We start from the raw sequence: 56,783 nt of genomic DNA on the forward strand, positions 1-56,783 counted from the left end.
GTGATCCTGGTACTCACCGTCACCGGATGGGCCGGCTCGGCTCGCGTTCTCCGGTCACAGGCCCTGTCCATCCGTTCCAAGGACTTCGTAGCTGCCGCCGTCGTGTCCGGTGAGCGCGCTGGCCGCATCATGTTCCGCGAAATCCTGCCGAACATGGCATCAATCGTGATGGGGACACTCCTTGCCTGCGTCATCTACGGCATCGGGGCCCAGGCCGGCCTCGAATTCCTTGGCCTGGGGGACGTCAGCACCGTCTCGTGGGGAAACAACCTCTTCTGGGCCGGAAACGAAGGCGCCCTGCTCACCGGAAGCTGGTGGGTCTTCGTCCCCTCCGGCCTCTGCATCGCCCTGGTGGCATTCGCCCTGGCACTCATCAACTACGCAGTCGACGAAGTAACCAACCCGCGGCTGCGGAAGATCCGCAAACCCGCACCCACCGAAAGGAGCGCGGCACAGTGACCGTCTCCCAGACCTCCTTCGGCTCCCACGAACCAGTCCTCGACGTCAAGAACCTCACCGTCAAGTACATCGGAGACACCCGCTCGACCACGGCCGTGGACAACGTCTCCTTCAGCATCGGCGCCGGTGAGGTGTTCGGGCTGGCCGGCGAATCGGGTTGTGGAAAGTCGACCATCGCCAACTCAATCATGCGGCTGCTCAAGGACCCGGCGAAGATCGCTGCCGGCAGCATCTCCTTCGGAGGCAGGAACGTGCTGGCGATGAGCCAGGACGAGTTGCGCCGTTTTCGCTGGCAGGACGTTGCCATGGTGTTCCAGTCAGCCATGAATTCGCTGAACCCGGTGCTGACCATCGGGGAGCAGATGGCCGACATTTTCACCACGCACGCCGGTTACTCGCGCCAGGAATCCCTTCGACGCGCAGCACAGCTGCTGGAGCTGGTGAGAATCGATCCGGGCCGCCTCAAGTCGTATCCGCATCAACTCAGCGGCGGGATGCGGCAACGCGCCGTTATCGCCATGGCCGTCGCCCTGAAGCCGTCACTTCTGATTCTGGACGAGCCAACCACCGCGCTGGATGTGGTGGTGCAACAGGAGATCATGGCGCAGATCAAGGACCTCCAGCGCGAACTGGGCTTCTCCGTCCTGTTCATCACCCACGACATGTCCCTGATGGTGGAACTCTCCCACCGCATGGCCGTCATGTACGGCGGCCGCATCGTGGAGACCGCCAAAGCCCAGGACATCTACACCACACCCGGCCACCCCTACACCCAGGCCCTCATGGGCGCTTTCCCGCCGCTCACGGGCCCGCGGGTCCCGCTCAAGGGCCTGCCCGAAGGCGTGAAGTTCCAGAACATCCCGGACCTTACCGAAATTGCGCCGGGCCACTTCGTGGCACCGTTTGACGCCGAAGCCGCCGTCTTTGAAGGAGCAGCACAATGAGCCACACCGTCCACTCCCCAACACGGCCGGATGTTTCCACCCGGACCCCGGCCCTGGAGGTGCGCGGACTGGGAAAGTCATTCCACACCGGCGGCCTGTTCTCCAGCCAGACCGTCCGGGCACTGCACCATGTAGACCTCACCATCGGCCGCGGAGAAATCGTGGCACTCGTCGGGGAATCAGGTTCCGGCAAAAGCACCCTGGCCCGCTGTGTCGCGAGGCTTGAGAAACCCAGCGAAGGCGCCATACTGCTCGACGGCGTCGACGTCCTCAAACGCGACCGCTTCCAGGCCTCACGCACGTTCCGCTCCCGGCTTCAGATGGTCTTCCAGGACCCCTTCGGCTCCCTCAACCCCGTACACCGGGTCGAGCACTTCCTGCGACGGTCACTCGTGATTCACGGCAAAGGCGGCTCCGGCCGGCGCGGAACCGAAGAGCAGACCCGGCATCGTCTCGAGGAGCTCATGACCACCGTCGGGCTGCAGGCTGACATGCTCAACTCCTACCCCCACGAACTCTCAGGCGGGCAACGTCAACGGGTCGCCATCGCACGCGCGCTCGCCGTCGAACCTCAAGTCATCCTGGCCGACGAACCAACGTCCATGCTGGACGTCTCAGTTCGCATCGGCGTGCTGAACCTGATGCGGAAACTACGCGATGAACAGGGCATCTCCATGCTCTACATCACCCACGACCTCGCCTCAGCCCGGTACCTCGCGGACCGGACGGCTGTCATGTTCGCCGGCGAAATCGTGGAAGAGGGCGAATCCCTGGACCTGCTGGCCAACCCGGCCCACCCCTACACCCAATTGCTGGTCTCGGCTGTTCCGGATCCCGCCCGTGCCGGCTCCTACGACCCCGTTCAGCGCGCCCGGCTCCGGCAGGCTGTCATGGCTTCCACCACCTGCCCCTTCGAAGGCGATCCGGGTCAGCGCTGCTCAGCCGGGGAACCCGTCCGGCACCAGGTGGGCGATCCGCTGGACCGCCACTGGGTCCGCTGCCACCTCTACCGGCCAGGCGCCGGCGGCGGCCACGCACTTTCAACGGAACCGCAGCCTGCAACCTGAAATTCCTGTTTCACAAACGGGCTACCCGTCCCGTCTGTCCTGGCAGGTGCACGGTACATCGAATACGACAGCAGCACCGCCCTGCGCTGCCCGAAAACATCAATATCCATGCTGTAGCAGCACCGAAGCTGTCTACCGAAAGGGAACCCATGCAAAATTTACCCCCTGTCTCCCGGCGCGCTCTCCTCACCGGAAGTGGAGCGGTTGCCTTCACAGGATCGCTCGCACTCTCCGCCTCCCTGGCCCAGCCGGCAGGAGCAGCACCACCAGAGACCCCAAGCGCCACTCCGGCCAAGCCGCCCTTTGAAGGACCAACCCGCATGCGCCCGACTTATCACTTCAGCGTCCCCGACAACTGGAAAAACGACCCTCAGCGGCCCATCTACATCGATGGCGAATACCACTACTACTACCTCTACAACGGCGATTACCTGCAGGGTGGTGGAGGCACATCGTGGCGCCGCGCGACCACCACCGACCACGTCTCCTTCCGCGACCGCGGCGTCGCCATTCCAAAGTTCAGCAACGACAACGGCGACTGCTGGTCAGGATGCCTTGTCATCGACGAACGAAACACTGCCGGATACGGCGAGAACGCCGTGATTGCCCTCGTAACGCAGGCGCCCCAAGGCCGCCAGGCCCAATACCTCTGGTACTCCACGGACCGTGGGCGCTCGTTCCAGCCCGGTGACCCGGCCCCGGTCCTGCCCAACCCCGGAGTACAGGACTTCCGCGACCCGAAAGTGATCTGGGACGCCGACCGGGGTCAGTGGTTCATGGTCAACGCCGAAGGGCAGAAGCTCGGCTTCTACACATCCCCGAACCTGCGCTCCTGGCAGCGGGTCGGCGAGTTCATCCGCACTGATCTGGGGCTGCTTGAGTGCCCCGACCTTTTTCAAATGACCGCCGACGACGGTACTTCGCACTGGGTCCTCGGCACCAGCGCCAACGGCAAAGGCCGCGGCCTGCCCGCAACCTACGCATACTGGATTGGGTCATTCAACGGCACCACCTTTGTTCCCGACCAGGCCGAGCCGGAATGGCTGGACTACGGCTATGACTTCTACGGAGCAGTCACCTACCCCCACCACGACACCTCCGGAGCAGAGGATGCCACCCTGCGCCGGGCGCTCGGATGGGCGAACTTCTGGGACTACCCCCACAACACCCCGACCCTGGCGACTGACGCGTACAACGGCGACGACATGATCGTGCGCGATGTCCGGCTGAAGAAGGAAGGCACCAGCTACCACCTCGTCTCAGCCCCGACAGCCGGCCTGAGCGACCACGTTAAGCAAAGCCACCGCCTTGGTGACGTCACTGTCACCGGCACCCGGGACCTCGATATCAACTCACTGGCCTATGACCTGAACTGTGAGCTGAGGTGGGATCCGGCCAGGCCGCCCGCCAACGTTGGTCTTGAGATCTGCCGTGCAGCCGGCGGGGGCCGGCACGTCGCGGCCGGCGCATTCCTCCGCGGCCCCTTCGTGTACGTCAACCGGCGACCCACCATCAACCCAACGGGCGGGGAAAGCCAGACGCCCATCGACCCCTCGGCAGGGCGCCTAACGCTCCGCATCCTCGTTGACCGGACAAGCGTCGAACTGTTCGTAGGAGACGGACGGGTAGTGCACTCACACCGGGTGTTCCCCCTTGACGGGGACAATGGCATCCGTCTTTACGCACACGAGGGAACTGCCACCTTCGGCAACCTCACGATCAACGAAATCAGCGCGCTGTCATAACCCAACGCAAAACGCTACGGACAGGCCATTCTGCCATCGGCCGCCGAATGGCCTGCCCGCTCCCCTACCATCACCTGCCGGAGAGAAGATCATGGCAAACCCCAAAACAACTCCCCATGACGTCCAACGCTTCCTGGACGTCCTGGTTGTCGGCGAAGCACTCGTCGACGTGGTCACCACTCCGGACGGCCAGGTTGAGCATCCCGGTGGATCGCCGGCCAACGTCGCCTACGGCCTAGGGCTTTTGGGCGTCGCCACCGGGCTGCTGACGGCCATCGCCCCGGATGCACGCGGCACACTGATAGAAGAGCACCTACGCCGGGCAGGAGTAACTCTCCTGCCGGAATCAAAGCTTCTCGCGCACACGGCAACGGCCGCAGCAATCCTTGGGCCTGACGGCTCCGCGGAGTACGACTTCGACATCCACTGGGAACTGCCACCAGCAACGCCTGCCTACTTGCCGGGAATCCTCCACACGGGTTCCATAGCCACCTTCCTGGACCCGGGGGCGGGCGTGGTCAAAGCCCTGATGGAACAAGCCCACGCACAGTGCACCGTGACCTACGATCCGAACATCCGTCCCTCGTTGCTGGGCAGCCATGCAGAAGCGAAAGGGATTTTCGAAGAACTCGTATCCCTGACCGACGTCGTGAAACTCAGCGACGAAGACGCCCACTGGCTCTATCCCAACAAGACTCTTGAGGAAATTGCCGACCATATCCTCCGGCTCGGCACCGGCCTGGTGGTCATAACAAAAGGGGCCGAAGGGTCCCAATTCACCTCCACTGCCGCAGGCGTCACAATCCCTGCGGTGAGGACCTCGGTCGTGGACACCATTGGTGCCGGGGACTCCTACATGGCCGCGCTCATCCTTGGTCTCCTCACCCGCGGAACTGAAGGCTTCGCCCCTGCTGTCCTGGAGCAGCTGGGACGCACTGCAGCCACAGCGGCGGCCATCACCGTTCAGCGGGCCGGAGCCAACCCGCCGACTTTGGACGAACTGAAAGGTGCAGTCGAAGCACCTGACTCCGCAACATCGAGACCCGCAACAGAACAAACCCACGGGAGCACTCCTGTAGTGGCGTCTTTGCCCTGACATGCTTCGACCCGGAAGGTGAAGAGGGTCTCGAGTGCACCGACGCCGGCGTGCCGGGACCCAGCGTCACTCACCTCATTGAAATCCGCACAACGTCGGACTATAACGAATGGGTCACGAAGAGTCGCCTTATCATTGACAGCGCTGTCAGTAAGCGAGTTAGATCACACACATGAATGACAGCGCTGTCGGAGCATCCCCGAAAGAAGCATCGAAACAGGCGTTGCCCCGACTTGCGGACGTCGCAGCTCATGCCGGGGTTTCCGCCAAGACGGTGTCCCGCGTCGTCAACAACGAAGCCAATGTGCGGCCCCAGGTCCGCGCCCAGGTCCTGCGTTCGGTGGCGGCCTTGGGTTATCGCCCGAACGCAGCTGCCCGTGCCCTGGTTACGCAACGGACCCATCAGATCGGGCTGATCGCAACCGCAAGCTCTCTTTACGGGCCCACCGCGGGATTGTTCAGCCTGGAACAGGCTGCCTGGAAGGCCGGCTACGGCCTGACACTCACCACGGTCAGGGAGGCGTCCGAGGCGCAACTTGAAGAAGCCATTCATTATCTGATGGTGCGTGGCGTTGAGGGAGTGATTGTTTCCGGTGTGGCGGGAGCCCTCCATCTCGAAGCGTCCGCCCTGACTGACATGCCCCTGGTCACCACCAGCCCCATAACGACCGAGTCAGCTAAGTACGTGCTGGTCGACTCGGATCAGATGGCAGGCACGAGGACTGCCGTCCGGCATCTTTACAACTCCGGGCATCGTCGGATTGCGCACCTTGCCGGACCGCTTAGTTGGGACTCAGCAGCCCAGCGCCGCGACGGATGGCTGCAGGAAGTGGAGGACCTGGGACTGGACCCCGGCCCCCTTCTTGAAGGCGATTGGTCACCCAAGTCCGGATACGAAGCGGCGCTGACCCTCGATCGGGCGGCCGCGACTGCCATCGTTGTCGCCAACGATCACATGGCGATGGGCGCCATCCGCGCCTTCACCGAGCAGGGCATGCGCATCCCGAATGACATATCAGTGATCGGCTTCGACGACGTTCCCGAAGCCGCCTACCAAATGGTTCCCCTCACGACGGTTCGCCAAAACTTTTCCTCCGTCGCAGAACGTTCCGTCCGCGAACTTATTCATCTTATTGAGGGACGCGAGGCGGAAAACACCAGCATTCACCTTCCCACCGAACTGATCGTGCGGGCATCCACCGCACCCTACTTCGGCAGTCTGGCCTGACTGGCCAGCTTCACCACCTCCCGTAAGAACGAACACCACCCACGTTCACTGGCGCAGCGGCGCGCCAACCTTACGGGCGAACTGCCGCACCCACGTCACCCTCCCAATAGAAAGCAGAAGTCATGTCACGAGATATTTCACGTCGCTCCATCCTGGCCGCGTTCCCTTTGGCTGCCTTAAGTGTTAGCGCTCTCACCGCTTGTGGCGGTGGGACGTCCCCGGCGTCGGGCGGCCCCTCCTCCCCTGTATCCCAGGCTGATATTGATGCGGCAATGAAAAAGGACACGAAGCTGACCTTCTGGACGTGGGTGCCGGACATCCAAAAAGAAGTCGACCTGTTCCAGGCCAAGTACCCTGCCGTCAAAGTCGAGGTAGTGAACGTCGGCCAGGGCGGAGCGCACTACCAGAAGCTGCGGGCAGCGATACAGGCTGGAAAGGGTGCACCGGACGTGGTGCAGATGGAGTTCGACAAACTTCCTTCGTTCACCCTTACAGACAACCTGTTGGACCTGTCCCCGTACGGCATCGGTGACCTGAAGGCCGACTACCCGGCCTGGGTTTGGGACGGCGTGACGCCCGGCGGCAAGGGTATCTACGGCGTTCCGCAGGACACCGGCCCCATGGGGATGCTGTACCGCGAGGACCTGTTCACGGCCGCCGGAATCGCCATCCCCAAGACGTGGGACGACTTCGCGGCCGCAGTTTCGAACTATCGGGGCAAGAACCCATCGAGCATGCTCGTGAACTGGGCACCCAGCTCGGAGGCGAACATGCTGGGCCTCTTCTGGCAGGCCGGGGGCCGGCCCTTCTCATACGACGGAACAAAGAATGTCAAAATCAACCTCACCGGCGACGCCGCGTGCAAGAAGGTCACCGCCTACTGGAACGATCTCTTCCGTTCCGGGAACATCGGTAACGAGCCCGACTTTGCCGACGCCTGGTACCAGGGCCTGAACAACGGAAAGTACGCGGCATGGCTGACAGGTGCGTGGGGCCCGGTCTTCCTGCAGGGAACCGCGAAGAGCACGGCCGGCAAATGGCGCGCCGCACCACTGCCGCAGTGGGACCCCTCGAAGCCCGCCAGCGGCAACTACGGCGGTTCAACCGACGCCGTCCTGAAGTCAAGCGAGAACCCCATTGCCGCTGCCATGCTGGCCCGCTTCGTCAACACGGATGACAAGGCGGCACTGACCCTGGCCAACGAACAGTTCCTGTTCCCGCCGTCGACGAAAACCCTCAAGAACCCCGCCTTCGCGGATGCCGCAGCAAGCTTCTACGGTGGCCAGAAGGTCAACAAGGAGTTCACTGACATCGCTTCGACTGTGCAGGAGGGCTTCCAGTTCCTGCCATTCAACGACTACGCCGCCAGCAGCTACGACAAGACCATGGGCAAAGCCATCGGCGACTGGGGCGATCTCAACGCGGCCTTGTCCGCTTGGCAGGATGACCTGGTGCAATACGCCAAGGGACAGGGCTTCACCGTTGCAAGCTGAAACCGCTCCCCGGCAAGCACAGCGGACCCCGCGCAGGAAGACGGCGAACATCGCGCGGCGGCGACAGTACGTGGCAGCCTACGCGCTGTCCATGCCCTTCATGGCCACCTTCATTCTGATGGTCGCGGTACCTCTCGGCTATGCAGGCTATCTCTCCCTCTTCAAGAAGCAACTCATCGGAGGCATCTCGTTTGTCGGCATGGACAACTACGCCCGCGCACTGACTGACCCGTCCTTCCTGAGTGGAGTCGGCCGTATGGCGCTGTTCCTTGTCATCCAGGTTCCGGTCATGCTTGGCCTGTCGCTGCTCTTCGCCCTCATCCTGGACAGCGGGATGCTGCGCCTGCAAAAGTTCATTCGTCTCGGGGTGTTCCTGCCGTACGCGATTCCCAGCGTGATCGCCACACTGATGTGGGGTTACCTTTACGGGAAAGACTTCGGCCCCTTCGCGCAACTGGCCAAGTCGCTTGGGCTTCCGGCGCCGGATTTCCTCGCCGGGGGTAACGTCCTTTTCTCGATCATGAACATCGTGACGTGGGGATTCGTCGGTCACAACATGATCGTGATGTATGCGGCCCTCAGGTCCATCCCCGCCGAACTGTACGAGGCGGCACGGGTCGACGGCGCCAGTGAGTGGAGGGTGGCGTGGTCCATCAAGATACCCGCCATCAAAGGTGCCTTGCTGCTGACCACGATCTTCTCCGTCATCGGATCATTCCAGCTCTTCAATGAACCGAACCTCCTGCGGGTGATCGCCCCCGCAGCCATCGGTCAGGATTACACGCCGAACATGTACGCCTTTCAGCTTTCCTTCGTCAACCAGGATGCCAACTATGCAGCGGCCATCGCCTTCCTGCTTGGAATCGTGATCATGGCCGTCAGCTATGGGGTTCAACTGACCGCGAACAGAAGGGAAAAGGCATTATGACGGCTACAGTCGCCGACCGACCCGCAACAGGAACCCAGACTACGGCGCCGGCGCGGCGCAGACGATCGGGCCGGAGCACGCTCCTGACCGTCGCCATGCTGCTGTGCCTGGTCTATTTCCTCCTGCCGATCTTCTGGCTCGTCGTTGCCTCCACGAAGGCAAACGAAGACCTGTTCAGCAGTTTCGGCCTCTGGTTCTCCCACATGAACCTGGCCGAAAACCTGCACAATGTCTTCACCTTCCAAAACGGCGTCTTCATCCACTGGATGATCAACAGCCTGGTCTACGCCGTCGTCAGTGGCCTGGGCGCATCATCTCTGGCTACTGCCGCGGGGTATGCCTTCGCTAAATACAAGTTCCCCGGTGGTGACGCGATGTTCACCCTCGTGTTGGGCGCCGTGATGATTCCCATGACGGCCCTCGCCATCCCCACGTACTTGCTCTTCGCCGGGGCAAACCTGACCAACACCCCCTGGGCAGTAATCCTGCCGTCCCTTGTCAGCCCGTTCGGCGTCTACCTCATGAGGGTCTACGCCGCCGACGCAGTCCCGGACTCACTCATCGAAGCCGCCCGCGTCGATGGGGCGGGTGAAATGCGCATCTTCTTCCAAATCGTCCTCCGGCTCCTCGTACCCGGCTCGATCACGGTGCTGCTGTTCGCACTCGTCGCCTCTTGGAACAACTACTTCCTCCCCCTGATCATGCTCAACAGCCCTGAACTGTTCCCTCTTCCGGTCGGACTTGCCCAATGGCAGGCAGCATCGGCAGCCGGTTCCGGATCCCAGGCGCTGTTCTCCACCGTCATCACCGGGTCACTGGTTTCGGTACTCCCCCTCATGGCCGCGTTCCTGTTCCTTCAGCGGTATTGGCAGTCCGGCCTCGGCACCGGTGCCGTCAAAGCGTGACGCACCCCTCCTCCTCCACGAAAGTTAAAATCCATGACTGAACGACCCCGCAAAGTACTCTTCGGCGCCGCCTACTACCACGAATACCAGCCCTCCCCCCGCCTCCAGCAGGACCTCGACCTCATGGCAGCGGCCAACATGACCGTCATCCGCGTTGGTGAATCCACCTGGTCCCAATGGGAGCCCGAGGACGGCAAATTTGCCCTGGAATGGATGGCCCCGGTCCTGGACGGAGCCCACGAACGCGGCATCTCCGTGGTCTTGGGTACGCCGACCTACGCCATTCCGATGTGGCTTGCCCGCCGCTACCCGGAAATCGCGGGAGAGCCGAAGACCGGCCAGCAACTGGGATGGGGTGCCAGGCAGGAAGTGGACTACACCCATCCCGCTTTCAAATTCCACGCCGAACGGATCATCCGCAAAATCGTCCAACGCTTCGCGACGCACCCTGCGGTAATCGGCTACCAGGTCGACAACGAGCCGGGCCTCCTCGCATTCCACAACCGCGGCGTCTTCCAACGCTTCACAGACGAACTCCGGCACCAGTACGGAACGGTGGAGAACCTCAACAAGGAATGGGGCCTGGTCTACTGGTCCCATCAGCTCTCCACGTGGGCGGACCTCTGGACGCCGGACAACAACGCCCAACCGCAATACGATCTGGCCTGGCGCCGGTTTCAAGCGCGGCTCACCACCGAATTCCTTCAATGGCAGGCCGCCATCGTGAGGGAGTACTCCACCCCGGAGCAGTTTGTCACCACCTGCATCGCGTACGACCGTCCCTCGCAGCACGATCAGGACATGACCCGGGATTTCGATGTCACGGCAGGTAACCCCTATTACGCCATGCAGGACGCGTTCGCCATCCCGCCGTCGAAAAGCTCACCCCAGGGGTGGGCGACCAGCGGCGCCTGGACGCTCTTCCAGAGCGGCGACCGTATGTACTCATCCAAACAGGCACCTTTCCTGGTTACCGAGACCAACGCAGGCGCAATCGGCGGGTCAGCAATGCAGTACCCGGCGTTTGATGGGCAGTGGCGACAGGCTGCTTATGCGTTCATCTCGCGGGGCGCCGAAATGATCGAATACTGGCATTGGGCCACCAACCACTACGGCGCTGAAACCTACTGGGTTGGTGTCCTTCCACACGACCAGAAACCCGGACGCGTCTATCGGGAACTTGCCCAGCTCGGAGCCGAGCTCAAAACTGCAGACAAAGCCCTGGTCGGCCTCACACCGGATGCGAAAGTGGGCATGATCTACTCCAACGACTCCAAGTGGGGCCTGGCCGGCCAGCCCTGCTTCCTGTCCGAGCCGCCCATGACGGGAGACGAACGCTCCTACCAGAAGATCTTCGAAGCCTTCTACCAGGGTGCCTTCCGGGCGGGAACTCCCGTTCGGATCCTGCACGACCGCCAGATGACCGGCACGGAGGGCCAGAGAATGGACCCTGCCCACGTGGCTAAGGAACTGCCAGTCCTGATTGCCGCGGGCCTGTACATTTCGGACGACGAACTCCTGGACTGGCTGCGGGCTTACGCCGAAGCCGGCGGCCACCTCGTATTGGGAATGCGCACCGCATACGCGGACCATGAAGCCCGGGCCCGGCTCGAAACCAAACCTTCCCGCCTCGCCGAACAAGCAGGGGTCAGCTACCAGGAATTCTCGCAGCTCGCCGACCCGCTCAAACTGGAAGCGGCAGAAGGATTCCATCTTTCAACGGGAAGCCTCGCGACCCAGTGGATCGACTACCTCGAGCAGCAGAATGGCACAGCCCTTGCCTTCTACGTCCATCCGCAATTCGGCCGCTACCCTGCCATCACCACGACGACGGCGGGGGCCGGCAGGATCACTAGCGTCGGCACGTTGCCCAATACGGAACTTGCGGCGGACCTGATGCGCTGGCTGGCCCCGGAAAACGCCTCAGGCTGGGAAGACTTGCCCGAGACTGTCACCGTCCACTCCGCGACAAGTGCTGACGGCGGCCGTCTCCACTTCGTGCACAACTGGGGCTGGGAACCAGCCACGATTGCCGCGCCGGCTTCCATGGACGACCTGCTAGATGCGAAAAAGACCAAACTCACCAAGATCGAGCTGGGGGCCTGGGACGTACGGGTCCTCCTTGAGGCCTCGAAGCAGGACGGCAAGGGCTAACTTGTCGGAGCATCGGGAGGCGGAGGGCCGGACACTCGGGTCCTCCGCCTTACGGGCCGTTCTTACGACCGGCTCTCAATCAAAAACTCACGATGGAGACCAATTGCCGACTACAGCACGCATGGCAGATGTGGCCGTGGCAGCGGGCGTCTCAGTGGCGACCGTTTCCAATGTTCTCAACCAGCCGGACGTTGTCGCTCCGGATACCCGCGAGAAAGTAAGGGAAGCGATGCGCGCCCTGCAATATACGCCGCCCGCCCAGGTGGTACGTCGTTCCGAGCAAGAGCCGGGGACACGCCACCCCAAACCTAACCCCGCGGGGGCGACCGAGTGGGGAACGTGTTCATTTTCAAAGGCGAAATCGGCTGCCCACATCAACCCATATTTCACCGCCGATCAGGCTGACCAGGTCCGGGCGGCCCTTCAGGCCGCCGGACCCGGGGAAGGGTACGCCTCGCTCTCTGATCTCGTGGTTGCCGCGACGATGGAGGAAGTCAAGCGACTCCAACGCAAATACAACGAGGGTCAGACCTGGCCCGGTATTCCTGCCGGAAAGCTCCGGCGGGGACGGCCCACCCTTGGTGAGGCTACGACGCGCAAGGAGTAGCCGTGACCTTCAAGAATCCAGTGCCAACCGGGCTGCCGTGCTGCCTGATAAGTACTGCAGCCGGATCACGCAGCGAGAAGGGAGGGGGCTGGCGTGGCGCACCGGCATGCTGGTTCAGGACGGTTGAGAGGACCCGTCCTCCGCCGGCGTGGCGCTCGAGGCAGGCGTGTGGTCTGCAGCAAGCGCCTGGCGGCGACGGTAAATCTGGATACCGATAGCCACCGGTATGGCAGTGACGGCGACTGCCCGCATCCACGGCCTGTCCAAAACATGACCGGTGAGGGCATCCAGGGAAACCCGCCCTGGTCCCCCGATCGCGAAGGACGTGGCCGCAAGCCCGAGCACTGCGGGGTATTCCAGGCCGCCGTCCATGGCGAAGAAGCCGTTCGGCGCGTGCACACTGGCCGCCACCCCCATGGTGGTAGCAGCGGCCGCTCCCGCCGCAGGCGTGGCGAACCCCAGGGCAAGCGCCAGCCCGGCACCGGCTTCACCGAGACCAGCCAGCATGGCACTGGTCTTCGCAGGGCGGAAGCCCATGGCATCCATGCCCTTGCTGGTCTCCTCAATACCGCCGCCGCCAAACCAACCGAAGAGTTTCTGCGACCCGTGTGCGACGAGCACACCGCCAAGCGCGGCACGGAACAGGGTACGGGCCGCCGTGGTGGCGGCCGGCGTTACATTTTCATTACTCACGCTGATGAACCCTTCGGTCAGTGGTGCGGGATCAAGCCTTGACGCCATTCTAGGACTCAGGAGACGGGGAATGCCGGGGACTGAGATAACGGCCCGGCGACCGCGGCGCACGTGACGGCTTTGTCATGGGCGAGGTGGCTGATGGCTGACGTGGCCGTAGTTGGAATCTTCGTGGCCTGCATGGGCTTCGTGTAGTGGATCGGTCAACTTTTGACTGGCGTCGCCGGGCAAGACGGAGCGTAGGGCGGACAGTGAATGCTGATGCGCTCAGGTGGCTGATCCTGCTGGCAAGACTGGGCTTGTTCGGCTACCTGCTGGCCAAGACCTTCCTCGCGGGACCTGCAGTCTTCATCCCCATCGGGGTCTATTTGGCCCTTGCCGTTGTGCTCGCGGTCAGGCCACCTACGTCCGGACTGGGCGCGGGTCTGCTTTTTGGCCTCGGGATTTTCATCCTGCTTGGCGGCGGGATCTGCATCATGGCCCTCTCGCAGATGAGTCGCCAGATTTGAATCCATCCCGGTTGCCCGGCGTTACGTCGTTTGGAAGTACAGGTGCGTGTGGGCGCCACACCGTTCGTTAAAACGCGCGCCGCAGTAGGGGCACGATGAGGTTGCCAGATAGGTATGGATGGACATCTCACCTTTGCAGACACCGCAGAGAACTGCCGGCTCGGACCACTCGTTCCGCGGCCACGTTTGGGCCCGGTGATCTGCCTCCTCATGGCATAGATGGCAGGGATAGTACCGACGACAGCACTTGAACTTGATCGCTATCACGTCTTCCTGGGTGTGGTAGTGAATGCAGCGGGTTTGGTCGTCCACGGTCCTGCCGAAGATCATCATGGGTCCGGCCCCGCTCACTTCACCCGGCGCACGAGGATGTCCGGGAAGGCTCGGTGCGCGGCCACCGCTGCTGCGGACGCCACCGCGTCCTTCACAATGTCGCCCGGGTAGAAGATCAGGTCACTGGCGAAGGCAGCCGGCCACGACAGCTTGAGGTTGACCATCATGCCGAGCACGCCGGGCAGGTGTGATGCCACCACGGTAACCACGACGGCGGAGAGGAAGAACCAGAGGCCGCGCCGCTTGGCCGGGACGCGCCGGATGACCTGCTCCGCGGCCATGCCGACAAGCAGGGCGGCGAGGATGAACCCCGCGATGTATCCGGCCGATCCGCCGGCGAGGACCTGCAGTCCCGCCCGGCCGCCGGAGAAGATCGGCAGGCCAGCGAACGCCAGGAGGAGGTACAGCGCTACCGCGGCTGCGGCACGCGGTCCGCCCAGGACGAGGCCGGTCACCATGATGGCCAGGGTCTGCAGGGTGATGGGCACCCCGAAGCCGCCGACAGGGATGCCCGGGACGATCGCCGAGGCTGCGATCAACGCGGCGAACACGGAAATAAGGGCCAGTGACTGCGCATCCCATATCCGGCGGGTCGTGCGGCGTCCGGTCCCGGCCGCGGGGCGAGGTGCCTGGGCCGGGGACTGGGACGGGGCCGGGCTCGGCGTCGCCGGTCGGGTCATGGTTCCTCCTGTGGTGTTGGACGGGGTCCTGCGAAGAAGGCTACACAGCCCTGCCTCCGGCCTTTTTGTAGCGAGGCCACCACCATGCCGGTGATCTTTGGACCAACCACTACAAAAGCGGACGGCCCGTCGAGCCGACACCGAAGGGCGGCGCTGGCCCCGGCCAGGAACTCATCGAAATCAACACCATCTGTGCCGACGCGTGGGGCCGCGTGGGGAGTCGAGGAACTTCATCGGCGTCACAGCCGCACGGAACATCCGGACACGGTCTTCCCAACGCGTGATGAACACTTGCCGAAAGCATGTTTAACCCCGGCGCGTGGGAGCCCGCTCTGACTTCGAGGCACCCTAATGTCGGTAACCATGATCACCCCCAATCAGCGTCACCGCCGTGCGGTCATCACCGCACTGGCCGTGTCCCTCCCCTTCGCCTTCCTCACCCCCGCAGGCCCCTCCACCGCGGCACCCACGGCACCGGCTCCCGATCAGAAGGCCGCCGCGCCGTCGTCCACCCACCTGGACCTCGGCGCCAAGGACCTCCCCGAGACCCGCAACGTAACCACCCTGGCCCCGGGCCTGACCCGGACCACAATCACCCGCGGCACCCCCAACCAGGACTTCTTCTGGACCGCCGAAGTCGCGGTCCCATCCACGTCGCCGGACCCTGACGCCCCCGCCTCCGCGCTGTCCACCCAGTCGCAGGCCCAGATGGTCGCCGCCAAGCTCAACGCCGCCGGCCTTACTGCCCGGGTCGAACACGTCCAGTCACCCCAGCTGGCCGACGCCGGCGGCGACCTCGGCTACCGGGTCCGCGTGGGCCAGTTCGGGTCCAAGGCCGACGGCTCCCCCACCGTCGACCAGATCAAGGCCACCGGCTACAAAGCCTCGGTGATCTACACAGGCTGGGACGGCGATGCCGGTACCAGCGAGGACGACCGCGGCCCCTGGAACCTGCAGGTCCTCACCATTGACCCGAAGGAATTCCACGGAGACCTCACCTCCTCCTTCGGCCCCAACCTCGAAGACCGCGAAGCGACAAGCCAGCTCTCCGCTGCTTCCGGTGCGCTGGCAGCGGTGAACGGCGGATTCTTCACCATGGACCCGGCAGCAGGCGCCCCAGGGGACCCAGCCGGAGCCGCAGTCCACGACGGGAAGGTCCTCAGCGAACCCGTCGGCGACCGGCCTTCCCTGGTCCTGGACAAGAACGGCACCACTATCGAGCGCCTGCACTGGCACGGCACCGTCACCGCGCCCGGCTCGGCAGAACTCCCCCTGCACGGGATCGACCGCGTGCCCGGGCTCATCCGCAACTGCGGCGGCACCGACGACACCCCGACCAACCTTCCGCTGCACGACTTCACCTGCACGGACGCCAACGAAATCGTCGCCTTCACCCCCGAGTACGGCCCCACCACCCCGGCCGGCCCCGGACTCGAGGCCGTCCTGGACGCGCAGGGCACCGTCACCGCGGTCAACCCCACCCGCGGCAGCGCCGTCCCCGCCGGCGGCCAGACCCTGCAGGCCATCGGTTCGGACGTCGACAAGCTCGCCGCCATGGCCGTGCCCGGCAAGAAGCTGAAAGTCGACACGGACTTGCTCACCGAAAATGGCAAAACCTTGACCACCACGCCGACTACGGACGTTGTCAACGGCGGCCCGACTCTGGTCCGGAACGGCCAGCTGGACGTCACCGCCAAGCGCGACGGCATGGTCCGGACCAACGACAGCAACAGCTTCTTCTACGGCTGGGTCCACAAGCGCAACCCCCGCACCTTCGCCGGCGTGGACGCCCAGGGCCGGACCCTGCTGGTCACCGCCGACGGCCGCCAAACCACCTCCTTGGGCCTGAGCCTGAACGAGGAAGCAGACGTGGCCAAATCGCTCGGCATGGTCAACGCCATGAACCTCGACGGCGGCGGATCCACCACCATGGTCGAGGGTGGCCAGGTCATGAACTCACCGTCGGACGCCACCGGCGAACGCCCCATCGGTGACGCGCTCCTGCTCCTGCCCGGCTGAAAGAACTAGATACACCAAGGGAGAGCGGCGCATGGATACATGCCCCGCTCTCCCTCTCTTTGCCCTGTCCCGCTGTCCGTACGGCCACGGCCGCCGGGTCGGGCGCGGTTGCCTGCTCTTTCAGATCTGAACGACAATCGATTTTGCGGCCGCTGATTCCTCGATGGCTGCCAAGACCCGCTGGACCTGCAACCCCTCCTCGAACGATGGTGACGGGGCTTGACCGTCACGTATGGCGCCCAGACCCAGGCCCGGCTGGGCTTCGGGAATGTAGTCGGCGTTCTGCCCGTCTTTGCCGGTGAAGATCGTGGGCTGGCCGACAGCTCCGCGTGGATGGTCGCCGAGACACTCAGGACCTTTGGTTCGCCCAGCAGGTGGTGCGCGTAGTCGAGGACGTGGATGCCAATCTCAGCCAGGGGGCTCCTCTTCCATCCCCGCCACGGCGAGGGTCTCAACACCGTGGATGCTGCTGTAGGCCTTCAAATGCTGTTGGCCTGCCCAGCCGATGCCGACGACACCGACCTTCAGTGCGGGGGTTTGTAGCTGCTCGGAGTTCACGAAAGATGGTTCCTTATCTATGACTGGCCGCAATTCTGTGTGGATGTGTCCTGGAGGGTGAAGTCACCGCACTGGTGCTGCGGCGGACAGCGGTCCCAGTTCAGTGGTATGGGGAGGGTCGGCTCCCGGCCGGGAGCAGGTGATCCCGCCGGCCCGGTTGGCATATGCGGCCAGGGCATGGAGCTCGTCCGTGCCCAGCGTCTGCAGGCGTTGTCTTCCGGCTGCCCCAAGCGTTCCGAGCTGGGCAAGGCCGGCGATGACAGCGGCCATGAAAGAGTCGCCGGCGCCCACGGTGTCAGCCACGGTGACGGGTTCTGCTTGCATTTCAATGCGCGCGCGCCGGGTGATGATGACCGGGCCAGCGGCGCCCCGGGTCAGGGCTGCAATGGACGGTCCCAGTTCCAGCCAGGCTGCAAGGCTTTCCTCCGGGCTGCGGTCGGGGTACAGCCAGGCCAGGTCTTCGTCGCTGGCCTTAACGATGTCGCTGGCCGCCACAAACCGTTCCGCCCGTGTACGAGCTGCGGTGACATCAGGGCTGATGGCCGGCCGGCAGTTGGGGTCGTAGCTGATCGTTGCCCCCTCCCCCGCCGCCTCGAGAAGGCCAAGGACGGCCTGGTCCCCTGGCCCCAGTAGAGCCCCAATTGATCCTGCGTGCACATGGGAGGAAGTCTCGACGGCGGCCAACGCAGGCAGTGTTGCCCCCGCCAGGTCCCAGCTGATGTCGAACGCATAAGCGGCGGCACCGCGGGCACCTAACGTTGCGGTGGCCGTCGACGTCGGTGCGCTGCCGCCCCTGATCACCGCGACGCCGTTGGACTGGAGGTGCTCTTCGATCATGAGACCGTACTGATCATCGGCGTAGTGCGTCACCAAATTGCTGGCAAAGCCCAAGCGGGCCACCCCGACTGCGACGTTGAGGGGACTCCCGCCCGCGTGGACCCGGGCCGGAGTTGTCCGTCCGGCTTCCCGGATGACGTCGACGAGCGATTCACCAATGACGGTGACGATGGCTCCCCGTTCAGCCGGTAGGCGCGCAGGTGTGGGTCCGGTATCGGTCATGGCTTGCTTCCTCGCAGTTCTCTTCATCAGTCCCGGGAGCATGGATCTAGCGGCCCGGGTAGACCACGGCTTTAAGCTGTCCACGCTGCTTGCCGGCCTTAAGTGCCTCTTCTGACTGGGCGAGGTTGAATTTGCCGGTGACCAGGATGTCCAGGTCCACTTTCCCGTCAGCAATCAGCTGGATGGCCAGCGGCCAGGTGTTGGTGTAGCGGAAAACGCCAGAGAGCCAGATCTCCCGGTTCTGGATGTAGGAGACGGGCAGCTCCACGTCGTCAGCTCCGAGCCCCACCAGGATGACGCGGCCGGCGGGTGCCACTGCCTTGATCCCGGCGCGGACCGCCTGGGGTGCGCCGGAGGCGTCAATGAACGCATCGACGTCGAGCCCTTCCACACTGTCGGTCTTCGCGTTGAGCGCGCGCGTGGCGCCGTGCTGGAGGGCGAACGCGAGCCGGTCCTCGGCGATATCGGAGATGTAGATTTCGGTGGCGCCGAAGGCGCGGGCGGCCTGGGCGGCGATAATGCCGATGGGCCCGGCTCCGGCGATCAGGACCCTGCTGCCGGGCTTGATCCCGGCGCGTTCGCAAGCCCAGAGACCCACGGAGAGAGGTTCGATCAAGGCGGCGGCCTCGTCGCTGACGCTGTCCGGGATGTCGTAGGCAAAGTCCGACTGGATGGTCACGTACTCGGCGAACGCGCCGTCGACCGGCGGGGTGGCGTAGAACTCGATGTCCGGGCACAGGTTGTAGCGGCCGGCCTTGCACTGCTTGCACGTACGGCAAGGCCGTTGGGGTTCGACGGCGACGCGCTGGCCGATGCGGGCGGGGTCAACGGAGCTGCCGACGGCGGCGATCCGGCCGGAGAGTTCGTGGCCCAGGATGAGCGGGTGGTCCACAACGTAAGGGCCGATCCGGCCGTGCTCGTAGTAGTGGACGTCGCTGCCGCAGACACCGACGGCGGCCACCTGCACCAGTACCTGGTCCGCATCGGGTTGCGGGAGCGGCAAGGTTTCCATGGACATGTCGCCCTGGCTCTTCAGGACGCTGGCCCGCATGGTCGCGGGCAGTTTCGCGTGGGCGTGGGGGCGGAACCGGGTTGTGGGAGTTGTCATCGGAGCGATCCTTTCGAAAGCGGCGTGCACGTTACTTGACAGCGCCCAGGGAGAGGCCCTGGACGAGTTTGTCCTGGGCGGCAAAACCGGCGAACAGCACCGGCAGGGAAATGACGACGGCGGCCGCGCAGACTTTGGCGAGGAACAATCCCTGCCCGGACACGAAGCCGGTCAGGAAGACCGGGGCGGTGCCCGCCACGACGCCGGTGAGGACGCGGGCAAGGAGCAGTTCGTTCCAGCTGAAGATGAAGCAGATCAGGGCGGTGGCGGCGATGCCCGGCATCGCGACCGGGGCGATGACCTTGCGCAGGATCAGCAGGAGGTTGGCGCCGTCGATTTGGGCCGCCTCCAGCATTTCTTCGGGAACTTCGGCGAGGAAGGACCGCATCATCCACACCGCGATGGGCAGGTTCATGGAGGTGTACATCAGGATCAGGAACCAGATATTGTCCAGTGCCCCTACAGTGCGGGCGAACAGGTAAAGCGGCAGGATCGCAGCCACCACGGGCATCATCTTCGTCGAGAGGAAGAAGAACATGACATCGGTCCACTTCTTCACCGGCCGGATGGAGAGTGCGTAGGCGGCGGGGATGGCCAGCACCAGGACCAGGACCGTGGACAGGATGGATGCGGTGGCGGAGTTGATCAGGGACGGCCACGGGCTGACGCCGGACGTCTCGCCGAAGAATTCCCGGTAGGCGTCCAAGGTCAGGCTTGCCGCGATCGACGGCGGATTGGTGGCCGCATCCGTCTCGGAGTGGAACGAGGTCAGGATCATCCACACCACGGGGGATGCAAAGAGCAGGGCCAGCAGCCACGCAGCGACACCGGCAGCGGTGTTGTTGCGCGTGGGGTCCATCCTCGTTTTACCGCGCTTGCGGTTACCGGTGGTCAGCGCTGTGGGGCGAGGTGGGGTGCTCTGCGATGCAGCAGGGGTATGGGTGCTCATCGTGCTGCCTCCTTCTTGAAGAGTGAAAAGACGGTGCGGAGTGCGAAGGTCGCCACGATGATGGTGCCGATGACCACCACGACGCCGGCGGCGGAGGCCAGGCCATATTCGTTGGCGTAGTAGAACGTCTGGTAAATGGCGTAGGGCAGGTTGGCGGTGCCCAGGCCGCCCGCCGTGAGGGTGAAGACGGAGTCAAAGTTCTGCACGATGTAGATGGCGCCGAGCAGACCGCCGAGTTCCAGGTACTGGCGCAGATGTGGCAGCGTCAGGTGCCGGAAGATCGCCCAAGGTGTGGCGCCGTCCATTTGGGCCGCTTCCACTGTGTCCATGGGTCGCGACTGCAAACCAGCGAGCAGGATGAGCATCATGAACGGCGTCCACTGCCATACGAGGGAGACGACGACGGCTGCGAGGGGTGCTTGGGACAGCAGGTCCAGCTGCGGGGCAGCGCTGCTGCCGAAAAGCGACCAGAGCCAGGTGAGGATGCCGTTTATCAGCCCGTAAGCGGGGTTCAGGAGGGCGTGCTTCCAGATCAGCGCGGCAGCCACGGGGACCACCAGGAACGGTGCGATCAGCAGGGTTCGTGCCAATCCCCTGCCCAGGAACTTCTTGTCCAGCAGCAGGGCCACGCCCAGCCCGATGAGCAGGCTGGCGAGCACCACAGAGACGGTGAGGACGATGGTGGTGAAGATCGCCTGCCGCAGGTCCGGGTCGGTGAGGACGGTGATGTAGTTTTCCAGCCCGGCGAAGGCCGTCTTGCTGGGGCTAAGGCTGTTCCAGTTCAGGAACGAGATGAACAACGTCACCACGAAAGGAAGCTGGGTTACCACGATGAGGAAGATCAGGGCCGGGAGCAGCGGCGCACGCCGTGCCCAGGCCATGGCGCGTTCACGGGATGGCGCACGTCGTATGGGTTTGGCTGCGGTGTGTCCCGGTCGGGAGATACGCGCCGTTGCGGTAGTCATGGGATTCTCCTGCGGTTCGGTTGGTGCTACTTGTACTTGTTGCCGATTTTTTGGGCGGCGTCCTGGCCCTTGGCCAAAGCGTCCGCCACCGTGCCCTGCCCCGCGATGGCGGAACTGACGCCCTGCGAAACGTTTGTGCCCAGGGCAGCGAACTCGGGGATGCCCACAAACTGGATTCCGACGGCGGGTCGCGGCTGGGTGCCCGGGTTCTTGGGATCGGCGTTCTCGATGGCGAACCGCTCCGCGGTGAAGAAGGGGGCAGCCTTCTGGAATTCCGCATTTTCATAGGTGGAGACGCGTTTGCCGGAGGGGACTTTGGCCCAGCCGAGCTTGGACGCCACGAGATGTTCGTACTCTTTGGAGCTGGCCCAGGCCACGAACTTCCCGGCGGCATCCTGTTTCCTGGAGGCGGCCTGCATGGCCCAGGACCAGGTCCAGAGCCAGCCCGAGGACTTGGTCTCCTTAATGGGAGCCTGGGCGTAGCCGATTTTGCCTTTGACCGGAGAGGAGTCGGCTTCAAGGGCACCCGCGGCCGAGGTTGCGTCGTACCACATGGCCGTTTTGCCCTGGCTCATGTTGTTCAGGCACTCGGTGAAGCCTGCCTGGGCGGCTCCTGCTTCACCGTGTTGGCGGACCAGGTTGGTGTAGAACTCGGTGGCGGCGGTGAACTCCGGGCTGTTGACCTGGGCATTCCAGTCCTTGTCGAACCAGGTGCCGCCAAAGGTGTTCACCACTGTGGTCAGGGGCGCGAAGACCTGGCCCCAGCCGGGCTGGCCGCGCAGGCAGATGCCTTTCATGCCGGGTGCTGCGCCGTCTACTTTCGCCGCGATTTCGGCCACTTGGTCCCAGGTGGGTTTGTCGGGCATGGTGAGACCTTTGGCCTCGAGGATGTCCTTCCGGTACATCAGGAAGGACGATTCACCATAGAACGGTTCGCCGTAGAGCCTGCCGTCCGTACCGGTGAGGGAAGCAGTGTAGGCGGGGAGGATATCCGCCTGGTCGAAGCCGGGGTCCTTGGCCACGCTGTCCAGCGGTGCCAGCCAGCCGTTGGCGGAATAGAACGGGATTTCGTAGTTGGACAGCGATGCGACATCGTATTGACCGGCCTGGCTGGAGAACTCCTGGCTGATCTTGGCCCGGACGTCGTTCTCCGGCAGGATCGTGAAGTTGACGTTGATGCCGGTTTCTTTGGTGAAGTTGTCTGCGGTGAGCTTCTGCAGGTCCTCCATTTGGGGGTTGTTGACCATCAGGACGTTGATGCTGTTGGGGTTGCCGGCGGAATTGCCTCCGCCGGCACCCGCGCAGGCCGTGGCGCCCAGAGCGATGCAGAGGGCTCCGGCGGACAGGACGGCAGCGCGCGTTTTCGGGCGCATTAAGGACTCCTTTGTTCTTCAGGAAGATTCAGGGCAGATGCACCCGACTGCTGCGTCAGGGTGCCGGTCTGGTGTGCGGCCAGCTTCCGGGATCCCGGTGGCGTGCTCTTGTTCCTCAACAGTAGGTGTGGGGGATGTGCCACAACTAGCGTCACCGTTGCCCGTTTCTGATACTTATTTTCCAATTCGATAAGCCTCATCAGCCGGTACGCTGGTTAGGGCGGAGGGGATGCTGTCCAAAATTCATAACCACCGGATACACGGAGACTGCCATGGCCACAGTGGATGATGCCGAGGAAGCGACTGCCCGGCTGGCCGAAAGGCTTCTGGGCATGCGGGCCAACCGCGAAGTGATTCCCCCGGATCCCAACCACTCGGTGCGGTGGCACCAGCACAGCTACCCAAGCCCGCTGGCGCGGTGGAACTACCATCCTGAGTACGAGATCCACCTCATCCGCAAGGGCACCGGAAAATTCATCGTCGGCGACCACATCGGCACCTTTGAGGCCGGCCACGTGTCGATCGTGGGGTCTGGCCTGCCGCACGACTGGGTCAGCGACCTGGAGCCGGGCGAAGTACTGGAGAACCGGGACGCTGTCATCCAGTTCGACGGGAAGTGGGTGGAGCAGGCGGCCGGCGTGGTCCCCGAGCTGGCCGAGGTCCGTCCGTTGCTCGAACAGTCAGCGCGTGGCATCGAATTCCTGGGACAAACCGCAGCGGCAGCGGCGGTGGCCATTGAGGCCATGGGCCAGACCACCGGCCTGGAGCGCCTCCAGCACCTGTTTGAATTGTTCGCACTCCTTGCCGCGGCGCCGGAAGGTGACCGCCGGTATCTCGCGGAAGAATGGTTCAGGCCGCAGCTGGACGGACAGGCCGCCGCCGTCGTCGACCTTGTCCTGGAGTACGTGTTCAGCAATCACTCCGGCAGCGTCCGGATGTCTGAGGCTGCTGCCCTAGTGGGGATGCCGGAGCCCACCTTTTCCAAGTACTTCAAGCGCGCCACCGGCCAGAACTTCAGTGACCTGGTCCGGAAACTGCGCCTGGCACATGCCCGGCGCCTGCTCGAGCGCAGCGATAAGGCGGTGTCAGACATTTGCTATGAAGTCGGCTTCACCAACCTCTCCAATTTCAACCGACACTTCCTCAACGACACGGGAGAAACCCCGCGGCACTACCGCCAACGCACACAGAAATGAGAGTCGGGCCTGCTTGGGATGGGTACGCCGCCTCCCACATTCCATGCCCTGCAAACACTGGGACCCCGCGGGCAGGCTGAATAAGTAACATCTTGACGCCGCCGTGTGGTGCAGGTTACTGTTCTTTCTGTCGGTTATACGAATAACTGATACGCATAACTAACGGCCCAAGGAGGTGCCCATGGCCCGGTCCCGCCCCCACTCCGGACCCACCATGCATGACGTGGCGGCTGCCGCAGGAGTTTCCCAGGCCACCGTCTCCCTGGTCCTGAATTCAGCGTCCGGTTCCAGGTTCTCGGACGAAACCCGCCAGCGGGTGAAGGACGCAGTGCAGCAGCTTGGCTACCGTACTAACGCCCACGCCAAAACCCTCCGGGAAGGCATTTCCGGAATCATCGGGTTCCTTGGTGACGCCGTTGCCACCACACCTTTTGCAGGAAAGATCATTGAAGGGGCACAGGAACGCGCATGGGAAGACGGCTTGCTTCTGCTGACCATGAACACCGGCGGAGACAAGGCACTGGAATCAGCGTCGCTGGATTCCATGCTCTCCTACAAGGTTGCCGGCGTCGTTTACGCGGGGATGTACCACCGCCGGCTCGATGTCCCTGAAGCACTGGAGGCCGTCCCCTCGGTGGTGCTGAATTCCCAGGACCGAAAGCTGCGCCTTCCCAGCGTCGCCCCGGATGAGGAACTGGGGGGTTACACCGCCACCCGGCACCTCATCGAAGCCGGACATACGCAGGTAGCGATGATCAACATCGAAACCCTGGAAAGTGAACTCCCCGCAGCCGTGGGACGCTTCAACGGTTACACCAAGGCCATGACCGAGGCCGGCATCCCGGTTTCATCGGAGCTGGTTCGCTTCGGCACCGGCAACGAAGACGACGGTTTCACCTATGCGACGGAGTTGCTGACATCCGGCAAGCCCCCGACCGCCATCTTCTGCGCGAACGACCGCACCGCATGGGGCGCCTACCAGGCCGCCGCGGAGCTGCACCTTTCGATCCCCGGCGATGTATCCATCGTCGGATTCGACAACCAGGAGACCCTGGCCCCGCACCTGAGGCCGGGACTCACCACTCTAGAGCTGCCTTTTGTCGAGATGGGGCGCCGTGCCGTTGACCTCATCCTGCAGGGCGCCGAACCTGACGGGCGGGTCGAGTTCATGACCTGCCCGCTGATTGAACGGAACTCAGTGACACATCCAAAGGAGAAGCCATGAGCCGCGTCCTGGCTCGGCCCACGCCGGCAGCGCCCCCGGCGTCCCCGGCTCGCATGCGCCAACGGAAGGCCTTTTCGCTGCGCCTGAAGAGGGTGGTGAGGGCGTGGCAGTTATACGTATTACTAATCCCGTCGCTCCTCTACATCGCAGTTTTCAAGTATTGGCCGATGTACGGGGTACAAATAGCTTTCCGCAACTACAACCCCGTGGATGGATTCACCGGAAGCCCCTGGGTTGGACTGCAGCACTTCATTCGGTTCGTCAACTCCTACCAGTTCAGCCAGGTGGTTGGTAACACCCTCTGGATCGCTGTCCTGGGCCTGCTGCTGGCCTTCCCCATTCCGATCATCCTCGCGCTCCTGGTCAACCAACTCCAGAGCGAACGGTTCAAGAAGTTCACCCAAACCGTGCTCTATTCGCCGGCCTTCATCTCGACGGTGGTCGTTGTGGGCATCATGTTCGTCCTGCTTTCCCCGCGGTCGGGCCTGGTCAACAACGCCATTCAACTCGCAGGCGGCCAACCGGTGTTCTTCATGGGCTCCCCGGAGTGGTTCCGGCCCGTCTACGTCATTTCAGATGTGTGGCAAAACGCGGGCTTTTCCATGATCGTGTATCTGGCTGCCTTGTCCGGGATCGACCCCGCACTGCACGACGCCGCCAAGGTTGACGGCGCCTCCAAGCTGCAACGCATCCGGCACGTCGACCTGCCCGGCATCATGCCCGTCATAACGGTGCTGTTCATCCTCGCCATCGGGAACCTGCTCAACGTGGGATTCGAAAAAGCCCTGCTGATGCAAACAAACCTGAACCTGCCGACGTCGGAAATCATCCAAACGTACGTCTACCACGCTGGCCTGCAGCAGGCGCAGTTCAGCTACTCGGCCGCCATTGGCCTGTTCAATTCCGTCCTCAACCTCGTGTTGCTGCTGACCTTCAACTGGGTAGCGCGCCGGGCCAACCAAGCAACCCTGTGGTGATGCCGTCATGTCCCTGAACACCGAAGCCGTGGCCGCCCCGGCCCCCGTCAATCAACCCCAACCCCCTCGCCAGCGGACGACGTCGTTCCGCGACAAATGGGCCGACTCCGCCTTCAACATCGCGTCCGTCACCATCCTGACGCTGTCCATCGTCGCCGTCGTCTATCCCTTGTACTTCATCGTCATCGCCTCTATCAGCGATCCCAACGCCGTTTACGAAGGCAAAGTATGGCTCTTCCCCTCCGGGGTCACGCTGGAGGGATACCATCGGATCCTCGCAGACAGCCGGATCTGGAATGGCCTGGGCAACACGGTCATCTATACGGTCCTGGGGACAGCGATCAGCGTGACCACTATCCTGTTCGGTGCCTACGCGCTGTCCCGCAAGGACATGCCGGGCAGGAAGTTCCTGATGCTGCTCTTCGTCATCACCATGTTCTTCGACGGCGGTCTGATCACCAAGTACCTGGTAGTGCGGGACCTGGGCATGCTGGACACCGTCTGGGCAGTCGTGCTGCCAGGGGCAGTCGGAGTCTGGAACCTGATTATCGCCCGGTCATTCTTCGAGAACACCATCCCCGGGGAGCTCCGGGAAGCTGCCCAGATGGACGGCGCCAACGATTTCACCTTCTTCTTCAAGATGGTGCTCCCCCTGTCCAAGCCGCTCATCATGCTCATGATCATGATCCATGTGGTGGCGCACTGGAATTCGTTCTTTGACGCCTTGATCTTCCTCAACGACGACACTAAATACCCCCTGCAGCTCGTGCTGCGAAACATCCTCATCCAGTCCGATGTCTCCTCCGCCGGCACCACCGGCGGCGACATCGAGTCCTACGCCGCCGCGCAGCGCATCGGTGAGCTGACCAAGTACGCCATGATCGTCGTCTCGAGCCTGCCGCTGATGATTGCGCTGCCCTTCATGCAAAAACACTTCACCAAAGGCACCATGATCGGCGCCGTCAAGAGCTAGGCCCCGGAACCAGACGCAAATGACCGACGGCGGTACCCACCTTCCGCCGTTATCACCCCTCCCCCGCAAACCAGAAAAGGAAACGACCCATGGCTACAAGCCGCAAACTCGCCATCCTCGGCACCCTCATGGCAGGAACGATGCTGTTCACCGCATGCTCGGGCAACTCCAAGGGAACCGGCGACATCAAGGACTCCTCGGCAGAAGCCGGGTTCCAGGAAACCGGCTTCCCCATCGTCAAGAACCAGCTGACCCTGAAGTTCTCGGGAACAAAGACCGCCCTCGCTCCCGACTACGGCACCATGACCCTGGTGCAGCAGTGGGAAAAGGACACCAACATCCACATCGACTGGCAGAACCTCCCGGAGACGGTTTTTAAGGAAAAGAAGAACCTGATCCTGGCCAGCGGCGACCTCCCTGACGCCTTTTTCAACAGCGGCCTTACCGACGCCGAAATCGGCACCTACTCGGCAAACGGCACACTCATTCCGCTCGAAGGCCTCATCGAGAAGAACGCACCCAACCTTTCCAAACTCCTCGCGGCGCGGCCGGACATCAAGGCCGCCATCACTTCATCGGACGGCCACATCTACTCACTGCCCTCCATCGAGGAACTCGGCCTGGTCCAATTCCCCAACGAGATGGCCATCAATACCGCATGGCTGGACAAGCTCGGCATCCCGATGCCGAAGACCGTGAACGAACTGCACGACGCCCTGCTCGCCTTCAAAACCAAGGACGCCTCGGGCACCGGCAAGACCATCCCCTTGAGCTTCATGCCCAGTTCCTGGTGCGGGGACATCGTCGACCTCATCGCAGCTCTTGGCGGCGTTCCGGACAACATGGACCACCGCATCGTCCAGGACGGCAAAGTCATCTACACGGCCACCCAGGACGGCTACAAGAAAGCAATCCAGACCCTGCACCAGTGGTACCAGGAAGGCCTGATCGATCCCGAATCCTTCTCGCAGGATGACAAGGCCTACCTGGCCAAGGGAAAGGCCGGAACAGAAAACCTCGGCTCCTTCGTCTGGTGGGAAATCAAGGAAATGGTCGGTGCTGACCGCGCCGGCGACTACAAACTTCTGCCCGTGCTCGAGGGGGTGGATGGCAAGAGGCTGGCCAGCCAGTCCAACAACCAGGAAATCGCCCGCGGAGCCTTCGCTATCACCCGGGCCGATAAGTACCCCGCCGCGACCATGCGCTGGGCCGACAACCTCTATGACCCCATCCAGTCAGCCCAGGCCAACTGGGGCCCCATCGGCGAGACCCTGCAGAAAGACCCGGCAACCGGCCTGCTGACCCAGATTCCGGCGCCGGCCGGTACGAGTGAAGGCGAACGACGCCAAAAAGTGGCACCGGGAGGCCCTAAGGCCAACACCGCAGAAAACTTCCAGAAAGTCGTAGCGCCCGAGCCCCGGGCCGCTGAACGGCAGAAGACGGTTGAAGAAAACTACAAGCCGTTCGCCGCCAACGATGGATACCCGCCAGTGGCGCTCTCCAACGAAGAGCTCCAGCAGATCAGCACCATTGAGACCGACGTTGCCACTCTCGTGAAGCAGAACACTGCTAAATGGATTGTCTCCGGCGGCATCGACCAGGAGTGGGACGGCTACGTTTCGCAGCTGAAGAACGTCGGCGTCGACACAATGATCGACGTTTACCAGCAGGCATACGACCGGTTCAAGAACAACTCCTGACCATCTGATTTCCCACAGCGGACCGGGCACGGAACGTCCGTGCCCGGTCCCCGGCCTGCCCCCAATAAAATCTTCCGGCCCCACGCGAACGGGCCACATCCATGAAATGAGACCTGCTCCATGAACACCGTTGCGCCCACCCTTGAGGCTTATCGCCCTGCGATGCACTACACGGCCAAGGACACCTGGCTCAACGATCCCAACGGCCTGGTTTTCCATGAGGGCATTTACCACCTCTACTACCAGAACAATCCCTTCGGGAACATCCACAGCAACATGTCATGGGGGCACGCCACCTCCACCGACCTCGTCAACTGGGAAGAGCATCAGGTCGCCCTCCCGTGTGACGACATCGAGGAGATCTTTTCGGGCAGCATCGTGGTGGACCATGGGAATTCCTCTGGTTTCGGCGTGGGAGGCGTTGCCCCACTGGTGGCCATCTACACCAGTGCCTACAAGCCCGGTTCGGCCCACCCCGGCATCCAGGCCCAGTCCCTCGCCTGGAGCATCGACGGCGGCTACTCCTGGACCAAATATTCGGGCAACCCTGTCCTGACCAGGAACTCCCCCGAATTCCGCGACCCCAAAGTCTTCCGCTACAACGGCCCGGCCGGCAGCTACTGGGTGATGGCCGCCGTCGAAGCCCACGATTTCGCCGTGCTTCTCTACCGCTCCGACGACCTCCGTAACTGGGAATACCTGAGTACATTCGGTCCGGCAAACGGCACCGGCGGGATCTGGGAATGCCCCGACCTCTTCGAGCTGCCGGTCGACGGTCTTCCCGGGACCACAAAATGGGTTCTTACCGTGAACATGAATCCCGGCGGCCCCAACGGGGGCTCCGCCGGACAGTACTTCGTGGGAGAGTTCGACGGCGTGAGCTTCCGTTCCGAAACGACCCTCACCGAGGGCATGCAGGACCCCGGGCTGGTAGATCAGTACCAGTGGCTGGACTGGGGCCGGGACTACTACGCTGCCGTGTCCTTCAGCAACGTCCCGGACGGCCGCAGGCTCATGATCGGCTGGATGAACAACTGGCAATATGCCAACCAGATTCCCACCTCACCCTGGCGCAGCCCCATGAGCCTTGTCCGGGAAGTTTCCCTGGCCATGGTGGACGGACAGCCGCGGCTTGTGCAACAGCCAGCCCCCGAGTGCACCGCGGAGTCGCTGCCCGGACCGGCGCAGCGGGTGTCCCTGAGCGGGACGGTGGCGGTCGACGGCGGCGCAGCAGTACAGCTGGTCCACGTCACCTTTACGCCCGGAACGGCCGACGAGTTCGGTCTCGTGGTCCGTGGCGCAACTGACGGAGCGGCCGGGTCCTCCGGCACCCGGATCAGCATCAGCCCTGGAGCGGGCGAACTGGTGCTGGACCGGACGAACTCCGGCGACTCCGGCTTCCACCCGGCATTTCCTTCTGTCAGCAAAGCACCCTTGCGGGCATTGGACGGTACCTATTCGCTGCGGATCTTTATTGACCACTGCTCCGTCGAGGTCTTCGCGCAGGACGGCCTCGTGACTCTTACCGAGTTGATCTTCCCGGACCCGGCCCAAACGGCCATCACCCTGTTCTCCGCCAACGGTTCAGCCGAGGCACTACTACAGCTGGTTGCCGTCGGACAGGACAACGCGTAGTGGAATACCGCAAGCTTGGCTCGTCCGGCATGTACCTCAGCGAGATCGCCTACGGCAACTGGTACACCCACGGGGAGCAAATCGACCAGGACACCGCCACCGCTTGTGTCCAGCAGGCTCTGGACCTGGGAATCACCACCTTCGACACCGCCGACGCATACGCCGGGACCCGGGCGGAATCAACTCTCGGCGAGGCACTTGCGGGGGTCAGGCGCGAGAGCGTTGAAATCTGTACCAAGGTCTACTTCCCCACCGGGGAAGGCCGAAACGACCGCGGCCTTTCACGCAAACACCTCATGGAGTCAATGAACGGCTCCCTTCGCCGGCTCCAGACCGAGTACGTGGACCTCTACCAGGCACACCGCTACGACTACGAGACGCCGCTGGAAGAGACCATGCAGGCCTTCGCCGACATCGTCAGGGCCGGAAAAGCACACTACATCGGAGTGTCCGAATGGACGGCCGACGAAATCAGCGCCGGGGCTGCCCTGGCAAAGGAACACGGCGTTCAGCTCGTCTCCAACCAGCCCCAGTACTCCATGCTCTGGCGCGTCATCGAAGCACAGGTTGTCCCCCTCAGCGAGGACCTGGGGATTGGACAAATCTGCTGGTCTCCCCTCGCCCAGGGAGTCCTCACCGGCAAATACGCACCCGGGCAAGCAGTTCCACAGGGCTCCCGTTTCCGCGGCCCCGACGGAAAACTCAAGGACGACCACCGCTTTCTTGGCCACGACATCCTCACCCGCGTCCAGCGACTCCTGCCGCTGGCCTCGGAAGCCGGACTGTCCATGGCGGCATTCGCCGTCGCCTGGGTACTGCAGAACCCCAACGTGTCCGCGGCGATTGTCGGCGCCTCACGCCCCGAACAACTCGTCGACAACACGAAGGCGTCCGGGGCAAGGCTGGACCCGAAGCTGCTCGCAGAAGCCGATGAGATCCTCGGCCCCGTGGTCGAGAGGGACCCGGACAAGGTCGAGTCCTTCCTTAGCCGCCCTTGAAACTCACAGCCAGACCTTGGACCCACGATTCGGCGCCGCCTTCCGCAGTCCGACCACGACCGCCAAATGACCCCGACTCCTGCCCCGAGAGGCAAAGCATGGAACACCTCAAAGCAGCCCGCCAAGAAGCACAGAAGCCCCTTGACGCCGTCGTTGTCGGTGAAGCACTGATCGACGTGGTCACCACCCCGGACAGCCAGGTGGAGCATCCCGGCGGATCTCCCGCCAATGTGGCCTACGGACTCGGACGTCTTGGCGTGCATACCGGCCTGCTTACGGCCATCGCACCCGACGCCCGGGGAGTATCGATAGAGGACCACCTCCGGCGGGCAGGAGTAGCTCTCCTGCCCGGATCAAAATCCCTCACCCGCACGGCAACAGCAACCGCAACCCTTGCACCCGGCGGATCCGCCGCATACGACTTCGACATCCACTGGGACCTGCCAACAACTACGCCCGCCTGCTTTCCCAAAATTCTGCACACCGGTTCCATAGCCACCTTCCTGGACCCCGGGGCCGGTGCGGTCAGAGCCCTGCTCGAACAAGCCCACACGCAGTCCACCATCACCTACGATCCGAATATCAGGCCCTCCCTGCTCGGCAGCCACGCCGAAGCGAAGGGGATCTTTGAAGAACTCGTCTCCCTGACCGACGTCGTCAAACTCAGCGACGAGGACGCCCGCTGGCTCTACCCCCGGCGAACATTGGAGGAAACCGCTGACCACATCCTCCGACTGGGCGCCGGGTTGGCAGTGATCACCAAGGGAGCCGAAGGGTCCCAGTTCACCTCCGCGGACGCACGCATCACCATCCCCGCCGTCAAAGCCACGGTCACGGACACCATAGGCGCCGGTGACTCTTTCATGGCCGCACTCATCATGGGCCTCCTCACCCGCGGCACCGAAGGCTTCGCCCCCACCGTCATGGAGCAACTCGGACGCACCGCAGCCACAGCAGCGGCGATCACCGTGCAGCGCCCCGGGGCGAACCCGCCGACCCTGGACGAACTGACATCTGCTGTCGAGCCACCCTCACGTACACATGGAGCATCCGCATAGAGCAGCAACTTCCCACGTCAAGACACAGTACGGACCAAGTTCAGGTCATGCTGCCGGGCTGACGACGTGAGTCCCAGTGCGCAGAGCCGTTCCCGGGTAACCAGGTGGGCTCCTGGCAAACCGACGTGCCGTGGTACTCACCCAGGAATGCGAAGGGAACCTCTAGCCAAGCTGTTTGTGGATGGTTGATCCGTCGCCGTGGAAGATCAGGATTCGGCTTTGGCCGTCGATCCAGACCCAGAAGTAGCTGGCGTCCTCGCTGATTTCGTCCAAGGTGCCTTGTTCGGGTGCGAATCCGTGTCGTTTCACAATCACTCGGTCGCCGGGGTTTAGGTGGACCCAGTTGTGATAGCTCAATGGGCGGGCTCCGACCGTCACCGTTGACAGGTCAGCCATTTGTGCGTCCGCAATCATTGTTGTTCCTTTCTTAATGGTTTCCCGCCTGGTGCCCAGCTTCAGTAGGGACAGATGTGGATATAAGGAAGCGGGGCGTGCTCTGTGCACGCCCCGCTCATGTCCTTTAGTACTGCTAGGTCAGTTCCGGAGTACTACCTGCGTGCTTGGGAGTTGGTGCCTCCTGTTCGCTGGAGTTGTCATCTGACTCCTGGAGACGGGCCCTTTTCTGAAGTCGCTTTGCCCATGCTGACGTTACGATCGGGCAGAGCACAGCGGAGACGACGACTGATGCTGCCACGAGGACGGTGGCGTGGTCGGCGGCCGGGGCGTAGACAGGGTTGGCTGTTGCGATGATGGCGGGGACGAGGGCTGCGTTGCCGGCGGTGGTTGCTGCGGCGAGGCCGGCGACGCCGTCGCCACCGGTGAGTTTGTCGGCGAGGAGCAGCACTGCTCCGCCGACGAAGACCACGAACAGTCCGAGGGCGATGCCGAGCAGCCCTGCTTCAACGACTGCGTTGAGGTTGATGGTCAGGCCGAGGGCCAGGCCCAGGAACGGGACCATGGCCGGTACCAGTGGGGCCAGGAGGCTCCTCATATTTTTATCCAGGTTCCCGAGGAGCATGCCCAGTGCCAGCGGGAGGATGGCGCCGACGAGTGCCTGCCAGGGGAAGGCCGACAGGCCGGCGATGCCAAGGGTGACCATGGTCAGGAAGGGGCCCGATTCCAAGGACAGGATGGAGTAGGCGCCGGCGTCGCGCTTGCGGCCGAACTGGCCCATGAGGGAGATGTAGAGCCCGCCGTTGGTGTCGTTCAGGGCAGCAACCAACGCGAGGGTGGACAGGCCGGCGAGGATTCCGGAGTCGATGGGGGCCTCGCCGAGGAAGCGCCCGGCGATCACGCCGATGAGGATCGCGAAGAGGATTTTGGAGCCGAGGAGCACGCCGCCCTTTTTGAGGATGTAGGGCGTTGATTTGACCTCGAGTGTGGCGCCGAGGCAGACGAAGAACACGGCCAGCAGCGGCGCCAGGCCGGTGAAGAAGGCTCCTGTGAAGGATCCGAAGAACTTACCGGCGTCCGGGGCCAGGGTGTGGATGACGGCACCGATGCCGAGGGGCACCAGCATCATGCCGCCGGGGACCTTCTCCAGAGCTTTCTTGATGGGAATCGACATTGATTTCTCCTGTTGAATAGCTGAGCGGTTGGGAACTGCGGTTCGGTCCGTCAGTTCCGTTGCTTGTGGGGTTAGCCGAGGCCAGGGATGAGCAGGACTTTGCAGGCGTCGCCGGTGAGCAGTTCCACTGCGTCGTCGATCTCGCTGAGCTTCTTGCGGTGGGTGATGAGCCAGTCGAGCTCGAGCTTTCCTGAGTCCAGCAGCAGCAGGCTCTGTTCCCAGGTTTCCCAGAGCCTGCGGCCGAAGATGCCGCGCAGGGTGATGCCCTTTTTGTTGATGTAGGCGGCGATGTCGACCTCTGCCGGGCGGCTGGGGTGTCCGACGGTGATGACGGTGGCCTCGCGGCGGACGGCTTCGAAGAGAGTAGTCAGGGTGCCGGGGGCTCCGGAGCATTCGAAGGCAACGTCGAATCCGCCGCGGCGGCCGGTGAGTTCGCGGCAGCGCTCAACGATGCCGTCGTTGGGGTGCAGGGCGGTCGCGCCGAGCTTTTCGGCTTGTGCGCGACGGTAGGGGTTGGGATCGACGGCGATGACGTGGGAGGCGCCCATGAGCAGTGCCAGGTTCACGACGACGAGGCCGACGGGGCCTGCGCCGCTGACGAGTACTGCCCGGCCGGCGACGGAGTAGTTGGCGCGCTGGATGGCGTGGACGGCGACTCCGGCGGCTTCGAGCAGTGCACCGGATTCGAGGGACAGGCCGGCGGGGAGCTTGACGCAGATGTCCTGGGGGACGGCGGCGTATTCGGCGAAGACGCCGTCGATGTGCATGCCGAGGATGCCGGTGCGTTCGCAGGTGTGGGCGTCACCGGTGCGGCAGGGAAAGCACTGGCCGCAGGTCAGGTGGCTTTCGAGGGCGACCTGGTCGCCCACCTTCAGTCCGCTGACTCCGGGGCCGACCTCAACGATGGTCCCGGCGCCTTCGTGGCCGAGGGTGACCGGGAGGTTGAGGTTGAAGGCCTGGGCGGAGGGTGTCCATTCGTAGAGTTCACGGTCGGTCCCGCACAGGGAGGCTGCGCCGACTTCGATGACGACGGAACCTTCTGTTGCCTTGGGGTCGCCGGCGTCGGTGACGTATGTGACGCCTCGTTCGGCTGCGTTCTTGACTACTGCCCGCATGGGGGCCGCCTTTCGTTGGTTCTGGTGATGCGTGGAGGAGATTGTGTGGAGTGTCAGCTGGGGGTCTGTCCGGCGAAGCGGCGCAGGATGTCGGTGGGTCCGACCTGTCCGCCTTTGAGCAGCAGCCGGCATCCGCCGACGGCGGAAGCGCCATCGGCGCGGAGGATGGGGCCGGCGGTGACGAACTGGTCCGATACCCGGAGTTGGCGCACGCCCATGGCGATGAGTGCGTGGCTGGAGGTATCGCCGCCACAGACGGCGATGTCCCGCGTGAGCCCGGCATCGGCCATGCGGGCAGCGATGCCGCCGATCAAGGTGCCGACGTAGCCGGCGTCCACTGGTGTGCTTGCTCCGTAGCGTGGGTCTGCCGCGCCGCGGGTGGTGTGAACGACGACATTGCGCCCTGCCCGGAGCGCGGCGGAAACCCGCTCATCCAGAGCCGCAACCAATGCGGGGTCGTCGCGCTGCAGCAGCTCGGCAGGGACCGGGACGTCCTCCCAGCCATTGGAGGTTGCGTCGTTGATCTGCTCCGCTGTGGTGCTGGAGGCCGAGGCGCTGACGGCCAGGACCGGTCCTGAGGGCTTCTGCGGGCCGGGGGTGCGTGCGGCCTGGTCCGAGACGGACCTGGCCAGGGCAGCCATGATGCCCCCGGATCCGACCACGATCGAGGGACCGTGACCGTGTTCTTCCCGGGTGAGTGCTTCTGCGACGGCGTCCATGTGGTGTTCGCCGACGGCGTCGACCACGAAGGCCTGCGCCCCGGGTTCCCGCCTCCGGTCCGCCCAGGCGTCCTTGAAGGTTCCGTCGTCATAAGCCGGCAGATGGATGGCCCCCGGTACCTCGTCGTCGCCGAACTGTTCAGCCAGGACCTGACGCAGGTCCGCTTCGGACATGGGCGTTGAAGGGTGGCGGGACATGACCGGGTGACGGTCCAGCCGGTAGATCTTGCCGGCGTAGGTTGCGTAGTGGTTGCTGAAGGCGGTGTAGCGGCCGAAAGCGGGTTGGGCCGGGACTACCGGGATGGGTCCGTGCAGCGGGAACTGCTCGCGGAGCAGTTGGATGCCGCGGCCGATGCTCCCGATGGTGGTGGAACTGTCGAAGGTGGAGCAGACCTTGTAGAGCAGGACCTCCAGGTTCAGCGTGGCGATGCCTGCAAGGTCACGGGTGACCAGGTTGTCGAAGGCCGTGCCGGACAGGGAACGGGCCGGCCCGGCGAACCCGACGACGTCGGTGTCCGTGGGCAGTGGGGCGTCTCCGATGACGAGCGCGGCTTCGAGCCCGTAGCGGTGGGCTTGGGCGAGGACGTCGGCGGCTCCGGTGAGGTCGTCGGCGACGAAACCGAAAGCGGGCATGTCAGGCACCTTTCGCGAATGTCTGGACTGCGTGCAGGAGAGCCTCGTCCCCGGTGTGGGCGAGTTTGTCCGCTGCGCTCTGCAGGGGTACTCCGTTTACGGCTGCTTCCCAGGCCTGGCGGAGGCTGCGCACTCCGGCTCCGGGTCCGTCCGGGTGGGCGGCGACGCCGCCTCCGGCGAGCATCATCAGGTCGGTGGAACCTACTGCTTCGAAGGTGGGGCCCGGGGTGGTGACGTTCTGCCCGGACGACAACACGGGAAGCGGTGCGATGGTTTGGCCGAGCGGTTCGAGGAGGCTGCGGATGTTAGAGGCTACTTCTTCGTCGAGTTCGTAGAACTTGCTGCCCAACCCGGAAGCGTGCAGGTGGTCGGCACCGGCCAGGCGGGCCATCTGCTGCCAGACCCGGTAATCCATGCCCAGGGCCTTGGACCTCATGGAGGCCGCGAGGCCGGCCCGGTGCCCGTGGATGGGAACCTCGGCGAAGCTGCGCAGCATCGCCAGGGCGGGCAGCCCCATCACGGGAATGTTCAGCATCACGCAGCGCCCGCCGGCCTCGACGACCAGGTCGTGGCGCTTCTGCAGACCGGCAAGGTCGCCGGTGATGTTGAATGCGTACATGGTCGAGTGGCCGGTGACCTGCTCGGCGGCCCGGATCTCTTCGGTGGCGACTGCGACCCTGCGTTCCAGCGGCAGATAGGCCGGGTCAGTCATGAGTTCATCGTCCTTGATCAGGTCGATGGACACCATCGCCAGATCGCGGACCACCAGCCGGAATTCCGCTTCGGAAAGCCCGACGTTGGGCTTGACGATGGTGCCGACCATGACGCCCTGGACGTCGCTGATGAGTTTGCGGGTCCCCTCGATACCGAAGGCCGGGCCGGGGTGGGCGGCGACGAAGTCCTCCGGCAACTGGATGTCCTGAAGACGGCAGGCGTAAAGATCGCCGAGTTCGAAAAGATTGCCTGCGATGGCTGTCTGCAGCGTTGCCAGGTCGGTGCCGACGTTCTCCATGGGGAAGTCAACAGTGACCAATGCTGCACGGACCTTTTCCGGGTTCGCCCGTGATGGCAGGGAGGGGCGGCAAAAGCCGAGTTCCTGCACATCCGAGATCCGGGCCGCGTGCCGCTCCCGGATCCGGGCGGATTCGCCCGGCACCGGCAGGAAGGTGCCGCTGGACTGTTCGCCAGCCATGATCGCGGCGGCCTTTTCCGGGTCAATTTCGGATTCTAGGTAGTAGGTGCAACGCACCGAGCGCGGGTCGCGCATGGAACTCTCCAATGTGGGGGTTTGAAACTTACGTATCCGACTGTCACCTGCAGGTACTTTCACTTCGCTCACGCGCCGATGCGGGCTCAAGCAGGTGACTGGGGACTTCGCGTTCAGAGCAGCTTCTGTGATCCGGAACCGAAGTTGTACGTACCTTTGATACGTACAATAATCGGTGGTGTGGGTCACGTCAAGGCCGCTTATTGTTGTTCAGCCGAGGGGCAGGAAGGCGAGGGCTAAGATTTGAACAGGGCAGAGGAGACAACGTGAGTTCGGAACCAGCAGTAACATCGGCAGAGCAGGCGGGACGCACCAGCCCTCTGAACCGGGAAGACGGAGGTCCTCTCCACGCCCAAATCCGGGACATCCTCCACCGGCAAATCGTAGAGATGGGACTTTCCCCGGGATCTTCACTCCCTACCGAGGATGAGCTGACGAGGCAGTTCGGCGTCTCTCGGAGCGTCGTGCGCCAAGCGTTGTCCGGCCTCGCCGACCTGGGCCTGATTCGTCGCCAGCGCGGCCGCGGCAGCGTCGTAGCTGCAACACCTGTCCTTCGCCGGCACGTACAGCGCGCCGGCGGCCTCGACGAACAAGCCGCAGCACACGGCCAGCGCTTGCGCACTCACGTCCTCAGCGTGGAACCATCCGAGCCACCCAAGGCCGGCGTCGAGGCCCTCAACACCTCGAATACCTGGAAGATCGAGCGGGTTCGCTATCTCGACGACCTTCCCGTGGCCTTCATGCGAACCTGGGTCCCTCGCGACTTCTTCCCGCACTTCACCGCAGAACTGCTGGAAAACGCCTCACTCCTGAACCTGATGCGGGACCACGGCTACCACCCCGCCGGCGGACCCCGCCAAGTACAGGCAGTCTCATCGGATCCCGACCTGGCCGGGAAGCTCAACATCAACACGCGCGAACCGCTGCTCCTGCTCCAGGGCGTTACCCGCGACGCCCTGGGCCATGGTCTGGAATGGTTCAACGTCTGGCACAGCCCCAACACAGTCTTCGACGTCGACGCACAAGTCACAACCCAACCCGGACGCGTCTCCCAAGAGCACATCCGCCGCCTTCGGACCCTGACCCAGCAACTGGAATCTGAACTATCAGATCTTGAGCGAGGGGCACACTAAAGGCTGCGAGACCGCCGCACAGACGCATCTTGGCGGAAACGTTGAAGTCCAGCACCCCGCGGGAGCGCAGCTGAAGAAAAGATAAGTTGCGGAATACTTACCCCGCCTCGCGCCCGAGTGTCCTAATTTTTCTGCGTGTACTCGAGGCGACGCTTTAATGCACCCGGAACCGGATGCGGCTCAAACGCAACAACGGTCTGCGTAAGAGATGCTTGGAGGCGTGGCGCAAGACGACAGGCCCTTGTCCTGCGGAAACAATTTGCCCGAGGTGGAACTCGAACCACATTCCATCCCCTCAGTGCGAATTCATACGCTTACCACCGCCGCCCAGTAGCCGATAACTGTGCCAGCCAACGATTCCACCCCGACGGCACCGCCATCAGCCCAACTCTCACTGCCAATTGACGGAAGATACGCTGTAGGGCCCTTAAATAGTGTCTAGGGGCTCAGAGAAGGACGCGCCTGGCATCGTGACTGAACCTTCCCCCAACCGCCCCGGTGCGACGGCGTCATCCCCACCAAGTGCCGAGTTTCAACGGCCATCGCCGGTGACGGCGGTCACCCAAGGAGACGTAGTGCCTCCTGGGGTAGCCCACGGCAACCCTCCGGAGCCATGATGGCACTATGACTGATCCCCAACGGAAGCTGTCCGCCGCCGAACTCACCGAAGCAGGACTCACGGGCTGGCACCTGACCGGCGAAGCCCTCACCGCCACCTTCAAGACCCGGAAGTTCTCCACCGGGCTCGAACTCGTGAACCGCATCGGCGCCTCCGCCGAGAAGGCCAACCACCACCCCGATCTCACCCTCACCTACCCCCAGGTAGGCGTCACGCTCTCGAGCCACGACGTCGGCGGGATCACCAGCCGCGACATCGACCTCGCCCGCACCATCAGCGGCCACGCCGCGGACCTCGGGGTCGCCACCGCGGAGTAAGTCCGCGCAGTCGAGCAGGGGGCGAAGGCTCGTCGAGGCGCAAAGCCGCCTTTACGGAATCACCATTATCGGCGCTCGAAAATCGCTCGGAGAGACGGCAGTCAGAACTCCCGGCCATTGACCTTTTCACGTGCTGGCGCCGCTCACATTCCGGCCAGGGCGGCGCGGACACTCTCGGCAACAGCAGCAGCGCCCGTCTGGCCCATGATGATGGTGTAGTGGTTGACGTCCGGCACCTGCGTGACTCGCAGCGCGGGAAGCTTCGCTGCCCACGACTCCAGGTATCCGGGGGCATAGAGGGCCGTCGGTTCGTTCAGCAGTCCCCGGGGCGCCCGGAGGACATCGGTGTTTACCGTCAGGCGGTCCAGTGCCGCCAACAGCGAAGCACCGCGGTGCAGGTCCGCCGTATCTTCCGCCATCGCCTCGTACCGCGTGGCGGGCCGAAGTTCCGGTTCTTCGCCGGTGAGGTCGTAGTCCACATATGCATCCACGAGCGGACCCCAGTCGGCGCTGAAGGCGGGGTGCTGCCTCCAGAAGGAACGGTAAACCTCGCGGCTTGGGAAGGTGGCATTGAGCCGCTCGGCAGCAGGACCCAGGACCGAGGAGATGACTTCTTCGTCCGAAAGGCCGGCCGGAACCCGCAGGGGCAGGCCCCCGTCCACCAGTACCAGCGAACGGACGCGTTCCGGGAACAGGTCCGCAAGGACAAGCGATGCGAAGCCGCCCATGGAGTGCCCCACCACGACCAAGGGCCCATCCGCCAGGTCCTCGAGGACGGCCGCCAGGTCATGTGCGTGCGTGGTCATTCCGTATGGTCCGGGCAACTGGTTACTGCGCCCGCGCCCGCGCAGGTCCGGAGCGATGATCCGGACGTCGGGCAGGGCTTCGGCGAGATAGGCCCAGGACTTGTGGGAAGCGGTGACACCATGGACCGCAAGGACAGTTGGAGCGGCAGGATCATCCGGGCCCCAGATGGCAGTGTGGAGTGTTCCGCCGCGCACCGCCACTTTCGTCGTGCGGTGGGTTTCCTGGCTGGCTGTCTGGGTCATGGCAACGTCCCTTCCTGGGCGGGGTGGTCGTGGTGGCAGAGTCAGGAGCAAGGCCCCGCTCGATGAACTGCATCATTTCTTCAAATACTGCTTCGGGTACCTCGGGTCTTGCTCCCTCGACCGGCGGTGCGCCTTCCTCGTCCCACAGGACCCAGCGCATGCCGATTAGTTCGCCGATGCCCATCAGGGCCCACGCTGCGACGGTGGGCTCCATGTCCCTGACTTCCCCGCTGGACTGCGCCGCCTTCAGCCCTTCGATGTAGCCGTTCACGATCCGGGTGTAATGCAGCCGCAAAGCCCCCGGGGAAACAAACTCGGCCTGCCGGATGATCCGGTACAGTGCCGGGTGCTGGGCGGTGAAGCGGAAGAACGCGCGGAAACCTGCCCGTTCCGCTTCCATGCGGTTGGGGGCATTTCGTGCCGCGTCGGTCATGGCGTGGCGGACCCGGCGGTTGAGGTCCTCCACCACTTCATCGAAGATGGTCTGCTTGCCGTCGAAGTACAGGTAGAAGGTCCCGAGCCCGACGCCGGCCGCCTCGGTGATCTTCACGATCGAGGCGTCGTGATAGCCCACCGATGCGAACACCGCTTCGGCTGCTTCCAGCAGCTTGGCCCGGGTGCGGTTTCCCCTGGCGGTGCGCGGTGCCGCGCTCATGGCCGGCCTCCCGCCGCGGGTTCGTGTCCGGGAGCGGGACGTCCGGACAACTCCTGGCGCAGCTTGGCGCGGAGAACCTTGTTCAGCGCCGTCCGTGGCGGGCCTGACACCATCTCGATCCGTGCCGGGACTTTGAACCGGGCCAGCCGTGATCTGCAGTGCTCCAGCAGTTCCTGTTCGTCCGTGACCATGCCGGGGCGGACCACCACGAAGGCCAGGCCGCTTTCGCCCCAGCGGGGGTCCTCCACACCCACCACGGCTGCCTGCCCAACTGCGGGATGGCCCAGGAGGACGGCCTCGACTTCGGACGGCGCCACGTTCTCGCCGCCGGAGATGTAGATGTCCTTGAGCCTGTCCACTACCCTGATGTAGCCCTCGGCGTCCCGTTCCACGAGGTCGCCGGAGTGCAGCCAGCCGCCGGCCAGGACGGCTGCTGTGGCTGCGGGATCCCGGAAGTAGCCGGCAAACACGCCCGGGCCGCCCACCAGGAGCTCACCGCTGGCCGCACCTTCAAGGATTTCGCCGGTGGCCGGATCGGCGTAGTCGCTGTAGAACCCGCGGCCGCTCTTGACGCCCATCCGCCCTTTGTCGATGTAGCCCTGCAGCAGCGGGGCCGACTTGTTCTCCATTCCTGCGAGTTGGCAGTAGTGGTTTTCGATGTCGAGGCGGCTTTCTTGGTGACGGTGCCTTTCGTCGGTGCAGGAGAGTGGTCAGCAGCCCGTATGACGGGGCGCGACGGTGTTGCCGGTCAGCGGACGATTTTGAAGTTGAATGCCGGTGTTCCGAGGGCGCCCCAGAGGCGGAGCCAGACGGGCAGGAGCATTTCGGTTCCGCGGGCTGTGGTGATGTCGCCGAGGTCGATGACATCCTGGTGGCCAAAGTCCTTCAACAGGCCGCTGACGATGGTCTTGGCCTCGGCATCATTGCCGGAAACGAAGACCGTGCCGGGATCGGAGAGCTGTCCCGGGCGGGCCATCAGGTCGGCGTTCATCGTGTTGAGGGACTTCACTACGCGGGCTCCGGGGAAGGCGCGCTGGATCTGCTCGCCCAGGGAGTCGGTGTCTTTGACGAACAGGGTTGGGGGCATGCCGTTGCTGAAGTCGAGTGGGTTGGCGATGTCGAGAATGATCTTGCCTTCGAGGTTTTCCTCCCCTGCCGCGCCCAGCACTTCGAGGGATGCGCCGCCGTTGGTGGCGTTGACGATGAGTTCCGCCCCCAGGGCGGCGTCAGCGAACCTCGCGACATTGATGCCCGGGTTTTCTGCAGCCCAAGTGGCGAAGGGCGGGGTGCCCATGGCGTCCGCGTCAACGCGGGCCAGCGTAGCTTCGGCATCGCGGGTGCCTACGGTGACTGAGTGGCCCAGCTCGGCCAACCGTGCCGCGATGGTGCGGCCGACCATTCCGGTTCCAAGGACTGCTGTCTTCATGATGTTCTCCCGGTGTTTTCAGGTTCAGGGCACAAGACCCTACGTGACGGATCGTTCTCAAGTTTGTGACGGATCGTTCCGTCTGTCAAACTAGGATCAGGCAACGTAGGAATTGAAGGAGTATGCGATGCGCAGAACGGGTGAGGAAAACCGCCGCAATATTCTTGAGGTGGCCACGCGCCTGTTCTACACGCGGGGTATCAGGGCAGTGGGGATGGATACGGTCATCAAGGAGTGCGGCGTTGGCAACGCCACCGTTTACCGTCAATTCCCCACCAAGGATGCCCTCGCCACGGCCTACGTGGAAGGCCGCGCAGACGCCTGGTTCGAGCGCATGCGCAACACCGCCGGGGAACACGCGGACCCACGGGACAAGCTCATCGCCATTTTCGAAGTACTCGCCACGGACTGCGCCCGCAGCACCTACCGGGGATGCCCCATGCTGAATACCAACACTGAGTTTCCAGAAGGCCATCACCCGGCACACCAGGCAGCCGTTACCCACAAACAACAAATCCGAGACTGGTTCTACTCCTTGGCGGCTGAGGCCGGCGCCGACGAACCCGACCAGCTCGCCGAAGAACTCCTCATCGTCCTCAATGGGGCCTACGCCACCGCGTCCGTCCTTGACGGTGGCACGTACGGAAAACGCGCCGTCGAGCTGGCCCGGCGCCTCATCACCAGCGCCTGCGCGCCACGCGCTGCCATGACCTAGTTCCACCGCCAGCGGCGACCCGCAAACGAGCAACCGCTCAACAACACCCGCAGTCTCGCCGCCGGGCCTGATGCGCGGCAGAGCTTTGCAAGCCGACAGCCTGGTCAGCTTCGCTCCACCGGCAGCCCCACATGGATCATCGCACCTAACAGACCGGATGGCGGTCAAATCCAGAGCGATTTCGCGTCGACTAGGTCCAGCTTGAGCGTGACAACGCCTCCAACTGGGGCCTCAGATCGGTGCCAGCTCCAACACTGGAACCACCGAGGCAAGGGTTGATAGATTTCGCAGGGCATCACCCTCGCGGAACACTCATGAGTGCACTACCACTGTTGCAGCCTTCTCCAAGCACTCATCCTGGGCGCCGTACCAAGATACACAGAACGTTTTTCAGTCAAGCTTTGTCAACAGTAAGAAAGACCAAAAGAACCTGACCTGCGGAAACACTGTGCCCGAAGTGGGACTCGTACCGCATTCCAGGCCTTGCAACTACTGACGAGCCGCGCAAACATGCGGAATCCGGAGCCGTCCAAAGGCAGAGGCAACCCTCGGTGAAACAACTTGATGGCCCAAAACCACAAGCCCACCGTGAGCACGCCCTCGTCCATACCAACAGCCGGCCGCCCGGCGGGAGGGCTTGGAGTTTCGGGTGTATGTGTCCGTGGCTGGAGCGTCTGCGGTGGATCAGGGCAGTGCTTAGACGGCTGCCTTGGAGTCGGCATCGATGGGGAACATCTGGCCGGAGATGGTGCGGGCGTGCGGGCCTGCGAGGAACAGGATCAGGGCGGCGATGTCGTCCGGGTTGATGAACTTCTTCACGGACTGGTTGGCCATGGCGGAGTCGATTTCTTCCTGGACGGTGCGGCCGGAGACGGAAGCGCGGCCTTCGAAGACGCTCATGATGCGGGGGCCGTCCACGGCGCCGGGATGGATGGTGTTCGAGGTGATGCCGAACGGGCCAAGCTCCATGGCGAGGGTTTTGGCGAAGCCGACCAGGCCCCACTTCGTGGTGGAGTAGGCAACCCGGTTGGGGTACCCGAAGCGTCCGGCCAGGGAGGACATGGTGATGATGGACGCAGCATCGGAGTTCTTTAGCAGCGGGATGGCCTGCTGGGTCACGTTGAATGTCCCCTGAAGGTTCACGCCGACGACGGCGGCGAACGCGGCGGCGTCGTATTCCTCTACCGGGGCGGTGGGGCCGGCGATGCCGGCGTTGTTGACCAGGACGTCCAGGCCGCCTAGTTCATTGACGATATTAGCGAAAAGGGAGGCGACGGCGTCAGGATTGCTGACGTCTGTGACGGATCCGGTGATGTTCTCGAATTCGCCGGTGACGGCCTTGACGGCGTCGTCGTCGATGTCGGCGATGTGGACCTGGGCGCCGGCGGCAGTGAAGGCCTTGGCGGTGGCCAGGCCGATCCCGTTGGCTCCGGCAGTGATAAGTACGCGTTGTGACATGGCTTTTTCCTCGTCGGTAGTTGGGGCAGGCTCAGGCTCCGGCGAGGCCAAGCAGCCGGATGGCGTTCTCGCGCATGATCAGCGGCCTGACTTCGGGCTTGATGGCCAGTTTCTCAAAATCGGCGATCCAGCGGTCCGGTGGGATCATCGGGTAGTCGGAGCCGAACAGCACTTTGGTCCGCAGGAGTGAGTTGGCGTACTGCACCAGCTGCGGCGGGAAGTATTTCGGGGACCATCCCGAAAGGTCGATGTAAACGTTGGTGTGCCGCGCCGCGACGGCCAGTGCCTCGTCCTGCCAGGGAAACGACGGGTGGGCCATGATGATCTTCAGGTCCGGGAAATCCACGGCCACGTCATCGAGCACAATCGGGTTGGAGTATTTCAACCGGATTCCGCCCGAGCCCGGCATTCCGGACCCGATTCCGCTCTGTCCCGTGTGGAACAGCGCGGGAACCCCGAGTTCCTGGATGGCCTCGTACAGGGGGTAGGCCACTTGATCGTTCGGGAAGAATCCTTGCAGGTTGGGGTGGAATTTGAAGCCTTTGACTCCATATTCCTCAACGAGGATTTTCGCTTCCCGGACGCCGTTTTCCCCGCGGGCTGGGTTGATGCTGGCGAAGGGAATGAGGACGTCCGGGTGCGCTGCGGCCTGGCGGGCGATCTCACGGTTGGAGATGGGTGGGTGCCCGGTCTGTGATTCGTGGTCTACGGTGAAGACGACGGCGGCCATGTTGCGTTCGCGGTAATGCGCGGCCACGCTGTCGACGTTCAGTGGTTCGTGTGAGGTGCCGAAGTGCTTGCGGGCGGCTTCGCGGAAGTGCTCAGGCATGTCGGTGTGACCGTGGCCGTCGGCTTCGATATGGACGTGCATGTCGATGGCGACGAGGTCGGAAATATTCATGGGATTTGCGTTTCTGGTGGTAGTCATGCGGCGAATGCTTCCTTGATGAGCCGTACTGTCTCGCCGACATCATCGGGCTTCACCAGCACGCCTGGGTCCAGGGCATCGCCCAGCACGGCGCCCTGGATGACGCGCTTGAGTGGGATTTCGAGCCGCTTTCCTGAGGGGTTGCGTGGGATGCTGGGGACGAAGACGACGTCGTCGGGAACGTGGCGGGGCGACAGTTCCGTCCGCAGGGCACGGCGGACAGCGGACTCCAGTTGTGCCGTATCGGCACCTTCCTGGGCTTCAACGAGCAGCGCGAGACGGCCCATTCCCCCGGCGGGATCCTCAAAGTGCAGCACCATGCTGTCGTTGACCTGTGGCAGGCCATCGAGCACTGCGTAGAACTCTGCCGTGCCCAAGCGCACGCCGCCCCGGTTGAGGGTGGCGTCGGACCTGCCGGAAATCACCCACGTGCCACGTTCGGTCTCGATGAGCCAGTCGCCGTGTCGCCAGACCCCCGGGTACGCGCTGAAATAGCTGTCGGTGTACCGTTCGTTATCCTTGTCCCCCCAGAAGAACACCGGCATGGATGGCATGGGTTTGGTGGCCACGAGCTCGCCCGCCGTGCCGTGCAACGGCTGTCCGTCCCGGTCCCAGGATTCCACAGCCACGCCGAGTGGCCGGCAGGACATTTCGCCGGCGTAGACACCGGTCAGTGGGCTGGCGCCCAGGAACGCGGCGCAGATATCAGTACCCCCGGAGGTGGGGGCAAGCACAAGGTCCGGGCTGACGTCGTCATACACCCACCCCGCAACGTCCGCTGCGAGCGGCGAGCCGGAGCACTGGATCTCGCGGAGACGGCTGAGGTCCCAGGTCTTGCCGGGCGTGAGCCCGGCGTGGGCGCAGGCCGCGAGGTAGGCGGACCCCGTACCGAGGTACGTGGCCTCGGTTTCAGCCAGCACGGCCCACTGGGACCATTCGCCATCGAGCGAGGGCCAGTTGGGATCCCCGTCCATGAGGACGACGGCGGCGCCGGTCAGCAGGGTGGAGATTCCGAGAGTCCACACCATCCAGCCCGTGGTGGTGAACCAGAACGCGGTGTCCTTGGGGCCCATGTCAAAGTGCAGCCCCATGGCCTTGAAATGCTCCAGCAGGAGGCCGCCGTGCGAGTGCACGATGGCCTTGGGCTTGCCCGTGGTTCCGGAGGAGAACAGGACGGTCAGCGGGTGGGAAAACGGCACGGCCTCGAAGCGGACGTCGGCGTTCTCACGGGTGAAGTCAGCGTAGGCAATGGTATTGGCCGGAAGTGCGCAGTCCGGATCCAGGTATGGCAGCAGCACCACCTGGGTGTCCGGCAGCTCCATCCGGACCCGCAGCAGGTCGTCCGCCCGCGACAGGTCTTTCTTGCCCCAGCGGTAGCCGTCGATAGCTATGATCAGTTTCGGTTCAAGCTGGCTGATGCGGTCCACCACTGATTTGGGGCCCATTTCGGGCGGAACGGAGCACCAGATGGCGCCGAGGGCGGTTGTGGCCAGGTAGGCGGCCAGGGTCTGCGGGATGTTGGGCAAGTATCCGGCCACGCGGTCCCCTGTCACGATGCCTTGCCGAATCAGGCCCTGTTGGATGCGTCCGACCTCCGCCAGGAGCCGTCTGCCCGTCCAATCGGAACTGCTGGCGGTCTGGCTCCGGGCCTTGACCATGACGTCGTCCTGGCGGCCCCGGACCGCGCGGACAATGTGTTCGGTGTAGTTAATGGTGGCACCTGGGAACCAATCCGCACCCGGCATCCTGCGGTCGCCCAAAACTGCCTCGTACGGCGTATGGGAGATGATTTCGAAGTGGTCCCAAACTTCGGCCCAGAATTCTTCGAGGTTGTCCACGGACCACTGCCAGGCATCCTCATAGGAGGCGAAAGTCCGCCCTGTCTTCCGCTCGACGTCGGCCAGGAAGCGTCCCATCCGGGATGCGGACCATTCCTCGCGCTGGGGGGCGGCCCGCAGGAGGGTGCCGGTTTCAACTGAACGCATTCGTTTTCCTTCTGAGTCTTGACGAGGAGAGTGTGGGTTCCGCTTAGGCGGCAGGTGTGCTGGGGGCCAGGGTGGTGTCCGCGACTGCCGGAGGCTGTGTCCGCTTCAGTGATACGCCCAGCGACACAATGCACAGGGCGGAGGCCGCGAGCGGGATGGCGAAGAGGAAAAAGATCCGTTCCGGCTGCCAGCCGCCTGAGATCAGGTAGCCCACGAGGATGGGGGCAATGATGGATACCAGGCGACCCAGGCCGATCATCCAGCCGATGCCGGTGGCCCGTGCTTTGGCGGTATATACCTCAGGTGCTACGGCGTAAAAGCCTGCGATCCCCGCGGTGGTGAGGATGCCCAAGAAGAGGGCGACGACGACGGCGACGCTGATTTGGGTGAAGACCAGACCGAAGAGCAGGTATGCGGCCGCGGCCAGGCCAAGTGCCCAGACGAGCAGGCGGCGGCTACGGTACTTGATGGCAAGGCCGCTGAAGATGAAGCAGCCCAGGATGCCGCCGGCGTTGGCGATTACGCCGATAGTCACGCCGAGGGAGTCACTTCCCGAGGCTGCCGCAACGATCTTCGGGGTCCAGGTGTTGGCGAAGTAGTAGGCCGCCACCAGGCAGGCATAGCCGATCCAGAGTGCCAGTGTGCGGAAGCGCGTGGGACGGCTCAGAATCTCTGCCACGGCTCCCTGCTCCCGGACGGCTGCCGGGAGAGCGGGCAGCGCTGCCAAAGCCGGCCGGCCGATCTTGGCGAGGATGCCGTTGACCTTCAGCAGCGCGTTCCCCGGGCGGCGGACGAGGAGGTAGTCAAGGGATTCCGGCAGGAAACGCCAGGAAGTGAGGAGCATCATAACCGTCAGTGCCGCGCCGACAATAAAGACCGAGTGCCAGCCAAAAACGGGGATCATGGGACCTGCCACGAGACCGCCCACGGTGGCGCCGATCGGGTAGCCGGCCGCGTAAATGCCGATGATGGTGCCGCGGCGCTTGTCCGAGGAGTATTCAGAGACGAGCACGTTCAGGTTGGCCATCATGCCGCCTACGCCAAGGCCGGTGATGATCCGGAACGCCATCAGTTGGATGGGGTCACCGGCGAAGATGGAGAGCACCATGCCGATGCTGATAATGACCAGCGAGATCAGCGCCAGTTTCCGGCGGCCGATCTTGTCCGCGAGCGGAGTCAGGAAGATGGAGCCGGCGGCCATCCCGAACAGGCTGGCGCTGAGGAGGAAGCCAAGCGTCACGGGGTCCAGCCCCCACGCTTTCGACAGGCTGGGCGCGGCGTAGGCCATCACGGCCACGTCGAATCCGTCAATGAGGATCAGGGTCAAGGCAATCGCAACTGCCATCACCTGGAAACGGGTCATCCGCGACTGGCGGATTTGGGTCAAGACGTCCATATCTTCTTCCTTGGTGCCTAAAGATGGGGGTATGCAGTGAGCGTAGTCACGCGCGTAGGAGAGATTCCACAAGAATGTCAGAGATTTCGATCAGCAGAATTATGGGCCGCAAGCGTGGCGCCAGGCATTTGCAGCATTGTAGTAATAGCCGGGGCGAGTTTGCGTGCTAGTCAAGCGCTAAGTCGAGTGTCAGTATTCTCCTATGCAAAATTCCGAAAGCCCCTCCAGGCTCGAATCCGTTGACCGCGCACTTCAACTGCTGATGCTCCTGCGCGGGGGTGAATCCATCAGCGTCAAGGCCGCCGGAGAACGACTAGGTGTCGCCCCATCCACGGCGCACCGGCTTCTGGGTGCGCTGGTCGCGCGGGACTTTGCCGTCCAGGACCGGGAGCGGCGGTACCGTGCAGGTCCGCAGTTGACCCCTCATGGCGAGGCCAATTTCTCGGTCAACCAGTTGCGGCAGGTCGGCCGGCCGGCCCTGCAGAAGCTTTATGCCGATATCAACGACACCGTTCAGCTCATGGTTCTGACGGGGCCTCACATCCGCTTCATTGATGGCATCGAGTCCGAGGCGGCCCTTCACGTCAAAGCCAGGATGGGCGATCTCATGCCGGCCTACTGCTCAGCAGGCGGCAAGGCAATCCTGGCCGAACTCGGAAATATTGAGCTCGAGAAGATCTACCGGGGTGGCCTGACCCCCTGGCCCACCGCCAGGATTCACGCCCTGCCAGCCCTCAAGCGCCAGCTGGCAGCAGTGCGCAAGGCAGGCTATGCAACAAATTTTGAGGAAACGGAGCAGGGCGTCAGCGGCCTTGGCGTATGCGTCAGGGACTCGACGGGCAAGCCCATCGCGGCCTACACGACGGCCATCCCCACCGCACGATTCCAGAAATCGATGGTTGCCGATCACGTGCAGGCGCTCCAGGAGGCGGCATCGATGACGGAAAAGGGCCTCCTGAGAGCAGCAAACATTAGGGCCTAGATTGCGCAGAGCGGAATCTCTTCCCATTCCGTTGCGGACACCGGGATGCCTTCCTACGCTGAACCAAGTGGCACAGACCACATTCGGGCCTGATCAACGAGGACAGGCGTTACAGAAGGACATCCCGCACATGGACATCGACCTGGAAGAACTTGCGGCTATTATCGAGCAGCTGGACAAGACCGAGTTCACGGACTTTTTATACGAGAAGGGCGAACTGCGGCTGCATGTTCGCAGGGGCGGACACATTCCGGAGGGCGCAATCCACTCGCCCGAGTCCGCTGTCGCTGCTGCGGCACCACGGGTAGCCAGTGAGCCGGCACCAGCGGCAGCCGCTCCCCATCCCCCGGTGCCAGCCCCCGTCGTCGTAAATTCCCCTGCCCCCAATGGCCACTCCCCTGCCATCAGCCCTGATGCGCTTCCGGCCGGTCACATCCTCGTGACCGCACCGATGCTCGGCACATACTATGGGGCTCCCAAGCCCGGCGAGCCCGCTTTCGTCCAGGTGGGCGATGCCGTGTCCGCCGATGCCGTGCTGTGCATCGTCGAGGTCATGAAGCTTATGAACTCCGTGACCGCCGGCGCGGCCGGCGAGGTGGCTGCCGTTTTCGTGGAGGACGGAGACCTGGTGGAGTTCGAGCAGCCGCTGTTCGCCATCCGGGCCACGTCATGAACCACCGGATCTTCGTTGCCAACCGCGGCGAGATCGCGGTCCGCATCATTGAGGCCTGCGACCGGCTGGGCTACGACACTGTTCTCGGCGTCTCCAAGGCGGACAAGGACACCCTGGCCGCTAAACGGGCCGGCCGGGTCGTGACCATCGGTGGGCCAAGGCCTGCCGACAGCTACCTCAACATGAACGCCGTGATCCAGGCTGCCCTGTCCACCGGCTGCACGGCGGTCCACCCGGGCTACGGATTCCTCTCCGAACGTCCGGCCTTCGCCGAACTGTGCGCTGCAAACGGCCTGACCTTTATTGGTCCGTCGCCCGAGGCGCTGCGGGCACTCGGTGACAAGCTGACGGCCCGGCAGCTTGCCGAGTCCGTGGACGTTCCCGTCTCTGCGGGCGGCAACGCGCAAACGGCGGAGGAAGTGCGGCAGCTGGCCGAACGGATCGGCTACCCGATTCTCATCAAGGCAGCCCATGGCGGCGGCGGCCGCGGCATGAAACTCGTGGAAAGTACTTCGGAACTGGCCGAGGCCTGGCAAATGGCATCCTCCGAGGCGGAAGCGTCCTTCGGGGACGGCACCGTGTTCCTGGAGCGGTTCGTCCAGGATGCCAAGCACGTGGAGGTCCAGATCCTCGGGGACCGCCACGGCCACCGCGTCCACCTCGGCGAACGGGAATGTTCGGTGCAGTACCGCTATCAGAAAGTGGTGGAGGAAGCTCCCTGTACCGCCCTCCCGGGACCAACCCGCGCGTTGCTGTACCAGAGCGCTCTGCGCATCGCCGAAGCCCTGGACTATGTGGGCCTGGGCACCGTGGAGTTCCTTTACGACGTGCACCGTGATTCGCTCGCCTTCCTGGAGGTGAACCCGCGGGTGCAGGTGGAGCACCCTGTCACCGAGGCGATCACCGGCGTCGACCTTGTCCGCGAACAACTCCTGGCGGCGCTTGGCGAGCCACTTTCCTTTACCCAGGCAGAGGTCACCCTGACCGGCAACGCCATCGAATGCCGCATCACGGCGCAGGACCCGGAGAACGACCTGCAGCCTTCGCCGGGAACCGTCACCCGGTGGCGTCCTTCGGCCGCCGGCGGACTCAGGCTCGATACGCACATTTACGAGGGCTACCGCTTCCCGCCGTTCTACGACGCGTTGATGGCCAAGCAGGTTGCGTGGGCGCCGGACCGTGCCGCCGCCATCGAACGGATGGAGCAGGCCCTCGCAGCGTTCGAGATCGAAGGTGTCACCACCTCGCTGCCGCTGCTGCGCCGGATCCTGGCCCATCCGGTTTTCCGGGACAACACGGTGACCACCCACTGGCTGAACGAACTCATGATGGAAAAGGTGAATTCATGACCGAGGTCAAACTTGTCGATGTCTCCCTCCGGGACGGCAACCAAAGCATTTGGGGTGCCACCGGAGTCACCACCCGCATGGTCCGGGGCGTCGCTCCGCTGCTGGACCAGGTGGGATACCACGCCATCGAGCTGGCCTCCAGCACCTTGATGGCCACGGCCGTGCGGTATCACCAGGAGGACCCGTGGGAGCGGCTGCGGGTCGCCCGCGACCTGATGCCCAACACACAGCTCGGCTTCCTCACCACGGGGAAAAGGTTCATCACGTTCCACCGCACCCCGGACGCCGTCTTCGAACTTGCCTTCCGACTGCTGGCCCGCAACGGCGTCAAACGGCTTTGGGTGATCGATCCGATGCATGACATGGAGGGCGCGAAACGGACAGCTGAAATGGCCAAGCGGGTGGGGTTCGAGGAGGTGATCGGCGGTATCTGTTACACCACCAGCCCCGTCCACACGGACGAGTACTTCGCAATGAAGGCCAAGGAACTCGACGACTGCAACGCCATCGACAGCGTCTATTTGAAGGACCCGGCAGGGCTGCTGACACCGGACCGGGTGAAGAGCCTGGTTCCGCTGCTGCGGTCCAGCCTCACCAGCACCCGGCTGAACGAGATCCACTCGCACAGCACCACCGGTTTGTCCCCCATCACCGTCCTGGACGCGGCGGACCTCGGCATCGAAACCATCCACTGCGCCCTGCCGCCGCTGGCCAACGGAAGCTCGCACCCGGAAGCCCAGCGGCTGGTCCATAACCTGCGGGCCCGCGGCCACAACGTCAACGTGGATCTGGAGGCCATGGCCAACGCGTCCGCCTACCTGCAACGCCAGGGGCGGATCAAGAACCTGCCCGCCGGCAGCCCCAATGAGTACGACGAAGCCTACTACCGGCACACCATTCCCGGCGGGGTGCAGTCCACCACCCGCCGGCAGCTCGGAGAAATCCGGCGCGCCGACCTGTTTGACCAGGTGATCGAGGAGTCCGTGCAGGTCCGTGAAGACCTGGGCTGGCCGATCGTGATGACCCCGTTTGCGCAGTACATCGTCACCCAGGCCACCCTCAACGTTATTACGGGTGAGCGGTACAAGCAGATCTCCGATGAGGTCATCGACCTGCTCCGCGGTGACTTTGGACCGTTGCCCGGCGCCGTGAATCCCGAACTGATGGACAGGGCCATGGCCACCAAACGCGGACAACAGCCTATTAACGACGGCGGCGAGGTAACCATCGCGGACCTGCGGCGGCGCTTCGGAGCCACGATCAGCGACGAGGAACTGCTGCTCCGGGCAGTCATGCCCGCCGAGCAGGTGGACACCATGTACGCCGCGAAAAAGAATTCGGCCACCTCAACGCTGCAGCGCCTTCTCGCAGCAGTGCACGACCGGCCCTCCACCTCCGTGTCCATCAGCGACGGCACCACGAAATTCTCCATCCAACGCGGGCCAGGCACCAAAGCCGGCACCGGAGCCGACAGTGCCGCACAGGGAGCTACAGCATGAATGATCTGATACAGAACTCCCGCGGCTGGGTACTGGATGTCGATGGTTGCCTGATGCGCACAAAACGCGCCGGCGGTGCCGGCGGGGAAGCCATGCCCGGCGCCGCCGAACTGGTGGCAGCGCTCTACGCAGCCGGACACGCCGTCGTCGTTTGTACCAACGCCTCGGAGAAGACCCCGGCCGAATACGCCGCACACCTCCGGTCACAGGGAATCGGAATCCGGGACGAGGATTTCGCCACCGCCGGCAGCGCAGCCGCCGAGTACATCGCGCACCGGCATCCCGGGGCCAGGGTGCTGGCGCTCGGCGCGGAGGGTCTGACCGCCCCACTGCGCAGCCTGGGCATGAACCTCGCCGATCCCGCCCTACCGGAACTGGCCGACGTCGTGGTCGTGGGGGCCGCAAACGGATATAGCACCGAACAAATCAACGCGGCCAGCCTGGCGGTCGATGCCGGCGCCCCGCTCTACACCACTGTGGACGTGCCGTGGTTCCATGGCGGCCTGGGCAAGTCCGTGTGCGTCTCGGCAGCCATCGCCAACGCCGTCGGCTGGACTGCCGGAGCCGTCCCCCAGGTGCTGGGAAAACCCTCGGCCGCCCTGGGCGAAACGCTGCTGCGCCGGCTGGGCCTTCCCGCCGCGGAGGTCACCGTGGTCGGCGATGCCACCGTCGAAATCGACCTCGCACGGTCGATGGGTGCCAACAGCGCCCTGGTCCTCTCCGGCGCAACCTCTCCGGGCCTGCTTGCCACGCTCGAAGGAGCTGCCAGGCCGGATCTCGCCCTGGCGGACGTCGCCGAACTGCTTGAATTCCTCACCCCCTCCCTTTCACTGTCGCAAGGAGCCACATCATGACCGAAACCACGCCGGGCAGCGCAGCCCGCTTCCCGTTCTTCAGCGAGTCCACCGCCCCGGCCGGCGGTGAGGGCTGGGAGTCGATGTATCCCTATTACCTCGTCCCCAGCGAGGAAACTACTGAACACGAGAATGCCCAGTTCTGGTTCGCCGACACCATGCACTGGTCGCGCGGCTGCCACCCGTTCGACAGCATCGGCGCCGAGGCCGTGTACCTGGGCGTGGGAACGTTCAGCACCCGCATCTTCGCGCTGCCCGTGTCGCTGGGACTGGACGTCCGGGTTGTCAACGGGTATGTCTACATCTCGCCGCTGGGCGTGGAGGACCCCGCCCGGATCCGGGAGCGCGTGGCCATCTTCCAGGAACGCGCCGGCTACTACTACGCCAACTGGGACGAGCTGTACGGAAAGTGGAAGACCAAGATGGAAGGCGCCATCGATTCCCTTCGCACCATCGAATTCCCCCGGCTCACCGAATACGACCCCGCCGAGGTGGTCTCGGAAGCACGCGGCCGGTCCTCGGCCATGGCCGTCATCGAAAATTACCACCGGCTGATCGATGAATTCTTCTCCATCTGGCAGTACCACTTCGAATTCCTGAACCTGGGCTACGGCGGCTACATCACCTTCTTCCAGTTCTGCAAGCAGGCCTTCCCGCTCATCAGCGAGCAGTCCATCTCCCGCATGGTGGCCGGCGTCGATGTCCTCGCCTTCCGCCCGGACGACGAACTGCGCAAGCTCGCGGCGCTCTCCCACGAGCTGGGCCTCAACAGCATCATCACCGGTGACACCGGCCCCGACGCCATCCTCGCCGCGCTGGCCGAATCCACCAACGGCCGGACCTGGCTGGCGGCGTTCGAAGAGGCCAAGGACCCCTGGTTCAACTACTTCGCCGAGTACGGGTTCACCCATGACCAGGAAACCTGGGCCAGCGACCTCTCCATCCCGCTGCAGGGCATCTCACGGTACGCGCTCAAGATTGCCAACGGCGAAGACATCTCCCGGCCCATCGAGCGGCTCCGCGAAGAGCGGGACGAGATCGTGGACGAATACCGGGCCCTCCTCACCGGCGATGAAGCACGACAGTTCGACGAACTGCTCGGACTGGCCCGAAAGGTCTTCCCCTACATCGAGGAACACAACATCTACGTAGAGCACTGGTCCCACAAAGTCTTTTGGGAAAAAGCGTGGGACCTGGCGCGCTTCCTGGTCGATGCCGGCTTCCTCGACACCGCCGAAGACATGTTCTACCTGAACCGTTTCGAGCTGGACACCGCTCTCTTTGACGTGGTGGACTCATGGGCCATCGGCGTTCCTGCCCGCGGCAAGAAGCGCTGGCAGGCAGAAATCGCCCGCCGCCGGCCCATCGTCGCAGCGCTCCAGGCAGCCAGCGCCCCGCCCGCCTACGGCATCCCGCCGCAGCAGGTCACGGACCCGTTTGCCGTGATGAACTACGGTGTCACCACCGAACGCGTGCAGGACTGGCTCGGCGCCTCCGACGGCGCCACGGACAAGCTCAACGGCATCCCGGGGTCCCTCGGCATCGTCGAAGGCACCGTTAGGGTCCTGCGTTCCGAAAAGGACCTTCCGCTCCTGCAGACCGGCGAAATCCTGGTGGCTCCGATTACCGCGCCGTCGTGGGCAGCGGCCTTCGCCGTAGCCACCGGCGTCATCACCGACATTGGAGGCATGATGTGCCACGCCGCCATCGTCTGCCGCGAGTACGGCATACCTGCCGTGGTCGGCACTGGCTTCGCCACCGCCCGCCTGACCACCGGCCAAAGGGTAAGGATCGACGGCAAGGCGGGCAC

The 56,783-nt window shown here is 63.8% G+C and carries 51 protein-coding genes and 2 pseudogenes (2 of these 53 cut by a window edge); 30 read left to right on the top strand and 23 right to left on the bottom strand.

What is annotated here, in order from left to right:
• The 11 genes from MRBLMD1_RS11615 to MRBLMD1_RS11665 all read left to right on the top strand — a co-directional run.
• A protein-coding gene (locus MRBLMD1_RS11615; RefSeq protein WP_364399596.1) for an ABC transporter permease crosses the window boundary here: on the top strand, positions 1-459 show its 3' end. 468 nt of this gene lie to the left of the window's left edge; 459 of the gene's 927 nt are visible here — the last part of the coding sequence; the start codon falls outside the window, past its left edge; the stop codon is at positions 457-459.
• Positions 456-1,403, top strand: a complete 948-nt coding sequence (locus MRBLMD1_RS11620; RefSeq protein ID WP_364399599.1) for an ABC transporter ATP-binding protein — start codon at positions 456-458, stop codon at positions 1,401-1,403. The genes MRBLMD1_RS11615 and MRBLMD1_RS11620 overlap by 4 nt, the downstream gene beginning before the upstream one ends.
• Positions 1,400-2,470 carry an ABC transporter ATP-binding protein gene (locus MRBLMD1_RS11625; RefSeq protein ID WP_364399602.1) on the top strand — a complete coding sequence of 357 codons (1,071 nt, stop codon included), beginning with the start codon at positions 1,400-1,402 and terminating at the stop codon, positions 2,468-2,470. The genes MRBLMD1_RS11620 and MRBLMD1_RS11625 overlap by 4 nt, the downstream gene beginning before the upstream one ends.
• Positions 2,471-2,790: 320 nt before the next feature.
• Complete coding sequence (locus MRBLMD1_RS11630; RefSeq protein WP_364399605.1) at positions 2,791-4,215, top strand: glycoside hydrolase family 32 protein; 1,425 nt, start codon at positions 2,791-2,793, stop codon at positions 4,213-4,215.
• 91 nt (positions 4,216-4,306) lie between these two features.
• On the top strand, positions 4,307-5,311 hold the full coding sequence (locus MRBLMD1_RS11635; RefSeq protein WP_364399608.1) for a PfkB family carbohydrate kinase: 1,005 nt from the start codon (positions 4,307-4,309) through the stop codon (positions 5,309-5,311).
• A 172-nt stretch (positions 5,312-5,483) separates the two neighbouring features.
• The gene (locus MRBLMD1_RS11640) at positions 5,484-6,539 is read left to right on the top strand and encodes a LacI family DNA-binding transcriptional regulator (RefSeq protein WP_364399611.1); all 1,056 of its coding nucleotides are present in this window, start codon (positions 5,484-5,486) and stop codon (positions 6,537-6,539) included.
• 272 nt (positions 6,540-6,811) lie between these two features.
• Complete coding sequence (locus MRBLMD1_RS11645) at positions 6,812-8,032, top strand: ABC transporter substrate-binding protein (RefSeq protein WP_364399613.1); 1,221 nt, start codon at positions 6,812-6,814, stop codon at positions 8,030-8,032.
• Positions 8,022-8,960: a carbohydrate ABC transporter permease gene (locus MRBLMD1_RS11650; protein WP_364399616.1), complete on the top strand. Its 939-nt coding sequence runs from the start codon at positions 8,022-8,024 to the stop codon at positions 8,958-8,960. The genes MRBLMD1_RS11645 and MRBLMD1_RS11650 overlap by 11 nt, the downstream gene beginning before the upstream one ends.
• Entirely contained in the window at positions 8,957-9,865 is a 909-nt protein-coding gene (locus MRBLMD1_RS11655) for a carbohydrate ABC transporter permease (protein ID WP_364399618.1), read from the top strand. The genes MRBLMD1_RS11650 and MRBLMD1_RS11655 overlap by 4 nt, the downstream gene beginning before the upstream one ends.
• Before the next feature lie 33 nt (positions 9,866-9,898).
• Complete coding sequence (locus tag MRBLMD1_RS11660) at positions 9,899-12,019, top strand: beta-galactosidase (protein ID WP_364399621.1); 2,121 nt, start codon at positions 9,899-9,901, stop codon at positions 12,017-12,019.
• Between the two features lie 121 nt (positions 12,020-12,140).
• Positions 12,141-12,626 (top strand): ParB family protein, encoded by a 486-nt coding sequence (locus MRBLMD1_RS11665; RefSeq protein ID WP_328699867.1) that lies wholly within the window; start codon positions 12,141-12,143, stop codon positions 12,624-12,626.
• A 114-nt stretch (positions 12,627-12,740) separates the two neighbouring features.
• On the opposite strand, the gene MRBLMD1_RS11670 is transcribed toward MRBLMD1_RS11665, so the two are convergent.
• Positions 12,741-13,319 (bottom strand): DoxX family protein, encoded by a 579-nt coding sequence (locus MRBLMD1_RS11670; RefSeq protein WP_201302463.1) that lies wholly within the window; start codon positions 13,317-13,319, stop codon positions 12,741-12,743.
• 251 nt (positions 13,320-13,570) lie between these two features.
• Between MRBLMD1_RS11670 and MRBLMD1_RS11675 the strand changes: the two genes are divergently transcribed.
• Positions 13,571-13,828 carry a hypothetical protein gene (locus tag MRBLMD1_RS11675; protein WP_364399625.1) on the top strand — a complete coding sequence of 86 codons (258 nt, stop codon included), beginning with the start codon at positions 13,571-13,573 and terminating at the stop codon, positions 13,826-13,828.
• Between the two features lie 21 nt (positions 13,829-13,849).
• Here the strand turns inward: MRBLMD1_RS11675 and MRBLMD1_RS11680 are convergent, their stop codons facing one another.
• The gene (locus MRBLMD1_RS11680; protein ID WP_224025966.1) at positions 13,850-14,161 is read right to left on the bottom strand and encodes a CHY zinc finger protein; all 312 of its coding nucleotides are present in this window, start codon (positions 14,159-14,161) and stop codon (positions 13,850-13,852) included.
• A gap of 14 nt (positions 14,162-14,175) precedes the next feature.
• Positions 14,176-14,841 carry a biotin transporter BioY gene (locus tag MRBLMD1_RS11685; protein WP_364399628.1) on the bottom strand — a complete coding sequence of 222 codons (666 nt, stop codon included), beginning with the start codon at positions 14,839-14,841 and terminating at the stop codon, positions 14,176-14,178.
• 363 nt (positions 14,842-15,204) lie between these two features.
• Here MRBLMD1_RS11685 and MRBLMD1_RS11690 point away from each other — a divergent pair, with 363 nt between their 5' ends.
• The gene (locus MRBLMD1_RS11690; RefSeq protein ID WP_364399631.1) at positions 15,205-16,860 is read left to right on the top strand and encodes a phosphodiester glycosidase family protein; all 1,656 of its coding nucleotides are present in this window, start codon (positions 15,205-15,207) and stop codon (positions 16,858-16,860) included.
• Positions 16,861-16,980: 120 nt separating this feature from the next.
• Here the strand turns inward: MRBLMD1_RS11690 and MRBLMD1_RS11695 are convergent.
• The 7 genes and pseudogenes from MRBLMD1_RS11695 to MRBLMD1_RS11725 all read right to left on the bottom strand — a co-directional run.
• A pseudogene (locus MRBLMD1_RS11695) lies at positions 16,981-17,103 on the bottom strand (gfo/Idh/MocA family oxidoreductase); the annotation flags it as partial.
• Positions 17,104-17,280: 177 nt separating this feature from the next.
• Positions 17,281-17,418: pseudogene (locus MRBLMD1_RS11700) on the bottom strand (gfo/Idh/MocA family oxidoreductase); the annotation flags it as partial.
• Positions 17,419-17,481: 63 nt separating this feature from the next.
• The gene (locus MRBLMD1_RS11705; protein WP_275180008.1) at positions 17,482-18,477 is read right to left on the bottom strand and encodes a carbohydrate kinase family protein; all 996 of its coding nucleotides are present in this window, start codon (positions 18,475-18,477) and stop codon (positions 17,482-17,484) included.
• A gap of 46 nt (positions 18,478-18,523) precedes the next feature.
• Positions 18,524-19,585 (bottom strand): NAD(P)-dependent alcohol dehydrogenase, encoded by a 1,062-nt coding sequence (locus MRBLMD1_RS11710; protein ID WP_364399637.1) that lies wholly within the window; start codon positions 19,583-19,585, stop codon positions 18,524-18,526.
• 31 nt (positions 19,586-19,616) lie between these two features.
• Positions 19,617-20,534 carry a carbohydrate ABC transporter permease gene (locus MRBLMD1_RS11715; RefSeq protein WP_364399640.1) on the bottom strand — a complete coding sequence of 306 codons (918 nt, stop codon included), beginning with the start codon at positions 20,532-20,534 and terminating at the stop codon, positions 19,617-19,619.
• Complete coding sequence (locus tag MRBLMD1_RS11720) at positions 20,531-21,499, bottom strand: carbohydrate ABC transporter permease (RefSeq protein WP_364399642.1); 969 nt, start codon at positions 21,497-21,499, stop codon at positions 20,531-20,533. Before MRBLMD1_RS11720 ends, MRBLMD1_RS11715 begins: the two co-directional genes overlap by 4 nt.
• A 26-nt stretch (positions 21,500-21,525) precedes the next feature.
• Positions 21,526-22,872 (bottom strand): ABC transporter substrate-binding protein, encoded by a 1,347-nt coding sequence (locus MRBLMD1_RS11725; protein ID WP_364399645.1) that lies wholly within the window; start codon positions 22,870-22,872, stop codon positions 21,526-21,528.
• 272 nt (positions 22,873-23,144) lie between these two features.
• On the opposite strand from MRBLMD1_RS11725, the gene MRBLMD1_RS11730 reads away from it, so the two are divergent.
• The 8 genes from MRBLMD1_RS11730 to MRBLMD1_RS11765 all read left to right on the top strand — a co-directional run bounded on the left by MRBLMD1_RS11730 (position 23,145) and on the right by MRBLMD1_RS11765 (position 32,634).
• Positions 23,145-24,068, top strand: coding sequence for an AraC family transcriptional regulator (locus MRBLMD1_RS11730; RefSeq protein WP_224025960.1), 924 nt, complete (start codon positions 23,145-23,147; stop codon positions 24,066-24,068).
• A 181-nt stretch (positions 24,069-24,249) separates the two neighbouring features.
• Entirely contained in the window at positions 24,250-25,293 is a 1,044-nt protein-coding gene (locus MRBLMD1_RS11735) for a LacI family DNA-binding transcriptional regulator (RefSeq protein WP_307489906.1), read from the top strand.
• Between the two features lie 167 nt (positions 25,294-25,460).
• Positions 25,461-26,270 carry an ABC transporter permease gene (locus MRBLMD1_RS11740; protein WP_224025958.1) on the top strand — a complete coding sequence of 270 codons (810 nt, stop codon included), beginning with the start codon at positions 25,461-25,463 and terminating at the stop codon, positions 26,268-26,270.
• 7 nt (positions 26,271-26,277) lie between these two features.
• Positions 26,278-27,243 carry a carbohydrate ABC transporter permease gene (locus MRBLMD1_RS11745; RefSeq protein WP_364399649.1) on the top strand — a complete coding sequence of 322 codons (966 nt, stop codon included), beginning with the start codon at positions 26,278-26,280 and terminating at the stop codon, positions 27,241-27,243.
• An 89-nt stretch (positions 27,244-27,332) separates the two neighbouring features.
• Positions 27,333-28,943: an ABC transporter substrate-binding protein gene (locus MRBLMD1_RS11750; protein ID WP_364399651.1), complete on the top strand. Its 1,611-nt coding sequence runs from the start codon at positions 27,333-27,335 to the stop codon at positions 28,941-28,943.
• Between the two features lie 120 nt (positions 28,944-29,063).
• Positions 29,064-30,578: a glycoside hydrolase family 32 protein gene (locus MRBLMD1_RS11755; RefSeq protein WP_364399654.1), complete on the top strand. Its 1,515-nt coding sequence runs from the start codon at positions 29,064-29,066 to the stop codon at positions 30,576-30,578.
• Positions 30,578-31,576, top strand: a complete 999-nt coding sequence (locus MRBLMD1_RS11760; RefSeq protein WP_364399657.1) for an aldo/keto reductase family protein — start codon at positions 30,578-30,580, stop codon at positions 31,574-31,576. Before MRBLMD1_RS11755 ends, MRBLMD1_RS11760 begins: the two co-directional genes overlap by 1 nt.
• A gap of 98 nt (positions 31,577-31,674) precedes the next feature.
• Entirely contained in the window at positions 31,675-32,634 is a 960-nt protein-coding gene (locus MRBLMD1_RS11765) for a PfkB family carbohydrate kinase (protein WP_364399659.1), read from the top strand.
• A 162-nt stretch (positions 32,635-32,796) separates the two neighbouring features.
• Here MRBLMD1_RS11765 and MRBLMD1_RS11770 read toward each other — a convergent pair whose 3' ends face one another.
• The 5 genes from MRBLMD1_RS11770 to MRBLMD1_RS11790 all read right to left on the bottom strand — a co-directional run bounded on the left by MRBLMD1_RS11770 (position 32,797) and on the right by MRBLMD1_RS11790 (position 37,935).
• Positions 32,797-33,048: a hypothetical protein gene (locus tag MRBLMD1_RS11770; RefSeq protein ID WP_364399662.1), complete on the bottom strand. Its 252-nt coding sequence runs from the start codon at positions 33,046-33,048 to the stop codon at positions 32,797-32,799.
• Positions 33,049-33,163: 115 nt separating this feature from the next.
• Positions 33,164-34,201 carry a 2-keto-3-deoxygluconate permease gene (locus MRBLMD1_RS11775; protein ID WP_364399665.1) on the bottom strand — a complete coding sequence of 346 codons (1,038 nt, stop codon included), beginning with the start codon at positions 34,199-34,201 and terminating at the stop codon, positions 33,164-33,166.
• A 71-nt stretch (positions 34,202-34,272) separates the two neighbouring features.
• Complete coding sequence (locus MRBLMD1_RS11780; RefSeq protein WP_364399668.1) at positions 34,273-35,316, bottom strand: zinc-dependent alcohol dehydrogenase; 1,044 nt, start codon at positions 35,314-35,316, stop codon at positions 34,273-34,275.
• 53 nt (positions 35,317-35,369) lie between these two features.
• A complete protein-coding gene (locus tag MRBLMD1_RS11785; RefSeq protein ID WP_364399671.1) occupies positions 35,370-36,668 on the bottom strand; it encodes a four-carbon acid sugar kinase family protein in 1,299 nt (432 codons plus the stop codon).
• Between the two features lies 1 nt (position 36,669).
• Positions 36,670-37,935 (bottom strand): RuBisCO large subunit C-terminal-like domain-containing protein, encoded by a 1,266-nt coding sequence (locus MRBLMD1_RS11790; protein ID WP_364399674.1) that lies wholly within the window; start codon positions 37,933-37,935, stop codon positions 36,670-36,672.
• Positions 37,936-38,201: 266 nt separating this feature from the next.
• Between MRBLMD1_RS11790 and MRBLMD1_RS11795 the strand changes: the two genes are divergently transcribed.
• Together MRBLMD1_RS11795 and MRBLMD1_RS11800 are read left to right on the top strand one after the other, a co-directional pair.
• On the top strand, positions 38,202-39,068 hold the full coding sequence (locus MRBLMD1_RS11795; protein WP_275179991.1) for a GntR family transcriptional regulator: 867 nt from the start codon (positions 38,202-38,204) through the stop codon (positions 39,066-39,068).
• 624 nt (positions 39,069-39,692) lie between these two features.
• The gene (locus MRBLMD1_RS11800; RefSeq protein ID WP_364399677.1) at positions 39,693-40,004 is read left to right on the top strand and encodes a 4a-hydroxytetrahydrobiopterin dehydratase; all 312 of its coding nucleotides are present in this window, start codon (positions 39,693-39,695) and stop codon (positions 40,002-40,004) included.
• Between the two features lie 143 nt (positions 40,005-40,147).
• Here MRBLMD1_RS11800 and MRBLMD1_RS11805 read toward each other — a convergent pair whose 3' ends face one another.
• From MRBLMD1_RS11805 to MRBLMD1_RS11820, 4 genes are all read right to left on the bottom strand, one after another.
• Entirely contained in the window at positions 40,148-41,053 is a 906-nt protein-coding gene (locus tag MRBLMD1_RS11805; protein ID WP_364399680.1) for an alpha/beta hydrolase, read from the bottom strand.
• Positions 40,962-41,708, bottom strand: a complete 747-nt coding sequence (locus tag MRBLMD1_RS11810; protein WP_364399683.1) for a TetR/AcrR family transcriptional regulator — start codon at positions 41,706-41,708, stop codon at positions 40,962-40,964. Before MRBLMD1_RS11810 ends, MRBLMD1_RS11805 begins: the two co-directional genes overlap by 92 nt.
• Positions 41,705-42,337 (bottom strand): class I adenylate-forming enzyme family protein, encoded by a 633-nt coding sequence (locus MRBLMD1_RS11815; RefSeq protein ID WP_364399686.1) that lies wholly within the window; start codon positions 42,335-42,337, stop codon positions 41,705-41,707. The genes MRBLMD1_RS11810 and MRBLMD1_RS11815 overlap by 4 nt, the downstream gene beginning before the upstream one ends.
• 119 nt (positions 42,338-42,456) lie before the next feature.
• On the bottom strand, positions 42,457-43,134 hold the full coding sequence (locus MRBLMD1_RS11820; RefSeq protein WP_364399689.1) for an NADPH-dependent F420 reductase: 678 nt from the start codon (positions 43,132-43,134) through the stop codon (positions 42,457-42,459).
• Positions 43,135-43,261: 127 nt separating this feature from the next.
• Here MRBLMD1_RS11820 and MRBLMD1_RS11825 point away from each other — a divergent pair, with 127 nt between their 5' ends.
• Positions 43,262-43,849, top strand: coding sequence for a TetR/AcrR family transcriptional regulator (locus MRBLMD1_RS11825; RefSeq protein WP_224025943.1), 588 nt, complete (start codon positions 43,262-43,264; stop codon positions 43,847-43,849).
• A gap of 696 nt (positions 43,850-44,545) precedes the next feature.
• On the opposite strand, the gene MRBLMD1_RS11830 is transcribed toward MRBLMD1_RS11825, so the two are convergent.
• The 4 genes from MRBLMD1_RS11830 to MRBLMD1_RS11845 are packed head-to-tail and all read right to left on the bottom strand — an operon-like array spanning position 44,546 to position 49,616.
• Positions 44,546-45,307, bottom strand: a complete 762-nt coding sequence (locus MRBLMD1_RS11830; protein WP_364399692.1) for an SDR family oxidoreductase — start codon at positions 45,305-45,307, stop codon at positions 44,546-44,548.
• A gap of 31 nt (positions 45,308-45,338) precedes the next feature.
• Positions 45,339-46,235 (bottom strand): amidohydrolase family protein, encoded by an 897-nt coding sequence (locus MRBLMD1_RS11835; protein WP_364399695.1) that lies wholly within the window; start codon positions 46,233-46,235, stop codon positions 45,339-45,341.
• Entirely contained in the window at positions 46,232-48,220 is a 1,989-nt protein-coding gene (locus MRBLMD1_RS11840; protein WP_364399698.1) for an acetoacetate--CoA ligase, read from the bottom strand. Before MRBLMD1_RS11840 ends, MRBLMD1_RS11835 begins: the two co-directional genes overlap by 4 nt.
• A gap of 43 nt (positions 48,221-48,263) precedes the next feature.
• Entirely contained in the window at positions 48,264-49,616 is a 1,353-nt protein-coding gene (locus tag MRBLMD1_RS11845; RefSeq protein ID WP_364399701.1) for an MFS transporter, read from the bottom strand.
• A 202-nt stretch (positions 49,617-49,818) separates the two neighbouring features.
• On the opposite strand from MRBLMD1_RS11845, the gene MRBLMD1_RS11850 reads away from it, so the two are divergent.
• The 6 genes from MRBLMD1_RS11850 to MRBLMD1_RS11875 form a co-directional block, all read left to right on the top strand.
• Positions 49,819-50,598: an IclR family transcriptional regulator gene (locus MRBLMD1_RS11850; RefSeq protein ID WP_224025919.1), complete on the top strand. Its 780-nt coding sequence runs from the start codon at positions 49,819-49,821 to the stop codon at positions 50,596-50,598.
• Positions 50,599-50,728: 130 nt separating this feature from the next.
• Positions 50,729-51,271 carry an acetyl-CoA carboxylase biotin carboxyl carrier protein gene (locus MRBLMD1_RS11855; RefSeq protein WP_364399704.1) on the top strand — a complete coding sequence of 181 codons (543 nt, stop codon included), beginning with the start codon at positions 50,729-50,731 and terminating at the stop codon, positions 51,269-51,271.
• Positions 51,268-52,620 (top strand): acetyl-CoA carboxylase biotin carboxylase subunit, encoded by a 1,353-nt coding sequence (locus MRBLMD1_RS11860; protein ID WP_364399707.1) that lies wholly within the window; start codon positions 51,268-51,270, stop codon positions 52,618-52,620. The genes MRBLMD1_RS11855 and MRBLMD1_RS11860 overlap by 4 nt, the downstream gene beginning before the upstream one ends.
• Positions 52,617-54,119 (top strand): pyruvate/oxaloacetate carboxyltransferase, encoded by a 1,503-nt coding sequence (locus MRBLMD1_RS11865; RefSeq protein WP_364399710.1) that lies wholly within the window; start codon positions 52,617-52,619, stop codon positions 54,117-54,119. Before MRBLMD1_RS11860 ends, MRBLMD1_RS11865 begins: the two co-directional genes overlap by 4 nt.
• Entirely contained in the window at positions 54,116-54,973 is an 858-nt protein-coding gene (locus MRBLMD1_RS11870; protein WP_364399713.1) for an HAD-IIA family hydrolase, read from the top strand. Before MRBLMD1_RS11865 ends, MRBLMD1_RS11870 begins: the two co-directional genes overlap by 4 nt.
• Positions 54,970-56,783, top strand: the 5' portion of a protein-coding gene (locus MRBLMD1_RS11875; RefSeq protein WP_364399716.1) for a PEP-utilizing enzyme. Its footprint extends 67 nt past the window's final position; 1,814 of the gene's 1,881 nt are visible here — the first part of the coding sequence; its start codon is at positions 54,970-54,972; its stop codon lies beyond the right edge, outside the window. Before MRBLMD1_RS11870 ends, MRBLMD1_RS11875 begins: the two co-directional genes overlap by 4 nt.

Source organism: Pseudarthrobacter sp. LMD1-1-1.1 (genome assembly GCF_040676255.1).
Classification (GTDB): domain Bacteria; phylum Actinomycetota; class Actinomycetes; order Actinomycetales; family Micrococcaceae; genus Arthrobacter.

Excerpts from the sequence above, each read along its gene's own strand:
- MRBLMD1_RS11625 (WP_364399602.1), top strand. The coding sequence starts at position 1,400 with ATGAGCCACACCGTCCACTCCCCAACACGGCCGGATGTTTCCACCCGG.
- MRBLMD1_RS11630 (WP_364399605.1), top strand. The coding sequence starts at position 2,791 with ATGCGCCCGACTTATCACTTCAGCGTCCCCGACAACTGGAAAAACGAC.
- MRBLMD1_RS11635 (WP_364399608.1), top strand. The coding sequence starts at position 4,307 with ATGGCAAACCCCAAAACAACTCCCCATGACGTCCAACGCTTCCTGGAC.
- MRBLMD1_RS11640 (WP_364399611.1), top strand. The coding sequence starts at position 5,484 with ATGAATGACAGCGCTGTCGGAGCATCCCCGAAAGAAGCATCGAAACAG.
- MRBLMD1_RS11645 (WP_364399613.1), top strand. The coding sequence starts at position 6,812 with ATGAAAAAGGACACGAAGCTGACCTTCTGGACGTGGGTGCCGGACATC.
- MRBLMD1_RS11655 (WP_364399618.1), top strand. The coding sequence starts at position 8,957 with ATGACGGCTACAGTCGCCGACCGACCCGCAACAGGAACCCAGACTACG.
- MRBLMD1_RS11660 (WP_364399621.1), top strand. The coding sequence starts at position 9,899 with ATGACTGAACGACCCCGCAAAGTACTCTTCGGCGCCGCCTACTACCAC.
- MRBLMD1_RS11665 (WP_328699867.1), top strand. The coding sequence starts at position 12,141 with ATGGCAGATGTGGCCGTGGCAGCGGGCGTCTCAGTGGCGACCGTTTCC.
- MRBLMD1_RS11680 (WP_224025966.1), bottom strand. The coding sequence starts at position 14,161 with ATGATGATCTTCGGCAGGACCGTGGACGACCAAACCCGCTGCATTCAC.
- MRBLMD1_RS11685 (WP_364399628.1), bottom strand. The coding sequence starts at position 14,841 with ATGACCCGACCGGCGACGCCGAGCCCGGCCCCGTCCCAGTCCCCGGCC.
- MRBLMD1_RS11690 (WP_364399631.1), top strand. The coding sequence starts at position 15,205 with ATGATCACCCCCAATCAGCGTCACCGCCGTGCGGTCATCACCGCACTG.
- MRBLMD1_RS11705 (WP_275180008.1), bottom strand. The coding sequence starts at position 18,477 with ATGACCGATACCGGACCCACACCTGCGCGCCTACCGGCTGAACGGGGA.
- MRBLMD1_RS11710 (WP_364399637.1), bottom strand. The coding sequence starts at position 19,585 with ATGACAACTCCCACAACCCGGTTCCGCCCCCACGCCCACGCGAAACTG.
- MRBLMD1_RS11715 (WP_364399640.1), bottom strand. The coding sequence starts at position 20,534 with ATGAGCACCCATACCCCTGCTGCATCGCAGAGCACCCCACCTCGCCCC.
- MRBLMD1_RS11720 (WP_364399642.1), bottom strand. The coding sequence starts at position 21,499 with ATGACTACCGCAACGGCGCGTATCTCCCGACCGGGACACACCGCAGCC.
- MRBLMD1_RS11725 (WP_364399645.1), bottom strand. The coding sequence starts at position 22,872 with ATGCGCCCGAAAACGCGCGCTGCCGTCCTGTCCGCCGGAGCCCTCTGC.
- MRBLMD1_RS11730 (WP_224025960.1), top strand. The coding sequence starts at position 23,145 with ATGGCCACAGTGGATGATGCCGAGGAAGCGACTGCCCGGCTGGCCGAA.
- MRBLMD1_RS11735 (WP_307489906.1), top strand. The coding sequence starts at position 24,250 with ATGGCCCGGTCCCGCCCCCACTCCGGACCCACCATGCATGACGTGGCG.
- MRBLMD1_RS11740 (WP_224025958.1), top strand. The coding sequence starts at position 25,461 with ATGTACGGGGTACAAATAGCTTTCCGCAACTACAACCCCGTGGATGGA.
- MRBLMD1_RS11745 (WP_364399649.1), top strand. The coding sequence starts at position 26,278 with ATGTCCCTGAACACCGAAGCCGTGGCCGCCCCGGCCCCCGTCAATCAA.
- MRBLMD1_RS11750 (WP_364399651.1), top strand. The coding sequence starts at position 27,333 with ATGGCTACAAGCCGCAAACTCGCCATCCTCGGCACCCTCATGGCAGGA.
- MRBLMD1_RS11755 (WP_364399654.1), top strand. The coding sequence starts at position 29,064 with ATGAACACCGTTGCGCCCACCCTTGAGGCTTATCGCCCTGCGATGCAC.
- MRBLMD1_RS11765 (WP_364399659.1), top strand. The coding sequence starts at position 31,675 with ATGGAACACCTCAAAGCAGCCCGCCAAGAAGCACAGAAGCCCCTTGAC.
- MRBLMD1_RS11770 (WP_364399662.1), bottom strand. The coding sequence starts at position 33,048 with ATGATTGCGGACGCACAAATGGCTGACCTGTCAACGGTGACGGTCGGA.
- MRBLMD1_RS11775 (WP_364399665.1), bottom strand. The coding sequence starts at position 34,201 with ATGTCGATTCCCATCAAGAAAGCTCTGGAGAAGGTCCCCGGCGGCATG.
- MRBLMD1_RS11780 (WP_364399668.1), bottom strand. The coding sequence starts at position 35,316 with ATGCGGGCAGTAGTCAAGAACGCAGCCGAACGAGGCGTCACATACGTC.
- MRBLMD1_RS11785 (WP_364399671.1), bottom strand. The coding sequence starts at position 36,668 with ATGCCCGCTTTCGGTTTCGTCGCCGACGACCTCACCGGAGCCGCCGAC.
- MRBLMD1_RS11790 (WP_364399674.1), bottom strand. The coding sequence starts at position 37,935 with ATGCGCGACCCGCGCTCGGTGCGTTGCACCTACTACCTAGAATCCGAA.
- MRBLMD1_RS11800 (WP_364399677.1), top strand. The coding sequence starts at position 39,693 with ATGACTGATCCCCAACGGAAGCTGTCCGCCGCCGAACTCACCGAAGCA.
- MRBLMD1_RS11805 (WP_364399680.1), bottom strand. The coding sequence starts at position 41,053 with ATGACCCAGACAGCCAGCCAGGAAACCCACCGCACGACGAAAGTGGCG.
- MRBLMD1_RS11810 (WP_364399683.1), bottom strand. The coding sequence starts at position 41,708 with ATGAGCGCGGCACCGCGCACCGCCAGGGGAAACCGCACCCGGGCCAAG.
- MRBLMD1_RS11815 (WP_364399686.1), bottom strand. The coding sequence starts at position 42,337 with ATGGAGAACAAGTCGGCCCCGCTGCTGCAGGGCTACATCGACAAAGGG.
- MRBLMD1_RS11820 (WP_364399689.1), bottom strand. The coding sequence starts at position 43,134 with ATGAAGACAGCAGTCCTTGGAACCGGAATGGTCGGCCGCACCATCGCG.
- MRBLMD1_RS11825 (WP_224025943.1), top strand. The coding sequence starts at position 43,262 with ATGCGCAGAACGGGTGAGGAAAACCGCCGCAATATTCTTGAGGTGGCC.
- MRBLMD1_RS11830 (WP_364399692.1), bottom strand. The coding sequence starts at position 45,307 with ATGTCACAACGCGTACTTATCACTGCCGGAGCCAACGGGATCGGCCTG.
- MRBLMD1_RS11835 (WP_364399695.1), bottom strand. The coding sequence starts at position 46,235 with ATGACTACCACCAGAAACGCAAATCCCATGAATATTTCCGACCTCGTC.
- MRBLMD1_RS11840 (WP_364399698.1), bottom strand. The coding sequence starts at position 48,220 with ATGCGTTCAGTTGAAACCGGCACCCTCCTGCGGGCCGCCCCCCAGCGC.
- MRBLMD1_RS11845 (WP_364399701.1), bottom strand. The coding sequence starts at position 49,616 with ATGGACGTCTTGACCCAAATCCGCCAGTCGCGGATGACCCGTTTCCAG.
- MRBLMD1_RS11850 (WP_224025919.1), top strand. The coding sequence starts at position 49,819 with ATGCAAAATTCCGAAAGCCCCTCCAGGCTCGAATCCGTTGACCGCGCA.
- MRBLMD1_RS11855 (WP_364399704.1), top strand. The coding sequence starts at position 50,729 with ATGGACATCGACCTGGAAGAACTTGCGGCTATTATCGAGCAGCTGGAC.
- MRBLMD1_RS11860 (WP_364399707.1), top strand. The coding sequence starts at position 51,268 with ATGAACCACCGGATCTTCGTTGCCAACCGCGGCGAGATCGCGGTCCGC.
- MRBLMD1_RS11865 (WP_364399710.1), top strand. The coding sequence starts at position 52,617 with ATGACCGAGGTCAAACTTGTCGATGTCTCCCTCCGGGACGGCAACCAA.
- MRBLMD1_RS11870 (WP_364399713.1), top strand. The coding sequence starts at position 54,116 with ATGAATGATCTGATACAGAACTCCCGCGGCTGGGTACTGGATGTCGAT.